Origin of the sequence: Alterinioella nitratireducens (assembly GCF_013155465.1) — a bacterium.
In the GTDB taxonomy this organism is placed as follows: domain Bacteria; phylum Pseudomonadota; class Alphaproteobacteria; order Rhodobacterales; family Rhodobacteraceae; genus Alterinioella; species Alterinioella nitratireducens.
This window is the reverse complement of the sequence record NZ_JABJVX010000003.1, coordinates 154,186-211,101: the sequence shown is the minus strand read 5'-3', so window position 1 is coordinate 211,101 and position 56,916 is coordinate 154,186. Positions and strand designations below refer to the sequence as shown.

Below are 56,916 nucleotides of genomic sequence, written 5' to 3'. Positions count from 1 at the left end.
GGGCGCGGGGCCGAGGAAGGCGTGCGCAATTTCGAGGAAGTGCCGCAAAGCCGCGCCGCATCGCCCATCGACGTGCTGCGCCAGATCAGCTCGACCGGGTATCTGCGCAAGCGGGTGCCGCAGGAACTGGTCGTGTTGCAGGGCGGCGCCGCGGGCATCACCGCGCTGGATCCGGGCGGCGATCCGGTGGCGACGCTGGAAACGCTTGTGCCCGAAGTGGCGACCAACACGGTGGTCATGACCAGCACGGCGGCCCCGATGGATGCGCGGGTCAAGGCCAAGATGCAGGGCTACGAGGGCGAGGCCTGCGGCGAATGCGGCAACTACACGCTGGTGCGCAACGGCACCTGCATGAAATGCAACACCTGCGGCGGGACGTCGGGGTGTAGCTGAGCGGGACGCAGTCCCTTCGAAGGGACTGCGGAAACTCTTCAAAGAGTTTCCGCCCGCATCAAGAGGTCGGGTTCCGCGCCATTGCCCCGGCGCGGTGTCTGAGACACGGGGCGGGTGCGCTCGCCCCTGACGCGGTTCAGGCCGCAGGCAGAAAACACGGGCAGTATATATAAGTGAGCCTGAACAGCGAAACTGGGGAAGCCTTGGCTTCCCCTTTTTCTTTTTTATCCAGTGTGATGGAACCCGACGTTAAAGCGCCTCACGCCTCTGCCTTGTTCTCCACCGCCGGGGCAGCCAGTTCGGCGCCCGGCATCTCGATCACCGGCTCCATCCGTGCCAGCACCTCGTCGGACAGGTGGCACTTGCTCTGATGGCCCGTGGCCAGCGTCTTCATCGGCGGCACCTCGGTTTCGCACAGGTTCCCCGGCACTTCCGATTTCCACCGGCAGCGGGTCTGGAACGGGCAACCGGGGGGCGGGTTCATGGCCGAGGGGATGTCGCCCTCCAGCACGATATGACGCTTCTTGACCGAGGTGTCGGCGATGGGAACCGCCGAGAGAAGCGCCTCGGTATAGGGGTGATAGGGCGGGCTGAAGATCTGATCGGTGCTGCCGATCTCGACCACATGGCCCAGATACATCACCATTACCCGGTCGCTCAGGTAGCGCACGATGGAGAGGTCGTGGGAGATGAAGAGCAACGTCGTCTTCTCGTTGCGCTGAATCTCCATCAGCAGGTCGGTCACGGCGGCCTGCACCGACACGTCCAGCGCCGAGACCGGTTCATCCGCCACCACGATCCGCGCGCCGCCGGCGAAGGCCCGCGCGATGCCGACGCGCTGTTTCTGGCCGCCCGACAATTGCCGCGGCATCCGGTCGGCGAAGGCGCGGGGCAGTTTCACGAGGTCGAGCAGGTCCAGCATCCGCTGCCGCCGCTCGGCATCGTTCTTGCCGATCTTGAAAACCTCCAGCGCCCGGATGATCTGCCGGCCCACGGTCATCGAGGGGTTCAGCGTATCGAACGGGTTCTGGAACACCATCTGGATCGAGGAGATGGTCTTGGTGCCCCTCTCCTCGATCGGGACCGCCTCGATGGATCGGTTATCCAGCACGACATGGCCGTCGGTCGCCGTCTCCAGCCCCATCAGCACCTTGGCCAGCGTGGACTTGCCGCAGCCGGATTCGCCGACAATGGCCAGGGTTTCGCTTTCGCGCGCCTCGAAACTGAGCGTCTCGTTGGCCTTGACCACCTTTTTCTGGCCCGAGGAAAACAGCGCCGAGGCGGCGACCTCGTAATATTTCTTGAGGTTGTCCACCTTCAGAACGACATCGCCGATGGGCGCCTTTTCCTGCTTGATCGAGGCGGCAATCGGCGCGTTCCAGTCGATCTCCTCGAAGCGGATGCAGCGGCTGCGGTGGCGTTCGTCGCCCTCCACATTGTGCATCTTGATCTCCTGCGCGTCGCAGCGCCCGGTTTCGAAATAATCGCAGCGCGGCCCGAAATTGCAGCCGGGCGGGCGTTCATGGGGCAGGGGGAAGTTACCGGGAATCGCCACCAGCGGGCGCGAGTGCTTGTCGGCGCCGGGCAGCGGGATCGAGCGGAACAGCGCCTGCGTATAGGGGTGGCGCATCTTGTCGAACACATCCTCGATGGAGCCGGTCTCGACCGCCTCGCCGGAATACATCACGCAGATCCGGTCGCAGGTTTCCAGCACGAGGCCAAGGTTGTGCGAGATGAACAGCATCGAGGTGCCGTATTTCTTGCCCAGATCCTTGACCAGTTCCACCACGGCGGCCTCGACCGTCACGTCGAGCGCGGTGGTGGGTTCGTCCAGGATCAGGAGCGAGGGATTCGCCATCAGCGCCATGGCAATGACGATCCGTTGCTGCTGCCCGCCAGATAGCTGGTGCGGATAGGCGTCGAGCATCCGCTTGGGGTCGGGCAGGCGCACATCGGTGACGACCTCAAGGGCGCGCGCATAGGCTTCCTTTTCGCCGACACCGTCATGGATCATCGGCACTTCCATCAACTGCTTGCCGATCTTCATCGCGGGGTTGAGCGAGGCCATCGGCTCCTGGTAGATCATCGCGATCTCGCGGCCCCGGATATGGCGCAGCTCGGTGGGCGACATGTCGTTCAACTCGCGCCCCTTGAACTTGATCGAGCCGCCGACAATGCGCCCGTTGACGCCCAGATCCTGCATCACGCCAAGCGCCACGGTGGACTTGCCGCAGCCGGATTCGCCGACCAGCCCCATCGCCTCGCCGGGGCGCACGCGGCAGGAGAAATCCATCACCGCCGGGATTTCCCTCAGCCGGGTGAAGAAGCTGATCGAGAGGCTGTCGATCTCCAGGATCGGGCCGTCATAGGTGTCATCTTTCATGATATCAGTCCTTCAGGCTTTCTTCGCGGAGGCCGTCGGCCAGCAGGTTCAGGCCAAGCACCATCGTCAACAGCGCCAGCGCGGGCGGCAGGGGCGGGTGCGGATAGACCGTCAGGAGGCGCCTCCCCTCGTTGATGGTCGAGCCCCAGTTCGGGCTTTCGGGATCGACGCCGAGGCCGAAGAAGCCGAGCGTTCCCAGAAGGATCGTGGTGTAGCCGATGCGCAGGCAGAAATCGACGATGAGCGGCCCGCGCGCGTTTGGCAGGATCTCCCACAGCATGATGTACCACGGCCCCTCGCCACGGGTCTGCGCCGCCGCCACGTAATCGCGCGTCTTGATGTCGAGCACCAGGCCCCGGACGATGCGGTAGACCGTGGGGCTGTTCACGAAGACGACCGAGACGAAGACGATCAGCAGGTTGCCGTCGATATTGATGCCAATGAGCGGCTCGTAGGAGTCGCGCGTGGTCTGCATCCACTCGCCCACCGGGTTGCCCTGGTTGAGATAGCCGATGAAGGAAGTGGCCAGCCACACGATGGGATCGAAGCGGAACACGGTCCCGAGGTAGAAGAGCGTCAGCAGCAGGACCAGCGGGATCGCCACCCATTTGATGATATGAGGCTGCGCCCGGAACCGGGAGTAGAGCAGCACCCAGAGGAACCCGATCGGCAGCACGAAGAGGACGGCGGCCATGTAGACCGGCACGCCCGCCTCGATGATCTCGGGGGTGACCAGAAGGTAGAAGAGCAAGATCACTGGGAAGGCCAGCACCATGTTGGCGATGAAGGTGATGAACGTGTCCAGCCGGCTGCCCAGGTAGCCCGCCGGCAGTCCGAGCGTGATCCCCACCATGAAGGCGAAAAGCGTGGCCAGCGGTGCAATCGTCAACACCTCGCGCGCGCCCGCCACCATGCGGCTGAACACATCGCGCCCAAGCGCGTCTCCGCCAAGCAGGTAATAGGGAAAGGCATCCTCGGGCCCGCCGCTGACCGGCGTGCCGGGCGGGTCGTTGCGAAGCCCCGAGATCACGTCGATGGGGCCATGCGTGGCGATCATCGGCGCGAAGATGGCGGTGAGCACCCAGAACATCACCAGGCCGAACCCGATCATGCCGATGAGGTTGTCGAAAAGCTTGCCGTAGAGGCCAAGGCGGCGCTTGAACCGGATCGACAGCGCGTAGATCACGATGAGCGAGATCCAGACCGGCAGGAATTGCGCGCCGACCCCGCCGATGATGCCCTTGGCCTCCATGCTCGGCTGCAGGATTCCGCCAAGGATGTAGATCATGATGGCACCCAGGAAGACGAAGACCGCCCATTTCATCGCCAGGAGCATGTAATCGGGGGCGCCAAGTCGGTAGCTGATCGTGTGATCCGCGTTCACGATGGGCTCGGCCTGGCGCATGCCGATCAGGCTCATGACGATGTTGAGGATGAAGGCGGCGACAAAGACCAGCACGCAGCCCAACATCAGCGGATTGAGGAAGGGGCCAAGCGACCCGGACCAGGTAAGGGGATCCATAGCTCTTGCTCCTTCAGGATATGCGGATGCGCGGGTTCAGGTAGACATAGCCGATATCCGAGATCAGCTGCGTCGTCAGAACCACGATCACGGCGACGATGGAGATGCTCAGGAGCAGCTCGATATCGTTGTTTGATGCCGCCTGCACCAGGGTCCAGCCAAAGCCGTTATAGTTGAAGAGGGTTTCCACGATCACCACACCGGTCAGAAGCCACGGGATTTGCAGCATGATGACGGTAAAGGGCGCGATCAGCGCGTTTCGCAGCGCGTGTTTCAGCACGATATTGCGGAAACTGACGCCCTTGAGCCGCGCGGTGCGGATATATTGCGCCGTCATCACCTCGGCCATCGAGGCCCGCGTCATGCGCGCGATATAGCCCATGCCGTAGAGCGCGATGGTCAGGACGGGCAGGGTGAAGTTCCAGAAGGTGATATCCTCCATCGCCGAGCGGGATGAGCCCAGGAACAGCGTGCGCCCCTCGATCCAGCCGTTCTCGGCCAGCCAGGGCGACAGCCCCGCGGTCGATGACGCCAGAAGGATGATGAAGATCACGCCCGAGACATATTCGGGCGTCGCCGTCGAGGCGATGGAGATGGTCGAGAGGGTCCGGTCGGTTCGGCTCCCCTCCTTCATGCCAGCGAGGATGCCGATGATCAGGGCGGCGGGGACCATGACCGAGAAGGCAATGAGCATCAGCCAGCCGGTCAGCGCCAGGCGCCCGCCGACAATGGCCGAGACCTCGTTATCCGAAACGGTCGAGAACCCCAGATCGCCTTGCAGCACACCGCAGAAGGTCGGCGCGGTCTCGATCGTCATGCCCCGGTCGACGCAGCGCCCGGTCTCGGTGCCATCGGCGGCCACGCGGGTCCAGCCCGGCGCCACGCCAAGCCATTCGCCGTATCGCACGACCAGGGGCCGCGTGTAGCCGCGGTTTTCCAGCCATTGGACCACTTCCGCATCCGACATGCGGTTATTGCCTTGCGTCTTGGCCAGTTTCTCGAGGTTGGGCCCGAGATTGGTCAGGAAGAACACGATGAATGTCAGGCAAAGTGCGGTGAGGAGCATCACGCCGAGGCGGCGAAGAATGAAGAGTCCCATTTTTGTCCCTGTTGTTCATGCTGCCGTTGGAAAGGTAGCGATCCGGTTTCTTGATGAACCGTTCGGGGCGCGGTCTGGCCTGCCCTGTGCCATCGCCGCTGTCGAAAAGGGCGGCCTCTCATCCGAAAGGCCGCCCATAACGTCTTAGGCTTCAATCCCCAGGTAATGGGGGTTGATCTCGAACTTGGGGTGCATCTCGGCATTGATCACGCCGGGACGGTAATGCCGGTAGAGCGAGCGCCAGTAAGGAATGGTCGCCACGCCCTCTTCCTGCATGATCTCTTCCAGCCGGCGCATCACCTCGCGCCGTTCATCGGCGTCCTGGATGCCGTTGGCCTGATCCAGCAGGCTGTCGAACTCCTCGTTCGAGAAGGCAGCCTCGTTCCACGGCACACCGGTTCGGTAGGCGAGGTTGAGGATCATCACGCCAAGCTCGCGGTGGTTCCAGTTGGTCGAGCTGAGCGGATAGTTGGTCCAGTCGTTCCAGAAGGTCGAGCCGGGGATCACGGTGCGTTCCACGTTAAAGCCCGCATCGCGCAGCTGCGAGGCATAGGCATCGGTGGTGTCGCGCCGGTAACCATCGTCGATCGAGATCACCTCGAAGACGTGATCGGCCTCGCCCGCCTCCTCCAGCAGAGCATAGGCCGCGTCCTTGTCGACCTCGATCGCCGGGACGTCGGCCCATTCCGGGTGGATCGGCGACACATGGTAGTCGCGCGCCATCTCGCCGCGCCCGGCCATGCCCAGATCCAGAAGAACCTGGTTGTCGACGGCCTTGAGCAGCGCCTGGCGCACCATCCGGTTGTCATAGGGCGGGTTGTTCTGGTTGGGCCGGATCACCACGGTCGCGGCGGTGGTCACTTCCGACACCTCGAACCCGATCGAGGTAAAGAGGTCGACGAAATCGCCGGTGGTCTCATAGGTCATGTCCAGCTCGCCGGATTCGGCGCCGGCCATCCATGCGGCGGGATCCTGGCCAAGGTCGACGAACTCGATCCGGTCCAGATAGGCCTCGCCCCAGTATTCGTGATCGGGGTTCTTCTCCAGAACGGCCTGAACACCGACCTCATGGGCCGCCAGACGGTAGGCCCCGGTGCCGACGCCATGTTCCAGCGGATCTTGGCCGATATAGTCGCGATGCTGGATCGCGGCGGGATAGTCGGCAATGCCCGGAATGATGGTGATGTCCGGGCTCGGCAGGTTCAGGCGGACGGTGTGGCTGTCGACAACCTCGATCGCGCCCTCGATGGCCTGCTGCGTATCGGCATCGACTAGGATGCCCATCCGCGTCGACATCGAGTTGCCCTCGACCGTCGCATCGCACCAGCCGCGGATGTTGGCGGCCACGTCCTCGGCGGTGAACTCGTCGCCATTGTTGAACATGATGCCCTGGCGCACGTTCAGCGTATATTGGGTCGCGTCCTCATTGGCTTCCCAGCTTTCCAGCAGGATGCCCGAGAACGAGCCGTCGCGGTTGTATTCGACCAGGTATTCGGTGATGCCCCGGCCCAGGTTGCCCATCTGCGACCAGTCATAGGTGCGCGGGTCCTTGCCGACACGCACTTCCTGCTGGATGCGCAGCGTGCCGCCCATCGGCGGGGTCTGGCGGTGTCCGGCGGCGTTGGCCGGGCTCATGCCGATCATGGAATAGGCGGCGGCGGCGCTGACGCCGAGCGCCGTGGCCCGGACCAGGAATTCGCGGCGGTCGAGGTGACCGTCCTTGTATTCCCGGGCATACATCTCCGCGGCCGGGTGCGTCTGCAATTGGTCTTGGGTGGATTGCGTCATTCTTGTCTCCCTGTGACACGATCTTGTGTTGGTCTGTCGCGTGGCGTCCTGACCCGCGGGGCGCGCGGGCGGCTGCCATCATTTCTGTCCCGCATTAGCGCACCAATACCGGCACAGCGTCAACAGGCCCGGTGGGAAAAAATGTCCTGTTTGCGACATGGTGACTGAATGAATGCGACACGCCCCGCCGATGGGGCCGAAAACGGCATGCGATTGCAGCGCTGGCTCAGCCCGCCTTGATGGCCTGTTGCGAGGGGCTGAGGCGGCGGAACTCGGACGGGGTGCGCCCGGTCAGATTGGCGAAGGAGCGGGTGAAATAGGCCGCCGAGGAAAAGCCCAATTCCTCTGCGATCTCGCGCGCGGGCCTGTCCGTGTCGACCAATTGGGTGCAAGCCTCGTGCATCAGGCGCTCCTGCAAGATGGCCAGTGCGGCGCGCCCCGCCGCCTCGCGGCAGACACGCGAGAGGTGCGTGGGCGTCACGCCAAGCGTCTCGGCATAATCGGATACGCCCTGGCCGCTGCGGAAATCCTGCTCCAGCAGGGCGGCGTATTTCTCGGCCAGCACATGCGTCCGATCACGCAGAATTGACCCGTCCTGGCGCGCCAGCTGCCGCGCGATCCAGACCGAGATCAAGAGCCCCCAGGCCCTGAGCGCGTGGTCGCGCGCGGTCTCGAACCCGGCCAGTTCGCGCTCGATCATGTCGAAATAGCTCGACAGCGCCGATTGCGCCTCGACCGTGGCGACGCGGATATGGAACGGGTTGCCCGGCAGGCCAAGCGTCGGGTCCATCGGCAGTTTCACCAGCACGCCCTGCGCCTGCGGGGACAGATCCAGCGACATCATCACGCGGGCGGGGATGAACACGGCCGTATTCGGCCCGTAGCCGCGCGTCACCGCGCCGATGGTAAAGCGGCCCTGGCCACGGGTGAACCAGTAAAGCTGCGCATGGGGTTTGGAATGTAATGTGCCATAGCGCCATTCGGCGCGTGCGCGCAGTCGGGCCAGGGGGGTGACGGCATAGGCGGATGGCATGGGCGGAGGCTAGAGGTCCGAAATGTGAAAGGAAAGGCCCTATATCAGGCGCTAAACCTCCAATTTGGTTGGATTACCCTTGGTCGGCTGGAATCCGCCGCCAATCGGCCATGCGTGCGCGAAACCATGTCCTTTGACGCTTGGCATATTGACGCGAGGCGGTGATCGCGGCCTCGCGCGCGGCTTCCAGCGTCATCTCGCCCTTCAGATGCGCAATGAGCTCCGGCCCGCCAATGGCCTTCCGCGCGCCGTGCGCCTTGTCCCACAGGGGCAGGATGGCGCGCGCCTCGTCCAGGGCGCCTTGCTGCAACATCTGGTCGAATCGCCGCGCGATCCGGGCATTCAGCCAGTCGCGCGGTGCGTCGAGGACCAGCGCCTGACAGGCGGCAAGCGGCAGGTCGGGGGCGGGCGTGTCGGCCTGCCAATCGGAGAGCGGCCTGCCAGTGGCGCGCAGAACCTCCCAGGCGCGCTGCACCCGCATCGGGTTGGCGCGGTCGATGCGTGCGGCGATGACGGGGTCGCCGCGGTCGAGATCGGCCAGCATCTGGGCCAGCGGCAGCGCTTCGGCCTCGGCCCGGATCTCGGGCGGGGTCTCGGGAATATCGGCCAGCCCCCCGGTCAGCGCCGCGAAGTTCAGCCCGGTGCCGCCCAGGATGATGGGGCGCAGGCCGCCGGTCAGCAGGGGCCGCACATCGCGCAACCACACGCCGGTGGAATAGTCGCCGGTGAACGGCACATGGCCATAGAGCGCATGGGTCGCGCGGGCTTCGTCCTCGGGGGACGGGCGCGCGGTCAGGATGCGCCAGCCGTCATAGACCTGCAACGCGTCGGCATTGACGATCCTGCCGCCCTGACGCTCGGCGATCTCCAGGGCCAGGGCGGATTTGCCTGATGCCGTCGGTCCGGCGATCAGAATCGGAACTTCCCTTGATAATGTGTCTATATCAATCAATGCTCTACAGGCCGATCTTCATGTAAATTCCGGGGCTGGATTGGGCGTTGAACCCGTGGGTCATTTAGGCCATGTTGGCGCAGGCCGCAAAGCAGGCCCTCACATGACATAGCAGACAGGACGCGTCCCATGCCCCCCGACACCGCCGCAGAGCCCGCCTATTCCCGCGTCATGCTGAAGATCTCGGGCGAGGCGTTGATGGGCGACCTGGGCTACGGGCTGCATCCGCCCACGGTCGAGCGCATCGCGCGCGAGGTCAAGACGGTGCATGAAATGGGCGTCGAGATCTGCATGGTTATCGGCGGCGGCAACATCTTCCGCGGGCTGCAAGGCTCGGCGCAGGGGATGGAGCGCACCACCGCCGATTACATGGGCATGCTGGCCACCGTGATGAACGCGCTGGCGATGCAATCGGCGCTTGAGGGGCTCAACATCCATACCCGCGTGATTTCCGCCATCCGCATGGACGAGGTCGCGGAGCCCTATATCCGCCGCCGCGCCGTGCGCCACCTTGAGAAGAAGCGCGTCTGCATCTTCGCCGCCGGCACCGGCAACCCCTATTTCACCACCGACACCGCCGCCACGCTGCGCGCCAACGAGATGAAATGCGAGGCGATCTTCAAGGGCACCAAGGTCGATGGCGTCTATGACAAGGATCCGGCCAAGCATGCCGACGCCACGCGCTATGACACCGTCACCTATGACGAGGTGCTGGCCAAGCATCTGGGCGTGATGGATGCCTCGGCGATTGCGCTGGCGCGCGAGAACGCCATCCCGATCGTGGTCTTCAGCCTGGATGAGCCGGGCGGCTTCCGCGGCATCCTGGAGGGGCAGGGGACCTATACCAAGGTCTCCGGCTGACGCACGGCGCGGGCCCCGAAACCGCCACTGGTGTTTTCACCGCCAGTTGCGATATACCCCCCATGCAAGAGCCCATGAAGCGGCCCCACCACAGGATGAACCCTCATGTCAGACGATTTCATGCTTGATACGGACGATTTGCAGCGCCGGATGGAGGGCGCGCTGGCCTCGCTGCGCACCGAATTCGCATCCCTGCGCACGGGCCGCGCCTCGGCTTCGATGCTGGAGCCGGTGATGGTCGACGCCTATGGCAGCCCGACGCCGATCAACCAGGTCGGCACTGTCAACGTGCCGGAACCGCGCATGGTCACGGTGAATGTCTGGGACAAGTCGCTGGTGGGCAAGGTCGAAAAGGCGATCCGCGAAAGCGGCCTGGGCATCAACCCGCAACTCAACGGCACCATCATCATGCTGCCGATCCCCGAGTTGAACGAGGAACGCCGCGCGCAGCTGGCCAAGGTCGCGGCGCAATATGCCGAACATGCCCGCGTCTCGATCCGCAACGTGCGCCGCGACGGCATGGACCAGATCAAGAAGGGCAAGGCGCAGGGCCTGTCCGAGGACGATCAGAAACTGTGGGAAGACGAGGTGCAGGAGCTGACCGACACCCATATCGCCAAGGTCGACGAGTTCCTGAACACCAAGCAAGAAGAGATCATGCAGGTCTGAGCACCAGCCCGATCCCGATACTGGAGCGCCGATGGCCCCGAAGGACGACCCACCAACCCCTCCGCGGCATGTGGCGATCATCATGGATGGCAATGGCCGGTGGGCACAACTGCGCAAGCGGCCGCGCCTCGTGGGGCATCACGCGGGCGCCAAGCGCGTGCAGGAGATTGTCCAGGCCTGCCTGCCGCTCGGCGTCAAGTACCTGACGATCTTTGCCTTTTCGACCGAGAACTGGAAACGCACCCAGACCGAGGTGGCGGGGCTGATGCGCCTCTTCAAGCGCTTCATCTCGGCCAAGGCGGCGGAGTTGCACGAAAAGAACGTGCGTGTGCGCTTCATCGGCGACCGGGTGCGGCTGGACGCGCGGTTGCAGGATCTGATGGACAACCTGGAGCTGCTGACAGCGGAGAACTCCGGCGTGCACCTGACCATCGCGCTGAATTACGGCGGCCGGGACGAGGTCGCGCGCGCCACGCAGCGGCTGGCCCATGACGTGGCCGCCGGCAAGCTGGACCCGGACAAGATCGACGACGAGACGCTGCCGAAATACCTCGATACCTGTTTCCTGCCCGATCCCGACCTGGTGATCCGCACCAGCGGCGAGGCGCGGATCTCAAACTTCCTGCTCTGGCAATCGGCCTATGCGGAATATGAGTTCATCGACACGCTCTGGCCCGATTTCGACGCCGATGAATTCGCCAAGGTCGTGGGCCGGTTCGGCCAGCGTAGCCGACGGTTCGGTGCGGTCAGCACATGAGCAACGCGGCGGCGAAATGGGGCGACCTGGCCCCGCGCGTGATCTCGGGCCTGGTGCTGGCGGGGGTGGGCTTTGGCCTGATCTATGTCGGCGGGTTGCCGATGGCGGCGGGCCTCATCGCAATCGGTGGCATCGGCATCTGGGAATTGCACCGGATGCTTGGCGGGCGAGTGGCGAAGAAGGCCGGCGGGTTTGGCGCGCTGGCCGTTTTCGCGGTGCTGGCCGCACAGATCGTCGCGCTGGCCTCGGGCTACGGATTTCTGGACAACCTGCACCTGACCCCCTGGATCGTGCCCTTTCTGGGCGTGGCGCTGTGGGCGGGGGTGCAGACCGTGCCGTTGCAACACCGCTGGATCTTCTGCCTCTACGGCGCGCTTTTCCTCTTTGCCGTGATCGGCATGTTCTACCTGCGCGTGGTGCATGGCCTGATCTTCATCCTCTTTGTCGTCGCGGTGGTTGTGGCCTCGGATATCGCGGGCTATTTCGCCGGGCGTATTCTGGGCGGGCCGAAATTCTGGCCCCGCGTCAGCCCCAAGAAAACCTGGTCGGGCACCGTCGCGGGCTGGATTGCCGCCGTCGCGGTGGCCTGGGCCGTGTTGGGCTATGAGCCGCTGATGGTCTTCGTCGTGGCCCCGCTTCTGGCGCTGGCCGCGCAGATGGGTGACATCGTCGAGAGCGCGATCAAGCGAAAGGCGGGGGTCAAGGACAGCTCGGACCTCATCCCCGGTCATGGCGGCGTGCTGGACCGGTTCGACGCCATGGCGGGGGCGGGCGCGCTGGCGACGCTGGTGATGGCGGGCGTCGGGCTTTGGGCATGACGCGGACGGTCAGCATATTCGGTGCGACCGGGTCCATCGGGCAGAACACGCTGGACCTGATCCGGCGCGACCGGGGCGCCTACCGCGTGGTGGCCCTGACCGGCGGGCGCAACGTGGCGCAACTGGCCAGGGATGCGCGCGAGTTCAACGCCGAGATCGCCGTTACCGCGCATGAAGACGGCCTCTCTGCCTTGCGCGATGCGCTGTCCGGAACGGGCATCGCCGCCGCCGCCGGGGCAGGGGCGCTTTTGGAGGCCGCCGACCGGCCCGCCGACTGGATCATGTCGGCCATCGTGGGGGCCGCGGGCCTCGCGCCGGGGTTCCGGGCGCTGCATCACGGCACGACCCTGGCGCTGGCCAACAAGGAAAGCCTGGTGACGGCGGGCCCTCTGTTGATGGCCAAGGCGAAGGAACAGGGCGCGCGCATCCTGCCGGTGGACAGCGAACATTCCGCCGTCTTCCAGGCGCTGGTGGGCGAGGATATGGCCGCCGTCGAGCGCATCATCATCACCGCCTCGGGCGGCGCCCTGCGCGACTGGCCGCTGGAACGGTTGCGATATGCGACATTGCAAGACGCCTCGGCCCATCCGAATTGGGAGATGGGCCAGCGGATCACCATCGACAGCGCCTCGATGTTCAACAAGGCGCTGGAACTGATTGAAACGCATGAGTATTTCGGCGTCGTGCCGGAAAAGATCGACACCGTCATCCATCCGCAAAGCATCATTCACGCGCTGGTGGGCTTTCATGACGGCGCGCTGATGGCGCATCTGGGCGCGCCCGATATGCGCCATGCCATCGGTTATGCGCTGCACTGGCCCGACCGCGCCGCGCTGCCGGTGGATCGCATCGACCTGGCCCGGATCGCCACGCTCGATTTCCAGGCCCCCGACACGGCCCGCTTTCCCGCCCTGCGCCTGGCGCGCGAGGTGATGGCAGCGGGCGGCCATGCGGGTGCCGTCTTCAACGCCGCGAAGGAGGTGGCGCTGGATCACTTCATCGCAGGCAGCATCGGGTTCATGGACATGGCCCCGCTGGTCGAGGCCACGCTTGACGTCATGTCGCGCGAATTTCGCCTTGAGGGTGCCATAGAGACACTGGACACCGTCCTGCAAACCGACCATCTGGCACGGATAAGAGCAGCCGAGCAGGCCAGCCAGCTACAGGAGAAACGCGCGTGACCGACCTCATCCCGCAATTCGGCGGCATTGCCTTCACGATCATCGCCTTTGTCGTGGCCCTCTCGATCATCGTCGCGATCCATGAATACGGCCATTACATCGTCGGGCGTTGGTCGGGCATCCATGCCGAGGTCTTCTCGCTCGGCTTCGGCCCGGTTCTGGCCTCCCGGGTCGACAAGCACGGCACCAAGTGGCAATTCGCGGCACTTCCCTTCGGTGGCTACGTCAAGTTCCTTGGCGATGCCGATGCGGCCTCGGGCAAGGATGCGGTGGCGATTGATGCGCTCGATGCGCAGGAACGTCGCCGGTCCATGCACGGCGCACCGCTTTGGGCGCGGGCGGCGACCGTCGCCGCCGGGCCGATCTTCAATTTCATCCTGTCGATCCTGATCTTTGCCGCCGTGCTGCTCTTCTCGGGCCAGGCGTCCGAGGCGCCCCGCGTGGGCGAGATCCGCCCGATGCCCGCCGAAATGGCGGTGCTGGAACAGGGCGACGAGATCACCGCGATCGCCGGTGAGCCGGTCGCGGACCTGTCGGACGTGTTCGAGCTTGGGCGCACGCTGGAGCCTGCCGCGACCCTGACCTATGACATCCTTCGGGGTGGCGAGGCGATGCAGGTCGAAGCCTCCTTTCCGCTGATCCCGGCCATTGGCAGCGTCACGCCGCGTTCGGCGGCGATGGATGCGGGCCTGCGCGAGGGCGATGTGATCCGGCAGATCGACGGCGAAACTGTCCATGCCTTCAGCCAGCTGCGCGAGGCGGTGGAAAATTCGGAAGGCGCCGAGCTGTCCTTGAGCGTCTGGCGCGATGGCGAGATGCTGGACATCACCCTTGCGCCCCGCCGGATGGACCTGCCGTCGCCCGATGGCGGCTTCGAGACGCGCTGGCTGATGGGGGTCACGGGGGGGCTTTTCTTCGACCCCGAGGTCGAGAGGGTCGGGTTTGGCGAGGCGCTGATGCGCGGCGTCACCACCGTGGGCTACGTGATCGAGACCTCGCTGTCGGGCCTGTGGCACATGATCACCGGCGCGATTTCAAGCTGCAACCTGCAAGGCCCGATCGGGATTGCCGAAACCTCCGGGGCGGCGGCCAGCCAGGGTCTCGATTCCTTCTTCTGGTTCATCGCCGTGCTGTCCACCGCCGTGGGCCTTCTGAACCTCTTCCCGATCCCGGTTCTGGATGGCGGTCACCTGCTGTTCCATGCCTTCGAGGCCGTGGCCGGACGTCCGCCCTCGGACAAGGCGCTGCGCATCTTCATGACCGTCGGCTTGACGCTGATCCTGGGGCTGATGCTGTTTGCACTGACCAATGATCTCTTCTGCCCGTAAGGGGAAAATTCCGCTAATCAGCCGTTAACGTGCCGTATTCGTGCCGCATTCGGGCGCGATGGTCGGGCAAAGGGCCAGTGCGCCCTCGAGATCAGACCCGAGGCCAAGACCGATGAAAACGATCACGCATAGCTACCGCTCCTTCAGCTTCTTCGTGGAGGTCAATATCGACCGCCTGCTGGTGCCGGTGACCATCGTGGGCGCGCTGACACTGGCCGGATGGCTCGTGAGCCTCTGATTTTGCTGAAAATCCTTCCGGTCGGCTGACCGGTTTTCCTGTCGATACGTGTATATCTTGTGCCACGGTCGCACAATACCTCCATCCCTGCGCCAATGGCGTTTTGACAACCCTTCGCCCGCGCGATAGAGCAGGTCAACAGAGATGTATTTCTGACGGGGCGGATTCGATGGATGGTTTTGCAGGATTCCTGAGGCGTGGACTGCGGTTGGACGCCGTCTTTGCCGTTCTTCTGATGGTGCTGTTCCTGATCCCGTCCGGGGCCGACGCGCAGACCTTCCGCTTCACGTCCTTCGATGTGCAGGGCAACCAGCGTGTCGCCGAGGCAACGGTGCTGAATTTCGCCAGCATCCCGCGCAACGAAACCGTCACCGCCGGACAGTTGAACGATGCGCTTCAGCGGCTGCAGAACTCGACCCTGTTCGAAACGGTCGAGGTCGTGCCGCGCGGCAACCAGCTTGTCATCATCGTGCAGGAATACCCGACCATCAACCGCATCAATATCGAGGGCAACCGGCGGCTTGACGATGAGGATCTGCTGCCGCTGCTGGCCTCGCAGCCGCGCCGCGCCTATTCACCTGCGACCGCCGAGGCCGATGCCGCCGAGATCACTGAAGCCTACCGCCTGCAGGGCCGCCTGACCGCGACCGTCACCCCGCAGATCATCCGGCGCAGCCAAAACCGCGTCGATCTGGTCTTCGAGGTCACCGAAGGCCGCGTCACCGAGACCGAGCGCATCGCCTTCGTCGGCAACCGCGCCTATTCGGACCGCCGGTTGCGCCGGGTTCTGGAAAGCACGCAGGCCGGGTTCTTCCGCACCTTCATCCGTTCCGACACCTTCGTCGCCGACCGGATCGAGTTCGACCGCCAACTGCTGACCGATTTCTACCGCGAGCGCGGCTATATCGACTTCACCGTGCAAAGCTCCACCTCCGAGCTGACGCGCGCCCGCGACGCCTATTTCGTGACCTTCAACATCCGTGAAGGCCAGAGCTTCCGCATTGGCGAAATCACCACCACGACCGACCTGCCCAATATCGACCCCGACCAATTCCATGCCGTGTTGCGGCTGCGCCCGGGCGTGACCTATTCGCCGCGCCTGATCGACAACCAGATCACCCGGATGGAGAACCTCGCCACCCAGATGGGCCTGCGTTTCATCCGCATCGAACCGGTGTTGACGCGCAATGACGAGGATCTGACACTGGATATCGAGTTCCAGGTCACCCGCGGCGAGCGGGTCTTTGTCGAACGCATCGACATCGAGGGCAACGCCACCACCATGGACCGCGTGATCCGCCGCCAGTTCCGCACCGCCGAAGGCGACCCGCTGGACCCGCGCGAGATCCGCAACGGCGCCGAACGCGTGCGTGCGCTCGGCTTCTTCGCCGATGCGCAGGTCGCCGCGCGCCCCGGCTCGACCGAAGATCAGGTGATCGTCGATGTCGACGTGGAAGAGGCGCCGACCGGTTCGCTCGGCTTCGGGGCCAGCTATTCCACCGATGGCGGCGTCGGCCTCAACGTGTCCTTCTCGGAACGCAACTTCCTGGGCCGGGGTCAGTCTTTGAGCTTCGGTTTCGACACCACCGAATCCTCGCGCGGCTTCAACTTCGCCTTCTCGGAACCGGCCTTCCTGGGCCGGGACGTGACCTTCGGCTTCAGCGCCTATTACCAGACCACGTCGAACGACGATAACGCGACCTTCGACACGGAAGGGTTTGGCATCCGCCCCTCCTTCAGCTTCCCACTGTCGGAAAACAGCCGCCTTGGCCTGTTCTACAGCATCGGCCAAGACAGCATCACCAACGTGCCAAGTACGTCTTCTCCGATCCTTACACGAGAGATGGGAGAGTTCCTGACCTCGTCCATCGGCTACAACTATGTCTACGACACCCGCAACAGCGGTCTGAACACCAATGCGGGCGTGCAGTTCCGCTTTGGCCAGGAGTTCGCGGGCCTTGGCGGCGATCGTGAATATATCCAGACCACCGCCTCCGTCACCGGCGAGACCACCGTGCTGCGCGAGGAAGTGTCGCTGCGCGCGACGCTTGAGGGCGGCGCGCTCAACATGCTGTCGGGCAACAGCCGCACCACCGAGCGGTTCCGCCTCAACTCACGCCAGATGCGCGGCTTCGAGGCTGGCGGTCTTGGTCCCCGCGACGTAACTGATTTGGCCATGAATCCCGGTGCCGCCGAGGATGGTTTGGGTGGCAACTATTATGCTGTGGCCCGTTTCGAGGCCGCCTTCCCGATCGGCCTTCCCGAGGAATACGGCATTTCCGGCGGTGTGTTCTACGATATCGGCACCGTCTGGGGATTGGATGACACCGCAGGTGTTGGCGGGATCGTCGATGACAGCCTGCATTTGCGCCAGTCGGTCGGCTTCTCGCTCTTCTGGGATACCCAGATCGGCCCGCTGCGCTTCAACTTCACGCATGTCCTGGATGCCGAGGCCTATGACCGGACCCGCAGTTTCGACTTCACCGTCGAAGCCCGGTTCTGATCCCGCTCCCATGCGGCTGATCCCGGCACTTCTGGCAGCGCTGTCCCTGTGGGCGGCGCTGCCTGCATTTGCGCAACCCCTGTCCTTCGGCCAGATCGAAGGGCCGCCGGTGGTGACGCTGAACCAGGAACGCCTGTTCCAGGAATCGCGCTTCGGCCAGCGCCTGCAAGACGAGATCGACGCGGCATCGGCGGCACTGGCACGCGAAAACCGCGAGATCGAGGCCGAGCTCCTGCAGGAGGAACGCCGCCTGACCACGCGCCGGGCCGAGCTGTCCTCGGAGGAGTTCCGGCCTCTGGCCGACGAGTTCGACGCCCGTGTCGAATCGATCCGCGACGAGCAATCCGAACGGCTGCGCCGCCTTACCGCCCAGGCCGAGGCCGCGCGGCGCTATTTCATCCAGGCCACGACGCCGGTTCTGGTGGAGCTCTTGCAAGACCGTGGTGCGGCGGCGGTTCTGGACAGCCGCGCGGTGATCTATTCGGTCGAGGGCATCGACATCACCGATCTGGCGCTGGAACGGATCGACGCCGAGATCGGCAATGGCGGCGCGGGGCCGATCCTGAACCTGCTGGACACTGATCCGGGCCAGGCCCCGGCGGCGCCCGAGACGCCCGACAGCCCCCTTGCGCCGGAAATCCCCGTCCTGCCCGAAGACCCGCTTGCCCCGCAACAGCCCTGACGCGCTTGTCGGGCGGGGCGACAGTTGCTACCACAAGGTCCAAGGCCCAGAAGAAGGATGAACGCCCCGTGACAGCCGAGACCCCGACCAGCGCCGATATCGACCTGATCCAGCGCATCATACCGCATCGCTACCCGTTCCTGCTGGTCGACAAGGTGCGCGATATCGTGCCCTTCAAATCGGCCGTGGGCATCAAGAACGTCACCATGAACGAGCCGCATTTCCAGGGCCATTTCCCGGGTGTGCCGATCATGCCCGGCGTCACCATCATCGAGGCGATGGCGCAGGCATCGGCGGTCATGGTGGGGGTCTCCGCCGACCTCGCCGACAAGAATTTCCTCGTCTATTTCATGGCCATAGACGGGGCCAAGTTCCGTCGCAAGGTCGGCCCCGGCGATGTGCTGGAGCTGCATGTCGAGGTGATCCGCGGCAAGCCCGGCGGCAAGGTCTGGAAGTTCAGGGGTCGCGCCGAGGTCGAGGGCGATCTGGCCTGCGAGGCCGAGTTCACCGCGATGATGGACCTGAGCGGTTAAAAGGGGGCAGGGCGATGGCCATAGATGCCACAGCGCAGGTGCACCCCTCCGCCGTGATCGAGGAGGGGGCCGTGATCGGGGCCGGGGCCTCGGTCGGCCCGTTCTGCATTGTCGGCGCGGAGGTGGAACTTGGTCCCCGTGTCGCGCTGCGCAGCCATGTCGTGGTGACGGGGCGGACGCAGATCGGCGAGGAGACGGTGATCTTTCCCTTCTCGGTGATCGGCGAGATCCCGCAGGACCTGAAATATGCCGGCGAGAATACCAGCCTGATCATCGGCAAGCGCAATCGCATCCGCGAAAGCGTCACGATGAATTGCGGCACCGAGGGCGGTGGCGGCGTGACCCGCGTGGGCGATGACGGCCTCTTCATGGCGGGCTGCCACATCGCGCATGACGCGCAGGTGGGCGACCGGGTGATCGTGGTCAACTCGGCGGCCATCGCGGGCCATTGCGTGCTGGAGGATGACGTGATCATCGGCGGCCTCTCGGGCGTGCATCAATGGGTGCGCATCGGCAAGGGCGCCATCATCGGCGCGGTCTGCATGGTGACGAAAGACGTGATGCCCTACGGCCTCGTGCAGGGCCCGCGCGGGGTGCTGGACGGGCTGAACCTGGTCGGGCTGAAACGCAAGGGCGTGGCGCGCGCCGACATCACCGCGCTGCGCGCCGCGTTCCAGCAGCTTGCGCAGGGCGAGGGCGCGTTCCTGGACCGGGCGCAGCGCCTCTCGGACGACAATCCCGACAGCGATTACGTGCGCGAGATGGTGGCCTTCATCCTGGGCGCAAGCGAACGGTCCTTCCTGACACCGGGGTAGTTGCATATGGCACGCGCAATCATCGCAGGCGCAGGGGCGCTGCCGGGGCTTTTGCTGGCGGCGGGGCCCGCTTGCGTGGTTCGGCTGGAAGGCGTCGCCAGCGCCCCGCTGGACGCGCCCGAGATCGCCGCCCGGTTCGAACAGTTCGGCCAGCTTTTCGCGGACCTCAAGGCGGCGGATGTGACCGAGGTGGCCTTTGCCGGGGCGCTTGCCCGTCCGAAGTTCGACCCCGCGCTGATGGATGCCGAGACCATGGCCCTGATGCCGCGCATCGCCGCCGCGATCGGCCAGGGGGATGATACGCTGTTGCGCGAGATTGCGGCGATCTTCGGGGAACAGGGCTTTACCGTTACCGGCGCCATCGACCTGCGCCCCGATCTGGTCGCGGATGCGGGCGCGATTTGCGGTGCGCCGACACAGGCGCAGGAGGGGGACGCCGCCCGCGCCCGCGCGGTGCTGGAGGCGCTCGGGCCGCTTGACGTGGGCCAGGGCGCGATTGCCGCCAGGGGCCAGGTGATCGGGGTCGAGACCCTGCAAGGCACCGACGCGATGCTGCGTTTCGTCTCCGTCACCGCGCCGGGGTCTGGTGGCGTGCTGGTCAAACGGCCCAAACCGGGGCAGGATCTGCGCATGGATACGCCGGTGATCGGCCCCGACACGGTGATGAAAGCCGCCGAGGCAGGGCTCTCGGGCATCGAGATCGCGGCCCGGTCGGTGCTGATCCTCGACCGTGACGCGGTGGCGGATGCGGCCGAGGCGGCGGGGCTGACCCTCTGGGCGCGGGCGTGACCCGGCGGTTTTTCCTCGTCGCGGGCGAGGCGTCGGGCGACCGGCTTGGCGCGGCACTGATGGCGGGCTTGCGCGAATTGGCGGGCGAGGTGGAATTTCACGGCGTCGGCGGGCCCTTGATGGCGGCGCAGGGGATGCGCAGCCTCTTTCCGATGGAGAGGCTCTCGGTCATGGGCATTGCCGAGGTGCTGCCGAAACTGCGCGAGCTGTTCGCATTGAAGGACCAGGCCGCGCGCGCGGTGCTGGACTGGAAGCCGGACGCGCTGATCACCATCGACAGCCCCGATTTCTGCCTGCGGGTGGCCAAGCAGGTGAAGGCCGCCGCGCCGGGGATGCGCGTAATCCACTATGTTGCGCCCTCGGTCTGGGCCTGGCGCCCCAAGCGGGCCGCGAAGATGGCACGCCATGTCGATCATGTGCTGGCCCTCTTGCCCTTCGAGCCGCCCTATATGGAGGCCGCGGGCATGTCCTGCGATTTCGTCGGACATCCGGTGGTGGCAGAGCCTCAGGCCACGGTCGCAGACGCCATGGCCTTCCGTCACGCCCACGATATTGCCCGCGATGCGCCGCTCCTGCTGGTCCTGCCGGGCTCGCGCCGGTCCGAGGTCTCGCGGCTGGCCCCGATCTTCGGACGCGCCATCGCGCCGGTGCTGGCGGCCCATCCCGACCTGCGTGTCGTGGTGCCCACCGTGGCCCATGTCGCGCCGATCCTGCCCGAGTTGCTGGCCGATTGGCCGGTTGATCCGCTGGTGCTGGACCCGCGCCATATGCCGGGGATCGCGGCGGCCAAGCGCGCGGCCTTCACCGCGGCGGATTTCGCGCTGGCGGCATCGGGCACCGTGTCGCTGGAACTGGCGGCCAGCCACACGCCGATGGTGATCGCCTATGACATGAACCGGATCACCTGGGCGCTCATGCGCCGCGCGGCGCTCATTGACACGGTCACGCTGGTGAACCTGGTCTCGGAGACGCGGGTGATCCCGGAATTTCTCGGCCCCGCCTGCCAGCCCGCCGCGATCGGCGCGGCGCTGTCGGACCTGGCGGGAAACCCGCAGGCGCGGGAGGCGCAGCAAGACGCGATGACGCTGACGATGCAGCGCTTGGGGCAGGGTGGCGAGGCGCCGGGATTGCGCGCTGCCCGGTCCGTCCTGGCGCAGATCAGCGCGTGAAATCAGCCTCTTGCGCGCCGCTCAGGCGTAGCAAATCATCCGGCGCGATGGGAAAGATGTGGCGCGGCGTTCCGGCGGCGGCATAGACGGTGGCGAAACCGCGCAAGCGCGGATCGCACCAGGCCCGGATCGGGGTCAGATGCCCCACGGGTGCCACCCCGCCAATGGCGAACCCCGTCTGCGCCCGGATCAGGCCCGCATCGGCCTTGCCCAGGGTCTCGCCCGCCAATGCGCCGGCCTTCTCGGCACAGACCTGATTGCCGCCCGCGGTGATGAAAAGCAGCGCCTCGCCGCTGGACTCGCCGCGAAAGATGATCGACTTGGCGATCTGGTCGATCTCGCATCCCGCCGCGCGCGCCGCATCGGCTGCCGTGCGGGTTCCCTCGGCCATTTCCAGGATGTCAGGTGCGACCCCGCCCGCCTCCAGCGCCGCGCGCACACGTTTCAGGCTCTTGCTCATGGCTGTGTTCTTGCCGCGCCGCGCGGGGCTTGGCAAGGCGTTGACGCGGGGGGCGGGCAACGCCATCAAGGAAGGATGAGCCTTGCATCCCGCCTCACCCGCCATCCGATCCCCTTCGACAAGGGGCTTGGCGCGGATGCGCTGACCCATCTGCCCGATCTGGCCCCGGAATTGCGCCCGCTCATTGAGGGCACCGCCGGGTGCAGCCCCTACCTGGCGCTGCTGATCGGCAAGGAGGCGGAGTGGCTGGCCGAGGCGCTGACCCGCGATCCGGGCGACGTGCAGTCCGACCTGCTGAAAGACACCGCCGCATTGGAGCGGGCCGATCTTGAGTCCGGCCTCAGGCAAGCCAAGCGCCGCGTGCATCTCTATGCAGCACTTGCCGATCTGGGCGGTGTCTGGCCGCTGGAGGAGGTCACCGGCCTGATCAGCGATTTCGCCGATGCCGCAGTCTCGGTCTGCCTGCGCCGCCTGCTGGTGCCCGAGGCAAGGCGCGGCAAGATCCCCGGGCTGAGTGAGGCGGACGCGGCGACCGGCGCGGGCATGGTCGCCATTGCCATGGGCAAGATGGGCGCGCGGGAGCTGAACTATTCCTCCGATATCGACCTCATTTGCCTCTTTGACGATGACCGCTTTGACGATGCGGACGAGATGGAGGCGCGGGCAGGCTTCATCCGCGTCACCCGCAAGATGGCGGCGACGCTCAACGACGTCACGCGCGAGGGCTACGTCTTTCGCACCGACCTGCGGCTGCGCCCCGATGCCTCTGTCACGCCGGTCTGCATCTCGATGACCGCCGCAGAACGCTATTATGAGGCCGAGGGGCGCAACTGGGAACGTGCCGCCTATATCAAGGCGCGCGCGGCGGCGGGCGACATCGCGGCGGGCGAGCGGTTCCTGGAGATCCTGACCCCCTTCGTCTGGCGCAAGCACCTGGATTTCGCTGCCATCGAAGACACCCAGAACATGCGCCGCAAGATCCGCAGCCACAAGGGGCTGCACGGGCCGATCAAGCTGGAAGGGCATGACATGAAGCTTGGCCCCGGCGGCATCCGCGAGATCGAGTTTTTCGCGCAGACCCGCCAGATCGTCTCGGGCGGGCGCGACCCCGATCTGCGGCTGCGCGGCACGGTTCCGGCGCTGGCGATGCTGGCGGAAAAGGACTGGATCAGCGATCAGACGGCAAGGGAGTTGACCGATCACTACCGCGCGCATCGCGAGATCGAGCACCGGGTGCAGATGATCCACGACACCCAGACCCATGACCTTCCGACCAATGAGGACGGGTTCCGGCGGCTGGCCAATCTCTGCGGGCAAAGCGACGTGGCGGGTTTCCGTGCGGGGTTGCAGGAACGGCTGGCCGCTGTCGACGCGCTGTGCGAGCCCTTCTTCAAGACCGAGACCACACCCGCCCATGACATGCCAGACCTCAGCGAGACCGCCGAGGATATCGTCGCGCGCTGGCCCGGCTATCCGGCGCTGCGTTCGGCGCGGGGGCAGGCGATCTTTGCGAGGTTGAAACCCGATATCCTGGCCCGGTTCCTCGACACGCCGCGCCCCGACGAGGCATTGACCAATTTCGACGGCTTCCTGCGCGGCCTGCCTGCGGGCGTGCAGCTCTTCGCCCTTTTCGAGGCCAACCCGAGCCTTGTCGATCTGCTGGTCGATATCTGCGGCACCGCGCCCGGCCTGTCGCGCCACCTGTCACGCAATTCCGGCGTGCTGGACGCGGTGATCGGCGGCGGGTTCTTCGAGGCCTGGCCGGGCGAGGAGGCGCTGGAGGCCGATCTTGAAAGCGACCTGGAGGGGCTGGATTACGAGGATGTCCTCAACGCCACGCGGCGCTGGAAGAAGGAATGGCATTTCCGCATCGGGGTGCATCACCTGCGCGGCTTGATCGACGCCGAGGAGGCAGGCGCGCAATATTCGCAACTGGCCAGCACCATCATCCGCGCGCTCTGGCCCCGCGTCGCCGAGGAGGTCGCGCGTCGGCATGGGCCGGCCCCCGGCAAGGGTGGCGCGGTGGTGGCAATGGGCAGCCTCGGCGCGGGGCAGTTGACCGCCGGATCGGATCTCGACCTGATCGTGATCTACGACGCGGACGGGGTCGAGATGTCGGAGGGCAAGCGCCCGCTGGATGCGCGCGGCTGGTACGCCAAGGCGACCAAGACGCTGATCACCGCGCTGTCGGCCCCCACCGGCGACGGTACGCTTTACGAGGTCGATATGCGGCTCCGCCCCTCGGGGCGGCAGGGGCCGGTGGCGACCTCGGTGGACAGCTACCGCAACTATCACCTGGGCGAAGCCTGGACCTGGGAACACCTGGCGCTGACCCGCGCGCGGCCCCTTGCGGGCAAGCCTGCGCTTCTGGACGCCATCGAGGCCGTGCGCGTCGAGGTTCTGACCGTCACCCGCGACCCGGCCAAGGTGGTGGCCGACGCGCAGGACATGCGCGCGCGGCTGGCCGCGGCGGGGCGTGTGGGCGAGGGACTGGATGCCAAGGAGGGGCCGGGCCGGATGAAGGATATCGAACTGGTCGCGCAGGCGGCTGCCCTCATCGCGCATTGCCCCCGCCGCGACGTCGCCGCGCAATTGCGGGCAGGCGTGTCGCTTGGCTGGCTGGAGGCGGGGCAGGCGGACGCGTTGCAGGAGGCGCATCACCTCTATGGCCGTCTCAACCAGGCCACCCGGCTTCTGACCGACAAGCGGCTGGACCTCGACGAGATCGGCCTTGGCGGGCGGCGCTTCCTCTCGCGTGAGACGGATGTCGCGGATGTGGGCGAACTTGCCGCGAAAACGGAAAGCATACGGGCACGGGCCGAGGGTATCATCGCGAAGGCCATGGCCAAGCCACCGAAGGATGCGTGACATGCGCGACGCGAGCGACCCAAAACACCTTATCCATGAGGCCTACCGGATCGACGGGATCGACGCCTCCCAGTGCCGCTCGATCTTCGTCGATTGGGCGCTCAGCCTCTCCGACCCCGATCCCGCCCCGCATCTGCGCCTGCTGCTGGCGCGACACGGGGATACGCACCCGGATCATCCGATGACAAAAGTGCTGCGCGAGGGGTTGGAGACGCCGCCCGCGAAGGGCAGGCGCGGCGGTCGTGCGGGGCGGCTCTAGCTTGTCACCCGCGCCGCCTGGGTGCCGCGTTCGCGGTAGGGGGTGGTGTCGTAATGCGCCCGGTAGCATTTCGAGAAATGCGAGGGTGATGCGAAACCGCAGGCCAGCGCCACGTTGATCACGCTCATGTCGGTCTGCAACAGCAGGTTGCGCGCCTTTTGCAGGCGCAGCTCCATGTAATAGCGTTTCGGGCTGCGGTTGAGGTAGCGGCGGAACAGGCGTTCAAGCTGCCGGGTCGACATGCCGACCTCCTGCGCCAGGATCGAGGGGCTGATCGGCTCCTCTATGTTCTGCTCCATCATCCGGATGACCTGGCTGAGCTTGGGGTGCCGCACGCCGATGCGCGTGGGGATCGACAGGCGTTGCGTGTCCTGGTCGGTGCGGATCGAGCTATAGATCATCTGGTCGGCCACCTGGCTCGCCAGTTCCTCGCCGTGATCGGTGGCGATGATCGTCAGCATCAGGTCGATGGACGCGGTGCCGCCCGCCGTGGTCATCCGGTTGCCGTCGATGACGAAGACCGATTTGGTCAGGTCGACCTCCTCGAACTCCTCGGAAAAGCTGTCCTGGTTTTCCCAGTGGATCGTGGCGCGCTTGCCATCCAGCAGCCCCGCCTTGGCCAGCGCGTGACCGGCGGTGCAAAGCGCGGCGATGCTGACCCCGCGCCGCGCCTCGCGCCTGAGCCAGTTGACCAGCCGCCGGGTGGTCGCGGCCTGCACCTCGACGCCGCTGCACAGCACGACGGTGTCCTCGCGGTTCAACTCCTCCAGGTCCATGGCCAGCCTGAACACGGCGCCCGAGCTGGATCGCGCCTCTTCGCCGCCTTCGCCCGCGAACACGATGTCATAGAGCTTCGCCTCGGCAAGCCGGTTGGCAATGCGCAGCGCATCGACCGCGCCCGCGCAGCTGAGCATGGTGAAATTGTCCATCAGGACAAACACGAATTTCTTGGGGTGCCGGGGCACACCATTGACCAGGGTTACCATGCCGCTGCAATCCTCCCAGATGGCGTCAGCGAGACGTTGCTGCAAGTAGCGAAACCACCAATTCGGCGCTGGCGCAATCCCCGCAGGCCCGATTTTCGCATTGGCCAAGGGCAAAGGGATGCGTATAAGCGGCCTCGGACTTCAATCAGGAGACGTGTGATGGCACAGGCGTGGACGAAATCAAGCTGGCGGCAGAAGCCTCGGGTTCAGATGCCCGACTATCTGGACGGCGAGGCCCTGGCCCGCGTCGAGACCCAGCTTGCCAGCTATCCGCCGCTGGTCTTCGCCGGCGAGGCGCGCCGCCTGAAACGCGAACTGGCGGCCGTGTCGCGCGGCGATGCGTTCCTGCTTCAGGGTGGTGACTGCGCCGAGAGCTTTGCCGCCTTTTCCGCCGACAGCATCCGCGACACCTACAAGGTGATGTTGCAGATGGCGATCGTGCTGACCTTCGCCGCCAAGGTGCCGGTGGTCAAGGTGGGGCGCATGGCCGGACAGTTTGCCAAGCCGCGCTCGGCACCGACCGAAGTGAAGAACGGCGTGGAACTGCCCTCCTACCGGGGCGACATCATCAACGAGCTGGATTTCACCCCCGAGGCGCGCATCCCGAGCCCCGAGAAGATGTTGCAGGCCTATACCCAGTCGGCGGCGACGCTGAACCTGATCCGCGCCTTCAGCCAGGGCGGCTTCGCCGATATCCACCGGGTACATTCCTGGACCCTCGGCTTTACCGAGGATGACGAGGCCGACCGCTACCGCGACATGGCCAACCGGATCTCGGACGCGCTGGACTTCATGACCGCCGCGGGCGTGAATGCCGATACCTCGCACACCATCGCCTCGGTCGATTTCTACACCAGCCATGAATCGCTGCTCTTGGAATACGAGGAGGCGCTCTGCCGGATCGATTCCACCTCCGGCCTTCCGGTCGCGGGCTCGGGCCACATGATCTGGATCGGCGACCGCACCCGCCAGCCCGACGGTGCGCATGTGGAATTCGCGCGCGGCGTGCAGAACCCGGTGGGCCTGAAATGCGGGCCGACCACGACGGCGGAGGACCTCAAGGTGTTGATGGAGAAGCTGAACCCGGAGAACGAGGCCGGGCGTCTGACGCTCATCGCCCGTTTCGGGGCCGGATCGGTGGGCGACCATCTGCCGCGCCTCATTGAAACCGTGCGCAGCGAAGGGGCCAATGTGGTCTGGTCCTGCGACCCGATGCACGGCAACACGATCAAGTCCGACAGCGGCTACAAGACCCGGCCTTTCGACAGCGTGCTGCGCGAGGTGCAGGAATTCTTCGCCATCCACCGCGCGGAAGGCACCGTGCCGGGCGGCGTGCATTTCGAGATGACGGGCGCGGATGTGACGGAATGCACCGGCGGCGTGCGCGCCGTCTCGGATGAGGATCTGTCGGACCGCTACCACACCGCCTGCGATCCGCGTCTCAATGCCTCGCAATCGCTGGAACTGGCCTTCCTGGTGGCCGAGGAATTGTCCAACCGCGAAACCGCGCCGTCGCGCGCGATTGGTTAATCGGCCAGCTTCGGACGCAAAAAAACACCCCCGGTTGCCGCAAGGCCGCCGGGGGTTTTTCCGTTCAATGCCGTGGTTTCGGTTAACCGGTCAACCCTTGCCACCATCAAGCAGCGTCAGCCGGGGGGCCCTGCGCGGGGCCGGTGCGTCATAAGGGGGCGTGGCCTCGTTGAAGCCGGCGGCGGGCGCGACCGGTTTGCCCGGCTGGATCGGATGCAGCGCAGGGCGGCGGATGCGGAACCGGCGCGGCGGCAGGCCGATTACGCCATCGGTGACCATGATGCCAAGCGCGCGGCTGACCCGCCCCTTGTTGTCAGTGAGCGGCATCAGCGTCATGCGCCCTTCCAGCGGCGCGCGGCCCTGCGCGTCCGAGACCAGGTCGATATCCAGCGAACAGGGCCCCTCGAACACCATTTCCACGTGCTCCATCAAGCGCTTGCGGTCGGAAAGCTCGAAGAAGGACCGCAGCGGCATCCCCCGCACATCCATCCCCATCAACTGCGTCAGGTGCTGCCCCGCGAGGCGAAACCGCACGGTTCCGGGGCGCAGGTGATCAAGGATGAAGGCATAGCTCAGCGCCTGCCTGATGTCGCGCGGATCGACATCGGCGCGGCGCGGCACGGCGGCGCCCTGGCGCAGCCCTTCCCAGTATCGGATGAAATCGCTGACGATCGGATTGATCATGGCATCCCGGCGCTGCCAGAGGGCAACGACATTGTCCTGTGTCACAGTATTTCGGCTCACCACTTCAGTGCTCCTACCAAAACCATGCCCCAGCTCAGGGTCTCGCATTGGCGTCACACGTGGCCTTGTGTTAACGCTAGGCGCGAAATCCTTACCCGTTTCTTAATAACACGTTGAAAATTGTTCGAGCAGGGGGAAATCTGCGCAGTGGTTAACTCGATGACGGGCTTCGCGGCCCAGGACGTGGCGGGCGACGGGCAGATGCGCGCCTGGGAAATTCGCAGCGTGAACGGCAAGGGGCTGGATATACGGATGCGCCTGCCGGACCGGCTGGGGCGGCTGGAAACGGCGTTGCGGGACCGGCTGAAGACGCGGCTGGCACGTGGCAATGTGACTGTCAACCTGCGCATCACCCGCGACAGCGCGACCGGCGCGGTGTCGGTGGATGAGACCGCCCTGATGGGCGCTCTCTCCGCCATCGCCCATGTCGAACGCGCCGCGATGGCCGAGGGGTTGCACCTGACCAGCGCGCGGCCCACCGACATCCTGACCATGCAGGGCGTGATGACCAGCGACGCCGCCGAGATGGGGCTGCCCGAGGATGAGGTGCTGCTGGCCGAGTTCGACAGCCTCACCGAGGCGTTCGTCGCCGCCCGTGCCGCCGAGGGCGCGGCGCTGCACGACAGTCTGAAAGGTCAGATCGCGCAGATGCGCCCACTGGTCGATCAGTCGCAGGCGCTGGCGAAGGCGCGCAGCGAGACCGCCGCCGAGCGGCTGCGCGACAACGTGGCCAAGCTGCTCGGGGCCACGGACGCCGCCGACCCCGACCGCATCGCGCAGGAACTGGCGCTGCTGGCGGTGAAATCCGACGTGACGGAAGAGATTGACCGCCTGCAAGCCCATATCGACGCGGCCGAGACGCTGCTGGCCACGGATGGCCCCATCGGGCGGCGCTTCGACTTCCTGATGCAGGAGTTCAACCGCGAGGCCAACACGCTCTGCTCCAAATCCGGCGACGGCGCGCTGACCCAGGCGGGGCTTGACCTCAAGGTGTTGATTGATCAGATGCGCGAGCAGGTGCAGAACGTGGAGTGAGCATGGAACTGACCAACCCCCGCCGCGGCCTTCTGGTCATTCTTTCGTCGCCCTCGGGGGCTGGCAAATCGACGCTGGCGCGGCGCTTGATGGACTGGGACGCGACGCTCAGTTTCTCGGTGTCCGCCACCACGCGGCCCCCGCGCCCCGGCGAGGAGCATGGCCGCGAATACTATTTCCACGACAAGACCGCGTTTCAGGCCATGGTCGCCGATGGGGCCATGCTGGAACACGCCCATGTCTTCGGCAATTTCTACGGCTCGCCCATGGCCCCGGTCGAAAAAGCCATCGAGGCGGGGCGCGACGTGCTGTTCGATATCGACTGGCAGGGCGCGCAGCAGATCCGCAACTCGGTCCTGGGGCTGCACACTCTGTCGATCTTCATCCTGCCGCCCTCGATCACCGAACTGCGCCGCAGGCTGGAGGCGCGGGGCCAGGATGACGAGGAGACCATCGCCAAGCGGATGCAGAAATCCTGGGATGAAATCAGCCATTGGGACGGCTACGATTATGTCCTGGTCAATGACGATCTGGATGCGACCGAGGCGCAGCTCAAGACGATCCTGACCGCCGAGCGCCTGCGCCGCGCGCAGCAGCCGGGGCTCAAGGATCACGTGCGCCGGTTGCACCAGGAATTCATCGAGGGACAGATATGATTTACGAGTTGGACGGCATCGCGCCCGCAATCGACGAGGATACCTGGGTCGCGCCCGATGCCAATGTCATCGGCAAGGTGGTGCTGGAGGCGGGCGCGGCGGTCTGGTTCGGGGCCACGCTGCGCGGCGATATCGAGGAGATTCGCGTGGGCGCGGGCACCAATATCCAGGAAAATTCGGTCCTGCATACCGATCTGGGCTATCCCATGACCATCGGCAGGGACTGCACCATCGGGCACAAGGCGATGCTGCATGGCTGCACCATCGGCGATGGCAGCCTGATCGGTATGGGGGCCACGGTGCTGAACGGCGCGAAGATCGGCAAGGGCTGCCTGATCGGCGCCTGCGCGCTGGTGACGGAGGGCAAGGAGATCCCCGATCACTCGCTGGTCATGGGCTCGCCCGGCAAGGTGGTGCGCAGGCTGGATGAGGCGGCGCTGGAGGCGCTGCGCGACTCGGCGCGGCGTTACCAGGATAACATGCGCCGGTTCCGCGACGGGTTGCGCGCGCTTTAAGGCAGGTCGATCCGCATGGAGAGGCCAAGCGCGTCGATGTCGATCCGCGTTTCAAGTGCCGCGTCACGGGCCTCGACCTCCTGTGTCAGCAGCGCGAATTGCACCTTGGCGGGCGGAGGGGCGGCGACAATCCCCGGTGTCGCCAGCGCCTGCCAGCACGGATCGTCAACCGACAGCTTGCGGCCCGTTCCGTCCAGCTTCCAGGCCGCGCCGTCCTGCCGGATCGTCAGCGTACCGCCGAGCGGAAAGGCGGTTTCCGCGACGTTCAGCATCAGGAAGGCCAGCTTGGCATCGCGGCGCGGCAGGTCGCCCGTGACCTGCCAGTCAACCTCCAACCGACCGGCCCCGTATATGCCGCCGAGCACCTCGCGCAACTCGCGCGCCGACAGGGTTTCGCCGGGGCGCGCGGCCCCGAAGGCGATGCGGAAAAACCTGATCCGCGCCAATGCGTCCTTGACCGCGTCGCCAATCAGTTCAAGTTCGGGTGAGGGGGCGGTGCCGGAGAGCGCCAGCAACTCCAGCCCGTTCGATATGGCGCTGATCGGGTTCACCAGGTCGTGGCAAAGCCGCGAGCCGACAAGCTGCGAAAGGTCACTGGGCGGGAAGTCCCGTCGGTCATCCATCACAAGGGGGTCTCCACTATGTCCAAGGGGCTGAACGCGATGTTGTCACCGGGGATGTTGGTGCGCCACCCCGACCAGCCCGATTGGGGTCTGGGGCAGGTGCAGTCCAATATCGGCGGCCGCATCACGGTGAATTTCGAACACGCCGGAAAGGTGGTGATCAACGGGGATGAGGTGGGTCTGATCATCGAGTCCTGACCTTTGCTCCGGGTGTCTCTGGCAGACTCGACGCTACCGCCCAGAGGGTTAACAGAAGGCTAACGCAAAGGGCCCTCCCGTTGCAAACAGGCGGGCAATCGCTTACCTGCGGGGCCGGGTCAGGAAAAGGCAGGGATGGCAGATGATCCTCGATGATGCCCGGTTCGAGATGCGGCTGGCCCGCGACGCGGCCGATCTGCGGCTGGCGCAGGCCCTGCGCTACGAGGTGTTCGTGGCCGAACTGGGCGCGGACGGGCCGCTGGTCGATCACACCGCGCGGCGGGAGGCCGACCGGTTCGACCCGTTCTTCGATCACCTGATGCTGTTCGACCGGACCCGCACGGGCAATCCTTGCGTCGGTGTCACCCGGATGATGCGCGAGGACCGGGCGCGGGAAGCGGGGCAATTCTATTGCGACGATGAATATGATCTGGGCGTGCTCCGCGCCTCGGGGCGCAGGCTGCTGGAGCTTGGCCGATCCTGCCTGCACCCTGACTATCGCGGCGGCACGGCGATGGCGCAGATGTGGTCGGGGCTGGCCGCTTACGTCGAGGCGCATGGGGTTGAAGTGATCTTCGGCGTCGCCTCGTTCCACGGCACCGACGTCACCCCGCTGGCCGCGCCGCTCTCGTTCCTGCATCACCGCCACCTCGCCCCGCCCGCTTTGCGCGTCACCGCCCGTGAACCGGGGTGGCAGGGGATGGACCTGATCCCGCAGGCCGACCTGGACCGCGCCGCCGCCAGCCGGAAGATCCCTGCGCTGATCAAGGGCTACCTGCGCATGGGCGGGTTCGTGGGCGCGGGGGCGTTCATCGACCATGCCTTCAACACGACCGACATCTGCCTGGTGGTCGATGTCGCCCGCATCCCGGCCCGCCATCGCGGGTTTTATGCGCAAGGCTTGCGCGGATGAGCACCTGGGATGACGGGACTCGACCCGAGGCGCAACCCATCGGGCCGCTTGGATGGGCGCGTGTTGTCTTGCGCGGCGGGGCGACCTCCGTGCTGCTGGCGATTGGCCTGGCCGTTCTTCTGCTCCTGCGGCTCGTGGAGCTTGTGACACTGCGCGGGCGACGTATCGCCACGCCATTTGTGATCCAAAGCGTATGTATATCAACGCTCTGGATCATGCAGCTAAAGCGATACATGAAGGGTATTCCTTTGCGCGGCAAAGGCGCGATGGTGGCCAATCACGCCTCCTGGCTGGATATCTTCGTCCTGAACGCCGGCGCGCGGGTCGTGTTCGTCTCCAAGGCCGAGGTTTCAGGTTGGCCGGTCATCGGCTGGCTCGCCCGCGCCACCGGCACCGTCTTCATCCGCCGCGACCGGCGCGAGGCCGGGACGCAGCAGGCGATCTTGCGGGAGCGCCTTCTGCGGGGCGACCGGCTGCTCCTTTTCCCCGAGGGCACCAGCACCGATGGCCAGCGCGTCCTGCCCTTCAAGCCGACCTTGTTCGCGGCCTTCCGCGCCGAGGACGTGCGGGAGAGGATCATGGTGCAGCCGGTCTCGATCCGCTACGAGGCGCCCGAGGCGGCGGATCCGCGCTTCTACGGCTGGTGGGGCGGCATGGAATTCGGCCCGAGTCTGCTTCAGGTGCTGGCAGCAAGGCGTCAGGGCCAGGTGCATGTGACCTATCACGCAGCCCTTGCGCCCGCTGATATGCCGGACAGAAAGGCGCTGGCGGCGGCATCCGAACGGGCGGTGCGCGAGGGCTTCAGCGCAGCGGGGCGGTAAGCGCGGTCAGTGCTGCGGCGGGATCGTCCTGGCCCCAGATCTCGGCCCCGATGGCGAAGAAATCGGTGACGGGGGCGAATGCGGCCACAAGATCGGCGGTCAGCGCGCCTTCGGCCACCACGGGCAGCTCGATCATCTGCGACCACCAGGCAAAGAGGTCATGCTCGGCGCGTGTCCCGTCGCCAAGCGGGCTGTCTCCGACGGGGCCAAAGGCGATGTAATCGGCCCCATTTTCGCCCGCGCTCATCCCCTCGTGGCTGGAGGTGCCGCAATAGGCCCCGATGATGGCATCGGCCCCCAGAGCCTTGCGCGTCTTGCGCACGGAGCGGGCAGCATCGGTCAGGTGGACGCCGTCGAGGCCCAGTTTCTCGACCAGACCGATATGACGCTCGATCACCAGCGGCACGTCGCGCTCATGCGCAATGAGGCGCAGGGCATCGGCGGCACGGGCGACTTCATCGGCGTCAGTGGAGGCATGGGCGAGGCGCAGGCAGGCGATGTCATGGGCGTCCAGCACGCGGGCAAGCGTGGCGCCAAAGCTTTCGGGGTCGAAGGCGGGCGGGCTGACCAGGTAGATCCGGGGCGCATCGCGTGTGTCGTCACTCATCTCTCTCTCGTCCTTGGCCAGTGTCACCGCGCCTGATACCGCCCTCGCGCCGCCAGAACAATGGGCAGCTTGCGCGGGGCCGCCCGCGGGGCTACGAGACGCGCCATGACACATGACACACCCGAGCCCGCATTTGTCCTCGTGCGCCCGCAGATGGGCGAGAATATCGGCGCCTCGGCCCGCGCGATGTTCAATTTCGGCCTCTCGCATATGCGGGTGGTGGCCCCCCGCGACGGCTGGCCCAATGAACGCGCGGTGGCGCTGGCCAGCGGTGCGGGCCGGGTGCTGGACCGGGCGGGCGTGGTGGGCACGGTGGCCGAGGCGATCCGCGATTGCACTTACGTCTTTGCAACGACGGGGCGGGGCCGGGGCCTGACCAAACCCATCGTCAGCCCGGAACGCGCGATGGCGCAGGCCCGCGCGATCCATGCCGAAGGCGGCAAGGTGGCGGTGCTGTTCGGGCCGGAGCGCGCGGGGTTGGAGAACGAGGACGTGGCGCTGGCCAATGCGATCATCTCGGTTCCCGTGAACCCGGATTTTCCGTCGATCAACCTGGCGCAATGCGTGCTGCTGACAGCCTATGAATGGCGGCGCGCGGGCGTGGAGGTGCCCCCGGAGGTGATGGAACTGGCCCGCACCGATTTCGCATCCGGGCTGGAGGTCGAGAAGCTCGGCGATCATTTCGAGGAGCGGCTGGAGGCGGCCGGGTTCTTCTTTCCCGAGACCAAGGCAGGCCATATGCGCGTGAGCCTGCGCAACATGTGGGCGCGGCTGGCGCTGACGCGCGCCGATGTGCAAACGCTGCACGGGGTGCTGCGCCAGATGGTACGCTGGAAGGAGCGGGGGTGAGGCGCCTCCTCGGGCCTTGCGGCCCTCCTCGGCCGGATCGTCCGCTGCGGGTGATCGGCGGCGTCGGGACCGGGACCGACCGGCGGATTTTGAGTATTTTGGCCAAGAAGATGAAGCAAGGGCGCGCTTGAAGCGGACTGCCTTGGGGGCTAGGTCTGACGGCGGATTATATCGTGAGGGATGTGATGGCTGGGAAGCGCAGCATTTTCGAAGAGGTCGAGAGCACAGAGAAGCGGGCGGCAACGCCCGGCGCGATGAGCGCGGGACGCGCGGGGCGGGGCCGGGCTTTCGCGCGCGGCTGGCTGATGGTGCTCTTCGCGCTCGTCGTGGGGATGATCGTCGTGGGCGGTTTGACGCGGCTGACCGATAGCGGTCTGTCGATCACCGAATGGGCCCCCTTCAGCGGCGCCTTGCCGCCGTTGAGCGCGGCCGATTGGCAGGCGGAGTTCGCCGCCTACCAGGAGACGCCCGAATTTCAGCTGCAAAACAGCGCCATGACGCTTGAGGCGTTCAAGACCATCTTCTGGTGGGAATGGGGTCATCGGCAATTGGGCCGGGTCGTCGGGCTGGTCTGGTTTGCGGGGTTCGCCTTCATGGCGCTGACCGCGCGCATGCCGCGCGGCTGGTCGGGGCGGTTCCTCTTTATCGGGGCGCTTGGCGGATTGCAGGGCGCGATCGGCTGGTGGATGGTGTATTCGGGCCTGCAAGAGGGCATGGTCGATGTCGCCTCCTACCGTCTGGCGGTGCATCTGGGGCTGGCCTTCCTGATCCTGGCCTTCATCGCCTGGTATGCCTTCCGCCTTGGCCGCGAGGAGGCCGAGTTGATGGGCGCGCGGCGTGATCGTGATACGAGGCTGCAGGGCTGGTGCGACGATCTGCTGATCCTGGCCTTCCTGCAGATCATCCTTGGCGCGCTGGTCGCGGGCATCGACGCAGGTCGCCTGTTCCCCGATTGGCCGCTGATGGCCGGTGAGTTCTTCCCGCCCTATATGTGGTCCCTCTATGAGCCCGCCTGGCGCAACCTGTTCGAGAATGCGGGCACGGTGCAATTCTTCCACCGTCTTCTGGGCTATGGCCTGGCGCTGGTCGCCCTTGGCGCGATGATCGCGGCGCGGCGCTCGGGCAGGATCGCCTCGCGCGGGGCGCTTCAGGTGGCGGGCGTGATGGTGCTGCTGCAGGCCGTTCTGGGGATTGTCACGGTGATCTATTCCTCGCCGCTGGAACTGGCGATCGTGCACCAGCTTGGCGCGGTGTTGACGGTCGTGCTGATCCTGCGGGCGCGGTTCCTGGCCATTCATCCGTTGGCGCAATCGGTCCGGGGGCGCGCGACATGAGCGCCTATGACGATCTGATCGCGTTCGATCGCGAAACCCAGGCGCTGGCGCAGGTGATGGGCCGGCTCGGGTGGGACCAGGAAACCGTGATGCCGCGCGGGGCGGCCGATCAGCGTTCCGACGAGATGGCGGCGATGGAGGCCGTGCTGCACGCGCGCCGGACCGATCCGCGCGTGGGCGAGTGGCTGGCGAAGGCCGAGGCGGCGGACGATGTCGAGCGCGCCACGCTGCGCCTGATCGAGCGGGTCTACAGGCGCACGACCAAGGTGCCCGAAAAGCTCGCCAGCCAGATCGCGCGGGTCACGTCGCGGGCGCAGGGCATCTGGGCCGAGGCGCGCGCCGCTGAGTCGGTCTCCGATTTCCTGCCGACACTGGCCGAGGTGCTGCGGCTGAAACGCGAGGAGGCGGCGGCGATTGCCGAAGGGGGCGATGCCTATGACGCGCTGTTGCAGGATTACGAGCCGGGGATCACGGGCGCGGAGATCGCCGCGCTTTTTGGCCGGATGCGGCCCCGGCTGGTCGATCTGCGCGCGCGCATCATGGAAAGCGGCGTGACCCCGGCGCCGTTGCAAGGGCGCTTTGACGACAAGGCACAGATGGCGCTGGCCCATGATCTGGCGATGCGGTTTGGTTATGATTTCCGCCATGGCCGCATCGACAAGGCGGTGCATCCGTTCAGCTCCGGCTCGGGCCGCGATGTGCGCATCACCACGCGGGTGGTGGAAACCGATCCGTTCAATTGCCTCTATTCGACCATCCACGAGGTTGGCCACGCCTGCTATGAGTTGGGTATCGACCCGGCCTATCACCTGAGTGCGCTCGGGCAGGGGGTCTCGATGGGGGTGCATGAGAGCCAGAGCCGCTCCTATGAGAACCAGATGGGCCGCAGCCGCGCCTTTACCGGCTGGCTTTACGGCGCGATGACGGACCAGTTCGGCGATCTGGGGCTGGACGGGCCGGAGGCATTTCACGCCACCGTCAACCGGGTGCAATCGGGCTATATCCGCACCGAGGCCGACGAGGTGCATTACAACCTTCATGTGCTGCTGCGCTTCGACCTGGAGCGCGCGCTGATCTCGGGTGACCTGGCGGTGGCGGATCTGGAGGCGGCCTGGAATGATCGGTTCAAGGCCGATTTCGGGGTCGCCGTTGATAAACCTTCCAACGGCATGCTTCAGGATGTGCATTGGTCGGTCGGCCTTTTCGGCTATTTCCCGACCTACACGCTAGGCAATGCCTATGCCGGGTGCCTGTTCCAGACCCTGCGCGGGGATGTGCCGGAGCTTGACGTGGCCCTGGCCATGGGCGACCCGTCGCCTGCCACGTCCTGGATGGCGGCCAACCTGCAAACCCATGGCGGGCTCTACGAGCCGCGCGATGTGGTCGAGCGCGCCGCGCGGATGAAGGTCAGCGAAGGCCCGTTGCTGGATTATCTCGACGCCAAGTTCGGCGCGATCTACGGGGTCTGACCCTATGTCCGCGCGGGCCAGGGATGTCGCGCGCGGGCCTGCCATCTGGATGCTGGCGCTGGCGGAGACGCTGGCCTATGCCTGTTTCTACTACATCTTCGCGGCCCTGATCGTGGCCTGGCAGGCCGATCTTGGATGGGCGCGCACGGTGCTGGCGGCGGGGCCGACCCTCTCGATCATCCTCGCGGCGGCGCTGGCCCCGGTCATGGGGCGCCTGGTCGATGCGGGACGGGGCCCCGAGGTGATGGCGGGCGGGGCCTTGATCGGGGCGGGGGCGCTGGTGCTGCTGGCCGTCTCGGAGACCCCGCGCAGCTACCTGATCGCCTGGGGGGTGATCGGGCTGGCGCAAGCGGCCTGCCTTTACGAGGTCTGTTTCGCCTTCCTCATTCGCCGTTTGGGCGACCATGCCCGCCCCGCGATCACGCGGGTGACGCTGGTCGCGGGGTTCGCGGGCACCATCGCCTTTCCGGCGGGTGCCGCGATGTCGGAAGGCATCGGCTGGCGCGGCGCGGTCATGGTCGCGGCGGGGGTGGCGGCCTTGATCCTTCTGCCGCTCTATGTCGCGGCGGGGCGGGTGATCCGATCCGCCGGGCTGCCGGTCATCACCACGGCCGAGGCCGACCGTGGCGCGCTGGCCCGCGCGCTGACCCGGCCACAGTTCTACCTGCTGGCGGTGATCTTCGCCGCCGTCAGCCTCAATCACTGGATGGTGGTCAATTTCGCGGTGCCGATCTTCCTGGACCGGGGCGCGGGGCAGGGGGTTGCGGTTCTGGCGGCCTCCACCGTGGGGCCCGCGCAGGTGGCCGGGCGGCTCATCCTCTTTCGCTTCGAGGCGCGTCTTGGCACGGGCCGGACGACGCTGATCTGCCTTGCGGGGATGATCATCGGCACCGGCGCGCTGTGGCTGGCGGGGCTGGCGCCCTGGCTGATCTTCGTCTTCACCGCCGTGCAGGGCGGGGCGATCGGCGTGATGACGATCCTGCGCCCGGTGCTGATCGCCACCGTGATGGGGCCGGGGGGATACGGCGCGATTGCGGGCGCGATCCAGATGCCCGCGCTGCTGGCGGGTGCTGCCGCCCCGCTGGTCGGTGCGGTGATGCTGGCCGGGCCGGGGGTGCCGGGGCTGCTGGTGTTGTCTTTGGTGCTGGTGGCGGTATCGGGCTTTCTGGCGCGGGTTGTGCTCAGTCTTGCGGCCAGTTCGGGGGGCGCTTCTCGATGAAGGCGGTGATGCCCTCGGCGGTGTCATCCTCCAGCATGTTCTCGACCATCACCGCGCCGGTATAGTGATAGGCCTGGTCCTGGGTCATCTGCATCTGGTCATAGAAGGCGCGCTTGCCGATGCGCACGGCCGATCCCAGTTTGCCCGCGATGGTCTCGGCCAGGTCCAGCGTTTCGGCCTCCAGCGCCTCTCCGGCGACGGCCTTGTTGATCAGGCCAAGCTCGACCGCGCGGGTGGCGTAGAAGAACCGGCCCGTGGTCAGCATCTCGAAGGCTTGCTTGCGCGGGATGTTGCGCGACAGCGCCACCATGGGGGTCGAGCAGAAGAGCCCGATATTGACGCCATTGACGCCGAACCGCGTGTCATCGGCGGCGACGGCCAGATCGCAGGAGGCGACAAGCTGACATCCCGCCGCCGTGGCGATCCCGTGGACCTGCGCGATGACGGGCTGCGGCAGGCGGCGGATCGTCTGCATCACCTCGGAGCAGCGCGTGAAGAGGTTGGCGAGGCTTGCCGCGCCGCCATCCTCGGCCTGACGTTTCTGCATCATTTCCTTGAGGTCATGGCCCGCGCAGAACGCCTTGCCATTGCCGCGCAGGATCACCACGCGCTGTCCGGCATCGAGCATCAGTTTGCCAAACTCTTCGGATAGCCGCGCCAGCATCGCGTCCGACAGCGCATTCAGGCTGCCCGGTGCGTTCAGCGTCAGCCGCGTGATCGCGCCCATGTCCTCGCGGATCAGAATATCCTCGGCCATATCTTGTGCCTTCCTCTTGTCATCAGCGCGGTTTCGGGCAAACCCTATGGCCAAAGAAGGGGGCAGGGCAATGGCAGTGGTGATGGACAAAGCGGCGCTTGAGGCGTTTCTGGTCTCGGAGTTTCCTCAGGTCTCGGACGATTACAGCATCGAGCGCGTCGAGGAGATGGCGCTCAGCGTCCGGCTCAGGGTTTCGGACCGTCACCTGCGCCCCGGCGGCACGATCTCGGGCCCGTCGATGTTCGCGCTGGCCGATGTCGGGGTCTACCTGGCGATTCTCGCCATGATCGGGCCGGTGGCGCTGGCCGTGACGACGAATATCTCGATGGATTTCATGCGCAAACCGGCGGCGGGGACGGACCTGATCGGCGATACACGCCTGTTGAAACTGGGCCGCCTGCTGGCCGTTGGCGATTGCCTGATCCGGTCGGAAGGCAGCGATGCGCCAGTGGCCCGCGCCTCGCTGACCTACGCGATTCCGCCGCAGGGCTAGGGCGCGCGCGCGTCCCGCGTCGCGGAAACCCGCCTTGGGGCGATCAGGGCTTTTGACCGCCCCGTGCTTCCCCCCTATATAGGACGCCCAAGCCCTTTCGAGTCGCGCGTTCATGATCCGATTTATCCTCTCCTTTCTCGGAGCGATTTTCAGCCTCATCACCAATGGTCTGGTGATGGGTGCCCTGATCATCGGCGGCGTCATATTCACATATGCCCGCGACCTGCCCGATCACGACACGCTGGCGCAATATTCGCCCGCCACGATCAGCCGCATCTATTCGGGTGAGGGCCAGATCATGGATGAATTTGCCGCCGAACGCCGCATCTTCGCGCCCTACGAGGAAATACCGGACGTCGTCGTTCACGCCTTCGTCAGCGCCGAGGACCGCAATTTCTTCGAACATCCCGGCTATGATCCCCGCGCCATTGCTGTTGCGATCATCGACGCGGTGCGATCGCGCGGACAGGACGTGCGCGGGGCCTCGACCATCACGCAACAGGTGGTCAAGAACTTCCTGCTGGACGGCTCGCGCCGGGTCGAGCGCAAGATCCGCGAGATCATCCTGGCCGCGCGCATCGAACAGACGCTCAGCAAGGAGCGGATCATGGAGCTGTACCTCAACGAGATCGAGTTGGGGCAGCGCAGCTTTGGCGTGGCAGCCGCCGCGCAGACCTATTTCAACGCCGACCTCAGTGAATTGCGCGCCGAACAGGCGGCCTATCTGGCGGCCTTGCCGCAATCGGGCGGCACCGCGCTGCACCCGGTGCGCAATTACGAGGACGCGATCATCCGCCGGAACTACGTGCTGCGCGAGATGTTCCAGAACGGCTACCTGTCGCGTGAAGAGATGGAAGTGGCCCAGGCCGCCCCGCTGGAGACCGTGCAGGGCGGTCATATCGAGCCCTTCCGCAGCCAATTGCCGCCGCGCAGCTATTTCACCGACGAGATCCGCCGCCAGTTGAGCCGCGATTACGGGCAGGATGAGTTCTTTACCGGCGGTTTCGCCGTGCGCGCGACAATGGACGAAAGCCTTCAGGCCGCCGCCGAGGTCGCGCTGCGCCGCGCCCTGGAGCGCTATGACCGCGATCAGGGCCTGTGGCGCGATCCGCTGGCCACCATCGACCCGTCCGAGCTTGAGGGCGGCGAAGAGGTCTGGCGCGCCGCGCTGGAGGAGGTGGAGTTCCCCCGCGATGTCGAGGGCTGGTACGCGGCGGTGGTGCTGGAGGTCGGCGCCACACATGCGCGGATCGGCATCGAGGGCGTCGAGGAGGACGAGGACGGCCACTGGATCCCGCCCGAGGATGTGACCTGGGCCCGCCCCGTCGATGCGGATGGCAACACCGGCAACCGCGCGCAGAATGCGGGCGACCTGCTTGAGGTGGGTGACGTGATCCATGTGCGCGCCATGACCAGCGACAGCGATGGCAGTTTCATCCGCTGGACCCTGCGCCAGATCCCCGAGGTGCAGGGCGGTTTCATGGCGATGGACGTGAATTCGGGCCGGGTGCTGGCGATGCAGGGGGGCTTCTCCTACCAGTATTCCAGCTTCAACCGCGCCACGCAGGCGACGCGGCAGCCGGGCTCCAGCTTCAAGCCCTTCGTCTATGCGGCGGCCCTCGACAGCGGCTACAGCCCCAACACCATCGTCATCGACGCGCCCATCGAGGTCGATACGGGCGAGGGCATCTGGCGGCCCACCAATGCCTCGAACCAGTTCTATGGCCCCGCGCCATTGCGCACGGGCATTGAACGGTCGCGCAACCTGATGACGGTTCGGCTGGCGCAGGATGTCGGCATGGATGTGGTCGCCAATTACGCCGAGCGCTTTGGCGTCTATGACGAGATGCAGCCCTATCTCGCCAATGCGCTTGGCAGCCAGGAGACCACGCTTTTCCGCATGGTCGCGGCCTATTCGATGTTCGCCAATGGCGGCGAGCGGGTTGAACCGACGCTGGTGGACCGCATCCAGGACCGCTTCGGCGGCACCGTCTACCGCCATGACCAACGCATCTGCCGCGATTGCGAGCTGGCCTCGCTCGATCCCGGTCAGGCGCCGACCATCGTGTCGAACCGCGAACAGGTGATGGATGCGATCACGGCCTATCAGCTGACCTCGATGATGCGCGGCGTGGTCGAACGTGGCACCGCTGCGGGCCGGGTCAACCTGGGCGTGCCCACGGCGGGCAAGACCGGCACTACCAACGATTCGCGCGACGTCTGGTTCGTGGGCTTCACCTCGACCATCGCGGCGGGCTGCTATATCGGCTATGACAACCCGCGCAGCCTGCACGGGGCCTCGGGCGGCGGCACCTGCGCCCCCGTGTTCCAGGAGTTCATGCAGCAGGCGGTCGAGGAATATGGCGGCGGTCCGTTCCGGGTGCCGCCGGGCGGCCAGTTCTACAATATCGACCGCTTTTCCGGCCAGCGCCTGCCCGATGGCGAAAGCGGCCCGAATGTGGTGGCGGAATATTTCCGCGAGGGCGAGGAACCGTTCTTCGGGATGCTGTCCATCGTCGATGGCGGCTTCGGCATGGGGTCGAACCTGCCGATGTTCAGCCCCGGCGATCCCAATGCGAATGGCGAGGTTGTCGATGGCGATCCGGTCCCGAGCGATGGCGGCACGGTCACGACCTCGACGGGCGGCACGGCACGGGTTCCGCTTGGCACCGGCTTTGGCGAGTTGACTTCGGGCGGGCTCTACTAGCCCGTTCCTGCCTGCTTGCAGCGGAGCAGGGGCTGGACTACATCCCTATCATCGCGAACCAACCAGCCGAGTGAGCAGACCATGCGGGCCGAAACCCAAAGCCATATCGAGAAAATCCGGAAATCTCTGGAGCTTCTGGGCCAGCGGATGGACCTGGAGACCGCGCCGCACCGGCTGGAGGAATTCAACGCCCGCGTCGAAGATCCGGACCTGTGGAACGACCCCGAAAAGGCGCAGAAACTGATGCGCGACCGGCAGATGCTGGTCGATCAGATGGGCACCTACAAGGCGATCGAGACCGGCCTCAACGACAATGCCGAACTGATCGAACTGGGCGAGATGGAGGGCGACGCCGAGGTCGTTGCCGAGGCCGAGGCCGCCCTGGCAGCCCTGGAGAAGACCGCCGCCAAGAAGGAGCTTGAGGCGCTGCTGGACGGCGAGGCCGACAGCAACGACACCTTCCTCGAAATCAACTCGGGCGCGGGTGGCACGGAAAGCTGCGATTGGGCCGCGATGCTGGCGCGGATGTATGTCCGGTGGGCCGAGAAGAAGGGCTACGAGGTCGAGCTCCAGGCCGAGAGCGCGGGCGAGGAGGCCGGGATCAAATCGGCCACCTACAAGATCAGCGGCCACAACGCCTATGGCTGGATGAAATCGGAAAGCGGCGTGCATCGGCTGGTCCGCATCTCGCCCTTCGATTCCGCCGCGAAGCGCCACACCTCGTTCACCTCGGTCAAGGTCTACCCGGTGGTGGACGACAATATCGAGATCGAGGTCAACCCGTCCGATATCCGCATCGACACCTACCGCTCCTCGGGCGCGGGCGGGCAGCATGTGAACACGACCGATTCCGCCGTGCGCATCACCCACGCCCCGACGGGCATTGTCGTCACCTCGTCGGAGAAATCGCAGCACCAGAACCGCGACATTGCCATGAAGGCGCTGAAATCGAAGCTCTACCAGATGGAGTTGGACAAGCGATCCGCGCTGGTCAACGAGGCGCATGAAAGCGCGGGTGACGCGGGGTGGGGCAACCAGATCCGCTCCTACGTGTTGCAGCCCTATCAGATGGTGAAGGATCTGCGCACGGGCTATGAGACCTCGGACACGTCCGGCGTGCTGGATGGCGACCTCGATGGGCTGATGGCGGCGACGCTGGCGATGGATGTCGCGGGCAAGAGCCGGGCCGACGCGCGGGCGGAGGATTGAGCGCGGCCAATTTCTGCTGAGAAATTGGCGAGAGTCTTGCAAGACTCTCCGCGCCCCAGCCCGCCCCGAAGCGGCAGAAACCCTTTGAACCCGGCCCTGTCGCTGCCTAGACTCTTCCCGGCAAGCCAGGGGAAGGATCACCATGCCAGACAGCACCACATCATTGCCCGCGGCCTCACAGGTTCCCGAGATCAATGATATGGACATGGGCGACATCGGCGCGGCCCTGCGTGCGGGCTGGCATGATTTTCGCCGCGCGCCCGCCATGGGCCTGTTCTTCGCGCTGATCTACGTGCTTGGCGGGTGGGCGCTCTACTTCTTCCTCGTGGTGACCGATCAGATCTGGTGGGCGATCCCGCTCACGGTGGGCTTTCCGCTGGCGGCCCCGTTCCTGGCGGTGGGGCTCTACGAGGTCTCGCACCGGCTGGAGCAGGACCGGACCTACACGATACGCGACATATTGGGGGTGGTCTGGCAACAGCGCTTGCGCCAATTGCCGCTGATGTCCTGGGTGATCATCGTCTATTTCCTGTTCTGGTCCTTCTTCGCCCATATGCTGTTCGCGCTCTTCATGGGGCCATCGGTGCTGATGAATGTCTCGACCTCCTATGCCTACCTGTTCCAGCCCGAAGGTCTGATGATGCTGCTGGTGGGCACGGGGTTCGGCGCGGTCTTCGCGCTGGTCCTGTTTTGCCTGACGGTGATCTCGCTGCCGCTGCTTCTGGACAAGGAGCTTGATTTCGTCACCGCGATGCTGACCAGCTTTGCCACCGTGCGGCGAAACCCGCGCGTGATGCTGGTCTGGGGCGTGGTGATCGCGGGCCTGACCTTCGCGGCGCTTCTGCCCGGCTTCCTGGGTCTTTTCGTGGTGCTGCCGGTTCTGGGCCATGCGTCATGGCATATCTACCGGCGGGCCTTGCGCGACACGCCCTGATCGCCGCGCAAGAAAAAACCCCCGGCGGTTGAGGCCGGGGGTGTCTGTGCCGCGGTATCGCGGGCCGCCTAGCTGTTGGCGTCGGCGGGCTTGTTCTGCTGCGCGCCGAAGGCGGGCTTGTTGGCCTGAGCCTGGCCACCCTGCTGGCCGGCATTGCCGCCAGCCGCCGCACCGGCGGGGCGCGATGCGGCGGGCTGTGCGCCGCTGCCGCCGGCAAGCGGGTCTTCCTGCCGCTGAACCGAGCCTTCGAAATGCGCGCCGCTTTCAATCGCGATGGTCTTGTGGACGATATCGCCCTCGACCTTGGCGGTGGCCGTCAGGCGGACCTTGAGGCCCCGCACCCGGCCGATCACGCGGCCATTGACGACGACGTCATCGGCGACGATCTCCCCCTCGATCGTGGCACCTTCGCCCACGGTCAGAAGATGGGCGCGGATGTCGCCCTGCACGTGACCCTCGACCTGGATGTCGCCGGTGGTGCGCAGGTTGCCCACGATGGTCAGATCGGTGCTGAGCGTGGAAACTGCGGGCTTGGGTTTGTTATTGCTGGTCAAGGGCATCGAGCTCCGTTCTTTGGAGGATTTGTCGGAGGATGCAGACGCGTCTGACGCCTGATCCGAGGAGCCGCCGGCCTGTTTCGGCCCCGGCTCGTTGATCTTTGATTTAGAAAACATCTCTACCTGCCGTGAGGAAGTTCATCGGGTTGAGTGGTGTGTCATTGCGGCGGATCTCATAATGCACATGAGATCCGGTCGACCGTCCTGTATTGCCCATATCACCGATTCTGTCCCCGCGCGAGACCCTTTGCCCCGCGGACACCCCGATGCGCGACATATGGGCATATCGAGTCTCGAACCCCATCGGGTGTTCGATGGTGACCAGCAATCCGTAACCGCTCTGGCGCCCCGCAAAGGAGATGATGCCATCGCCGGTGGCGTATAGCGGCGTGCCGACCGGCCCGGCCATGTCGACGCCGTTATGCGGGCGGCCATTGCGCATCCCGAAACCCGAGGTCTGGGTGTAACGGGCCAGGACAGGCATCGAGAAGGGCAGTTGTTCTGCCGCCATCCGGCGCAGGTTGATCGTGTCGAGCTCCGCCAGAAGCTCGTTGGCGCGCAAGGACACGGGGTCAGGCTCCTCGCCGCGCGAGGACATGGTGATCGGCATCAGCGGCCCGCCCTGGCCCTGGTAGCCGGCGCGCACGCGGTTGACCAGTTCGTCGGTCGAGAGGCCGGCGGCGCTGAACATGGCGTCCAGCGGCTCCATCGAGACCTGCACGGCCTCCTCCAGCTGGGTGAAGATGCGTTCGTTGCGTTCCTCGGCGAGGGCGGCGGCGAATTGCAGCTCGTCGACCTCCTCGCGGGCGGCCTCGGCGATCTCGAAGGCATCGTCGCGCTCATCGGCGGCGTCGCGCAGGGCCGCGGCAAGGTAGTCCAGTGTCTGCTCCATGTCGCGCAGGCGTCCGGCGGTGGTCTGGCTCGATCCTGTCTCGGCCTCGATCTCGGCCAGGATCTCGGCGGCCTGCGTGCGCGCCTCGTCGCGTTCGACCATCACCCGGCGCAGCGTGGTCTGGATGACCTCGACCGCCGTTTCCAGTTCGCGGCGACGTTCCTCCGAGGCCAGCAGGCGCGACTGCATGTCGGACACTTCGGACATGGCGACCGAGAACCGGGTCTGGCTGGCGCGCGCCTCGGCGGCGCGGATGTCGCGTTCCTCGGACATCTGGTTCAGGCGGGCCTGGTAGGCCTCCTGCGCGCGATCCGCCTGGTCGCGGACGCCGCCCGCGCTGATCGCGTCGATAAGGAAGATCGCGGTGACGATCACGGTCCAGCCGACGAACAGCGAGGATCCCCCAATCATGATCGCCTGTGTCATCGGCCGCAGCCGGACATAGCGCATCCCCTGATCGGATTTCAGAAACAGCCGCTGTTCCGGCAGGAATTTTTCGATTGCCGCGCCCATGCGACTGGTCAGGCTCAATTTCACGTCTGGTTGCCCCGTTACCCTCTCCATCGCCGAAACCTTCCTGTCCCCATACAAGGTATCGACGTCAACCGCTTAGGCCAAAAGGGCCGCCGGTCTCAAACCTTTTTATGCCACACCCACGGTAAATCGCGATTTTGTCCAGAATTGGGCAAATTTCCGCCCAAATTCACCGGCGATTCGCTGCCTATCCGGCTGGGTTCCCTTGCGTCAACGGCCAATAGAAGTCCGGCGGGATACCGGCCTCGGCGCGTTTCTCCTCGTTGAAGGGCGGTTTCAGGGCACCGTGGAAGTAGCGTTTGACGAGGGCGTGAAACGCCTCTTTCGGGTCGATGTCTTCGCGTCCGCACAGGAAATGGAACCACTTGGAGCCGTAGGCGACATGGTGAACCTCCTCCGCATAGATCACCTCCAGCGCCGCCACCGCCTTCTGCGCGGCAGGATCGTGGGCCTTGCGGAAGATCTCGATCATGCCGGGCGTCACGTCGAGGCCGCGCGCCTCCAGCACCATCGGCACCACGGCCAGCCGCCCCAAGACGTCCCGGCCCGTGTCCTGCGCCGCGCGCCACATGCCCAGATGGGCGGGCAGGTCGCCGTAGAAGCTGCCCATCTCGGCCAGGCAGTCCTCGATCAGCTGGAAATGCCTGGCCTCCTCATCGGCGGATTTGACCCAGTCGTCGTAGAAGCCCATCGGCATCGGGATATGTCCGAAGCGCGCGATGATGTCCCAATGCAGGTCGACCGCGTTCAGCTCGATATGGCCGACAGCATGGAGCAGCGCCTTGCGCCCCTCGGGCGTTCCCGGTTTGCGGCGCGGCACGTCGCGCGGCGACAGGAGGTCCGGTTTCGCGGGGCGGGCAGGGATGTCGGGCGGGGTGGCGGTGCCGATCTCGATCGGCGCGGCCTCGCCCCGGCGCGCGGCGAACCAGTCGGCGGCCAGACGGCGGCTGAGCGTGGTCTTCTCGCGCGCATCCGCCGTTTCCAGCACCGCACAGGCCATTTCGGTCAGCGTCGTCACAGCGCCCGCGCCGCCTCCAGCACCTCGGCCGCATGTCCCGCCACCTTGACCTTGGGCCAGACGCGGGCAACCCGCCCCTCGCCGTCGATCAGGAATGTCGCGCGCTGAATGCCCATCGAGGTCTTGCCATACATGTTCTTCTCGACCCAGGTGCCATACTCCTCGCAGACCGAGCCTTCGGCATCCGACAGGAGCGCCACGCCGAGGTTGCGCTTGTCGATGAATTTCGCGTGTTTGGCGACAGTATCCTTCGAGACGCCAAGGACGGCGATCCCGGCAGTTTCGAAATCGTCCTTGAGGGCGGTGAAATCCTGCGCCTCGGTGGTGCAGCCCGGCGTGTCGTCGCGCGGGTAGAAATAGAGCACCACCTTGCCGGGGCGAAAGCCGGACAGGGTGACGGGGCTGCCATCCTCGCGCGGCAGGGTGAAATCGGGGGCGATGTCTCCGGTCTCGATCATCTGTGTCGGCTCCTTTGCGCTCTGATCACCGGGTCTTTACGTCCCGGCGTTTGCAAGCTAGGGCAAATGCCGCCAGAATAAAGCCCGAAAAACCAAAGGCACACGAGCCCCGGCGCACCCCGATGACAGAGCCCTCCACCGACCCGCAGCCGAAACGGCGCTGGCGTGCCTTGCGCTGGCCTCTGAGGGGCGTCTACCTGCTGGTGATCCTCGCCATCGCCTCGCTGGCGGTGCTGGCCTATCCGCCGGGCGGGCGCGACATTTCGCTGCCCGATTGGGCCCGCGCCCGGATCGAGGCGCGCATGGATGCGGCGATGCCCGGCGGCAATGTCACCGTCGGCGCGGTCGGGATCCGCCTCTCGCGCGAGAGGATGCTGCCCCAGATCCGGTTCCGTGATGTCGCGCTGACCAGCGATGGCCAGCAGCGCATCGTGTTGCCGCAGCTCAGCATCTCGGTCGATCCGCGCGCCGTTCTGTCGGGCACGGTCCGCCCGCGCCATGTCCGGGTGGCGGGCGCCGGCCTGCGGCTGGTGCGCAGCAATGATGGCTCGCTCGACCTGGCCTTTGCGGGGGGCGGCAGCGATACCGCGCGCGATTTGGCCGAGACGCTGAGGGGAATCGACGCGATGTTCTCGCAGCCCGTCTTTTCGCGGCTTGAGACGGTGACGGCCGAGGATGCCGACCTAGTGATCGAGAACGCGGGCACCGGCGACCGGCTGGAGGTGGCGGGGGCGGACCTGACGCTGATCCCGATGCAAGATGCGCTGACGCTGGCCGTTGGCGGCACGATCGAGGGCGGGCGCGCCGGGCGGCTGGATCTCAGCTTTACACGATGGGCCGCGCGCGGTGAGACCGAGATCGTCGCCTTTTTCGAGAACCTGCAAGCCCGCGATGTGGCCTCGGTGAGCGATGCGCTGGCCTGGCTCGACTTGATCGAGGCGGGGCTGAGCGGCCAGATGTCGACCGTGATCCGCGATGATACCACGCTGGATCGCCTGACCGGCAGCTTGCAGGTCGGCGCGGGCCTTCTGCGCCCCGGCCCGGATGTGACGCCGATCGCGCTGGAGGGCCTGGACCTGTCCTTTGACTACGACGCCGCCACGCGCCGGTTGCAGGTCGAGGAGCTGGACGTCGCCTCGCGGCTCTTCAGCGCGCGCATCGTCGGCCATGCCGATCTGCTGGACGGGCCGGTCTACGTGGCGCAGTTCCAGCTGGAGGATATCCGCTCCGCGGCCCCCGGCCTGCTGGAAAACCCGATCCGGTTCGAGGGCGGCGCGCTGGATATGCGGGTGCAGCTTCTGCCCGCTCTGCGCGTCGATCTGGGGCAGGCGGTGCTCTTCGATGACGGTCTGCATCTGAGTGCGCGCGGGCAGGTCGCGGTCGAGGAGGGCGGTGTCGCGATCCGGCTGGATGCGTCCAGCCCGCGGGTCGAGGCACGCCAGATCCTGCCGCTCTGGCCGCTCGTGTCGATCCCGAACACGCGCGACTGGCTGGAACAGAACCTTCTGGGCGGCACCATCTCGAACCTCAATGCCGGTCTGCGCCTCGCGCCCGGGACCGAGCCGCGCTATGCCGTGACCTTCGATTTCGAAGATGCCCGCGTGCGCGCCCTGCGCGCGATGGCCCCGGTCGAGGACGGGCGCGGCTATGTGGAGATGTCGGATAACGCGATGACGCTGGCGCTGCATGGCGGCCATGTCACCGCCCCCGATGGCGGGCGGCTGGACCTTGCGGGCTCGACCATGCGCATCGCCGATACCCGCGTGGCCCAGGCCGATACGCATTTCGACCTGTCGGTCGCGGGCAGCGTGCCGTCCGCCCTGACCCTTATCGCGGCAGAGCCCCTGACCCTACTGGACCGGTTCGACTATGATCCCGCCACCGTCGCGACCGGCGATGTCGCGCTCGAGGTGGCGCTGAATTTCCGGATGCAGCAAAGGATCACCCCCGCCGACGTCAATTTCCGCATTGGCGGCAGCCTGATGGATGTCCGATCGGATCAACTGGTCGAGGGGCGGGTGCTGCGGGCCGAGCGTCTGGAGATCGAGGCGGGGAACACGCGATTGGAGATCGGCGGCCCCGCGCGGCTGGACAATCTGCGCACCGACGCCACCTGGTCGCGCGCGCTCGGGGCCAATACGACGACCGCCAGCCGGGTGCAGGGCAGGGCGACGCTGTCCCCCGCCGCGCTGGCCGATTTCGGGGTGATCCTGCCAGACGGCATGCTGCGCGGGCAGGGACCGGCCGAGTTCACGCTGGACCTCAGCCCCGATGCGCCGCCCGCCCTGTCGCTGCGGTCCGACCTTGCCGGGATCGGCCTGGCCATTCCGGCGCTTGGCTGGCAACTGCCCGAAGCGGCGACCGGGCAATTGCGCGCCGAGATGACGCTTGGTCCCGAACCGGAGGTGCCGGTTCTGGCGATCAGCGGCGCGGGGCTTGAGATGCGCGGCGCGGTCACATTGCAGGGCACGCAGTTCTCGCAGCTCAGCCTTGACGAGTTTCACATCGGGGACTGGATGGATGTGACCGGCGGGCTGACCCTGCGCGACAACCGCCCCCTGGTGCGCATCACCGGCGGAACGGTCGATCTGCGCGGCCTGCCGCAAAGCTCGGGCGGGAGCGCGACCACAAGCCTGCCGATCGAGATGCTGCTGGACCGCCTGACGGTAACCGACAGCATCTACCTGACCGACCTCAGCGCCAGCATCGGCGGCAGCCCGGTCAGCGGCGATTTCCGGGGCCGGGTCGGGGGGCAGGCCGGCGTCGTCGGCTCGATCCTGGCCGAGACCAACGGCATGTCGCTGCGCCTGCGCGCCGAGGATGGCGGCGCGGTGCTGCGCGCGGCGGGGATCTACTCCAATGCCTATGGCGGCGCGCTGGACCTCATCCTGCGCCCGCATCCGGGGCAGGGCAACTATGCGGGCTTGCTGACCATCGACAACCCGCGCCTGCGCGACGCGCCCGCGATTGCGGAGCTTCTGAACCTCGTCTCGGTCGTGGGCCTGCTGGAGCAGATGGCCTCGGGCGAGGGCATCGCGCTTGGCGAGGTGCGCGCCGATTTCCGCATCAGCCCCCGCGCGATCACGGTCGTCGAGGGCACCGCCGTCGGCCCGTCGATGGGCCTGTCGCTGGACGGCGTCTATGACACCGCCACCGACCGGGTCGATTTCCAGGGCGTGGTGTCGCCCTTCTATGTGGTCAACGGGCTGGTCGGCGCGCTCTTTGCGACGCGGCGCGAGGGGCTTTTCGGTTTCACCTATCGCATGACAGGACCGGCTGATAACAGCACCGTCACCGTCAATCCGCTCTCTGTTTTCACGCCCGGCATCTTCCGCGAGATCTTTCGCAGCCCGCCGCCCCAAACCGCACAGTAGCCGCGCCATGAACCTCTCCGATTTCGATTTCGACCTGCCCGAGCACCTGATCGCGACGCGGCCCGCGCGCCCGCGCTCCTCGGCGCGCCTGCTGGTGGCGGATGGCGACACCACCCGCGACCTTCATGTGCGCGACCTGCCCGATCTGTTGCGCGCGGGCGACCGGCTGATCCTGAACGACACTAAGGTGATCCCCGCGCGCCTGACCGGACAGCGCTGGCGTGACAGTGCTCAAGGCCGTGTGGCCGCGAAGATCGAGGTGACGCTGCTGGAGCCGGGGCCGGACGGCACCTGGTCCGCGCTGGCCAAGCCGATGCGCAAGCTGAAACCTGGCGAGAGCGTCGGCTTTCCCGGCGGCTTGTCGGCGGACGTCGTGGCGCTGGAGGGTGGCCTGCGCCTGCGCTTCAACCTTGCGGGCGACGATTTCAACGCGGCCTTGAACGCGGCGGGGGCCATGCCGTTGCCGCCCTATATCGCCGCGCGCCGCCCCGCCGACGAGCGCGACCGCGAGGATTACCAGACCGTCTGGGCACGCAACAAGGGTGCGGTCGCGGCCCCGACCGCATCGCTGCATTTCGACGACGCGCTCCTCGCTACGCTCCTCGCCCGTGGCATCAGTTTCACCCATGTCACGCTGCATGTCGGCGCGGGCACCTTCCTGCCGGTCACGGTCGAGGATGTGACGACACACAAGATGCACGCAGAATGGGGCGAGATCAGCGACCAGGCGGCGCAGGAGATTGCCGCCACGAAAGCCGCTGGCGGGCGCATCATCCCCGTCGGCACCACGGCATTGCGGCTGATCGAGACGGCGGCGCGGGAAACGGGCCAGATCACGCCCTGGCAGGGTGAGACCGACATCTTCATCTATCCCGGCTTCCGCTTCAACGTCACCGACGCGCTGATGACCAACTTTCACCTGCCTAAATCGACGCTGATGATGCTGGTCTCGGCACTGATGGGGGTGGATCGCATCCGCGCCCTCTATGCCCATGCCGTGGCCGGGGGCTATCGCTTTTTCTCCTATGGCGACGCCTCGCTGCTTATTCCGCAATCTGCCGCAAACGATTGAAAACCGGGCGGTATCGGGTCGCAATGGGGCAAGATTCGCGGTACGGGGCTGTCATAGTGAACATGCGGACGGGAAAGGCGGGAGCCACGCCATGAAACAGGTCATCGCCAGCGCATGGGCCATTCTGTTGGGCCTCATGCTGCTTCAGGTCGGCAACTCGCTGCAGGGCTCGCTGATGGGGATTCGCGGCGGCATCGAGGGGTTCTCGACCTTCCAGCTGTCGCTCATCGCCTCGGCCTATTTCCTGGGCTTCCTGGGCGGGTCGCGCATGGCCCCCCTGATGATCCAGCGGGTGGGCCATGTGCGTGTCTTCGCCGCCCTCGGCTCGTTTATCTCGGCGGCCCTGATCCTCTATCCCGTGGTCCCCGACCCCTACTTCTGGATGGCGCTGCGGGTGATCATCGGCTTTTCGCTCTCGGGCGTCTATGTGACCGCCGAGAGCTGGCTCAACAACTCGGCCACCAACGAGACCCGTGGTCAGGCATTGTCGGCCTATATGCTGTGCCAGATGATCGGCCTTGTCCTGGGGCAGGGGATGCTGAATTTCGGCGATCCCGGCGGGTATATCCTCTTCATCATCCCTTCGGTGCTGGTCTCGCTCTCCTTCGCGCCAATCTTGCTGGCGGTGGCCCCCACACCGGCCTTCGAGACCGTCAAGCCGATGAGCCTTGCCGCGCTCTACACCCGCTCGCCCACCGGCTTCGTTGGCATGTTCCTGCTTGGCTTCGTCTTTTCGGCGCAGTTCGGCATGACGGCTGTCTACGGCTCCGAGGTGGGACTGAGCGTGCGCGACATCGCGATCCTGGTATCGGCCTTCTTCGTGGGCGCGATCGTGCTGCAATACCCCATCGGCTGGCTGTCCGACCGGATGGACCGTCGCAGGCTGATCACCGGCGTGGCCGCGGTCGCGGCGCTGGCCTCGGGGCTCGGTTACCTGTTCGGCGAGGTCTTCGAGATCCTGATCCTCTCGGCGCTTCTGGCCGGCGGGCTGGCGCAGCCGCTCTATGCGCTGCTGATCGCCTATACCAACGATTACCTGGACCCCGACGAGATGGCGGCGGCCTCGGGCGGGCTGATCTTCATCAACGGGCTTGGCGCGATTTCGGGCCCGCCCCTGGTGGCCTGGCTGATGGGCGCGGTGGGGCCCGCGGGGTTCTGGTTGTTCCTGGCCCTCGTTTTGGCCGCAATTGCCCTGTATTGTCTCTATCGCATGACGGTGCGGCCCTCGGCCTATGCAGTTGAAGCCGGGGATTACGACGCCGTTCCCTATGCACAGGTCTTGCCGACCGCGACGCCCTATGCTGTCGTGACCGCGCAGGAGCTTTACGCCGAGGCCGCCGAGGACATGGCCGAGGCGCAGGCCGGCGACAACCCGCCGGGCTGAACCGGCACCGAGGGGCAGGAGACATAAAAAGGAGGCATAAGGCCCATGTCACATATTTCCGAAGACATCTTGCGATTCTGGCTGGACGAGACCGGCCCGCAGAAATGGTATTCCAGCGACGAGGCGTTCGACGCCCTGATCCGCGACCGCTTCCTCGAGCTGTGGCGCGACGCGCGCGACGGCAAGCTGGCCGATTGGGCCGGACATCCGCGCAAGGCGCTGGCTTTGATCATCTTGCTGGACCAGTTTCCGCGCAACATGTTCCGTGGCGATGCCCGCGCCTTCGCCACCGATCAGCGCGCCAAGTCGGTGGCCTGCTCGGCGCTCAAACACGGGTGGGACATGCGGTTCGACGAACCCGCGCGGCAGTTCTTCTACATGCCCTTCATGCATTCCGAGTCGCTGACCGACCAGGACCATTCCGTGCGCCTGATGTGCCAGAAGATGGAGGAGGGCCGCGAGGGCAGCCTGCTGCACGCCCGCGTTCACCGCGAGATCATCCGCAAATACGGGCGGTTTCCCTATAGGAATGATGCGCTCGGTCGGAAAAGCACGTCGCAGGAAAAGTCCTTTCTCACGGATGGCGGCTATGCCAAGATACTGAACGAGATGCAGAAGGCGGCGTGAGACTCGCGGGGGTTTAATGACTAAACTATAGTCACGGCCGACCGCGCCAAACTTCCTTGCGCCGCACTGTAGAATGGTTTAGGGCTAAACTAATTCTGGCGGAGGGACTGGACTCATGGCGGCACAATCTTTCGATACCATCGTAATCGGCGCAGGTCCGGGTGGCTATGTCGCGGCGATCCGCGCCGCCCAACTGGGTCAGAAGGTCTGCATCGTCGAGCGCGAGCATATGGGGGGCATCTGCCTCAACTGGGGCTGTATCCCGACCAAGGCGCTGCTGCGCTCCTCCGAGGTCTTCCATCTCATGCACCGCGCCAAGGAATTCGGGCTGAAGGCCGACAATATCGGCTATGATCTCGACGCCGTGATCAAACGTTCGCGCGGGGTGGCAAAACAGCTTTCCTCGGGCATCGGCCACCTGATGAAGAAGAACAAGATCACCACCGTGATGGGCTCGGCCACGATCCCCGCCAAGGGCAAGGTCTCGGTTGAGACCGACAATGGCAAGGAGGAGCTTGCAGCCAGGAACATCATCATCGCGACAGGTGCCCGCGCCCGCGAATTGCCGGGGCTGGAGGCCGATGGCAAGCGCGTCTGGACCTACAAGGCCGCCCTGCAACCGCCGCATATGCCCAAGAAACTGCTTGTCATCGGCTCGGGCGCGATCGGCATCGAATTCGCCAGCTTCTACAACACGCTCGGGGCCGACACGACGGTGGTCGAGGTGATGGACCGGGTGCTGCCGGTCGAGGATGAGGAAATCTCGAAATTCGCCAGGAAGGCGTTCGAGAAGCAGGGGATGAAGATCCTGCAAAAGGGCATGGTCAAGCAGCTTGACCGCGCCAAGGACAAGGTGACCGCCCATATCGAGATGGGTGGCAAACTGGAGAAGCACGAGTTTGACACCGTGATCTCCGCTGTCGGCATCGTCGGCAACACGGAAGGCCTGGGGCTGGAAGCGCTCGGCATCAAGGTCGACCGCACCCATATCGTGACAGATGAATATTGCCGCACCGGCATCGACGGCATCTACGCCATCGGCGATATCGCGGGCGCGCCGTGGCTGGCGCATAAGGCAAGCCATGAGGGCGTGATGGTGGCCGAACTGATCTCGGGCGGGCACCCGCATCCGATCAAGCCCAACTCCATCGCGGGCTGCACCTATTGCCACCCGCAGGTCGCCAGCGTCGGCCTGACCGAGGCCAAGGCGAAAGAGGCGGGATACAAGGTCAAGATCGGGCGGTTCCCCTTCATCGGCAACGGCAAGGCGATTGCCCTGGGTGAGGCCGAGGGGCTGGTCAAGACCGTCTTCGACGAGAAGACCGGAGAGCTTCTGGGTGCCCACATGATCGGCGCGGAAGTGACCGAGCTGATCCAGGGCTATGTCGTCGGCCAGACGCTGGAGACCACCGAGGAAGACCTGATGAACACCGTCTTCCCGCACCCCACGCTGTCCGAGATGATGCACGAGGCCGTGCTGGATGCCTACGGGCGCGTCATCCACATGTGACCGGCATCCGCTGACCCAGGAACAGGGCCGGTCGCAACATGCGGACCGGCCTTGTGCTTTGCCCTCTACTCCGCCGTCACCGTGATCGCCACCCGCGTCAGGATGCGGCGATCCTGCCCCAGGTAATAGCGCAGTTCGTAAGTGCCGGGCTCGCTCGGCATCTGGATCGACGAGGGGCTGCCATTGCGGGCATAGGCGTAGTCCTGGTAGCGCGAGTCGTCGCCAGGCTCACCGATGGCGACAAAGTCGTTTTGATAGGCCGGACCCTGCCAGCCGACCTGGATCGTTTCATCGACCGAGGCGGTGGCGGGCGCGTCGAGAGAGGCGAAGACTTCCGTTACCACGATTTCACGTCGGGTGATGATGGTCCGGTCCTGGTTGACGTAATAGCGCAGCTCATAGGTGCCGGGTTCGGTCGGCATCTCGACCGCCGCCGGACTGCCATCGCGGGTATAGGTGTAGTTCTCGTACCCGGTCGGATCGTCGGTGGCGGAGACGGCGACAAAGTCGTTCCGGTAATCCGGCCCGGACCACGCAACCTGCACCGTCGATCCGGCCTCGGCTGTGGCAGGCGCGTCCAATGTTGCGCCAACGGCGGTGACCTGGATCGGCTGGCTGGCGATGATGGTCCGGTCCTGGTTGACGTAATAGCGCAGCTCGTACTCGCCCGGTTCGGTCGGCATCTGCACCGCTGCCGGACTGCCATCGCGGGTGTAGGTGTAGTTCTCGTACCCGGTCGGATCGTCGGTGGCGGAGACGGCGACAAAGTCGTTCCGGTAATCCGGCCCGGA

53 protein-coding genes (1 of these 53 only partly in view) are annotated in these 56,916 nt (G+C 65.9%); 36 read left to right on the top strand and 17 right to left on the bottom strand.

What is annotated here, in order from left to right; translation table 11 throughout:
* Positions 1–393, top strand: the 3' end of a protein-coding gene (locus HNS34_RS06720) for a vitamin B12-dependent ribonucleotide reductase (protein WP_172319281.1). Its footprint begins 3,285 nt before the window's first position; the window shows 393 of its 3,678 coding nt (coding positions 3,286–3,678); its start codon lies off the left edge, out of view; the stop codon is at positions 391–393.
* Between the two features lie 259 nt (positions 394–652).
* On the opposite strand, the gene HNS34_RS06715 is transcribed toward HNS34_RS06720, so the two are convergent.
* The 6 genes from HNS34_RS06715 to miaA form a co-directional block, all read right to left on the bottom strand.
* Positions 653–2,776, bottom strand: a complete 2,124-nt coding sequence (locus HNS34_RS06715) for a dipeptide ABC transporter ATP-binding protein (protein ID WP_172319280.1) — start codon at positions 2,774–2,776, stop codon at positions 653–655.
* A gap of 4 nt (positions 2,777–2,780) precedes the next feature.
* Positions 2,781–4,298, bottom strand: coding sequence for an ABC transporter permease (locus HNS34_RS06710; RefSeq protein WP_172319279.1), 1,518 nt, complete (start codon positions 4,296–4,298; stop codon positions 2,781–2,783).
* A gap of 13 nt (positions 4,299–4,311) precedes the next feature.
* Positions 4,312–5,397 (bottom strand): ABC transporter permease, encoded by a 1,086-nt coding sequence (locus HNS34_RS06705; RefSeq protein ID WP_172319278.1) that lies wholly within the window; start codon positions 5,395–5,397, stop codon positions 4,312–4,314.
* Between the two features lie 144 nt (positions 5,398–5,541).
* Positions 5,542–7,185 (bottom strand): ABC transporter substrate-binding protein, encoded by a 1,644-nt coding sequence (locus tag HNS34_RS06700; protein WP_172319277.1) that lies wholly within the window; start codon positions 7,183–7,185, stop codon positions 5,542–5,544.
* A 226-nt stretch (positions 7,186–7,411) separates the two neighbouring features.
* Positions 7,412–8,218 (bottom strand): AraC family transcriptional regulator, encoded by an 807-nt coding sequence (locus tag HNS34_RS06695; RefSeq protein ID WP_172319276.1) that lies wholly within the window; start codon positions 8,216–8,218, stop codon positions 7,412–7,414.
* Between the two features lie 73 nt (positions 8,219–8,291).
* Complete coding sequence (gene miaA / locus HNS34_RS06690; RefSeq protein ID WP_172319275.1) at positions 8,292–9,170, bottom strand: tRNA (adenosine(37)-N6)-dimethylallyltransferase MiaA; 879 nt, start codon at positions 9,168–9,170, stop codon at positions 8,292–8,294.
* Between the two features lie 129 nt (positions 9,171–9,299).
* On the opposite strand from miaA, the gene pyrH reads away from it, so the two are divergent.
* The 13 genes from pyrH to lpxB all read left to right on the top strand — a co-directional run bounded on the left by pyrH (position 9,300) and on the right by lpxB (position 21,513).
* Positions 9,300–10,031 carry a UMP kinase gene (gene pyrH, locus HNS34_RS06685; RefSeq protein WP_172319274.1) on the top strand — a complete coding sequence of 244 codons (732 nt, stop codon included), beginning with the start codon at positions 9,300–9,302 and terminating at the stop codon, positions 10,029–10,031.
* 105 nt (positions 10,032–10,136) lie between these two features.
* Entirely contained in the window at positions 10,137–10,700 is a 564-nt protein-coding gene (gene frr, locus HNS34_RS06680; protein ID WP_172319273.1) for a ribosome recycling factor, read from the top strand.
* 31 nt (positions 10,701–10,731) lie between these two features.
* Entirely contained in the window at positions 10,732–11,457 is a 726-nt protein-coding gene (locus HNS34_RS06675) for an undecaprenyl pyrophosphate synthase (protein ID WP_172319272.1), read from the top strand.
* Entirely contained in the window at positions 11,454–12,275 is an 822-nt protein-coding gene (locus HNS34_RS06670) for a phosphatidate cytidylyltransferase (protein WP_172319271.1), read from the top strand. Before HNS34_RS06675 ends, HNS34_RS06670 begins: the two co-directional genes overlap by 4 nt.
* On the top strand, positions 12,272–13,456 hold the full coding sequence (gene dxr / locus HNS34_RS06665; protein ID WP_172319270.1) for a 1-deoxy-D-xylulose-5-phosphate reductoisomerase: 1,185 nt from the start codon (positions 12,272–12,274) through the stop codon (positions 13,454–13,456). The genes HNS34_RS06670 and dxr overlap by 4 nt, the downstream gene beginning before the upstream one ends.
* Positions 13,453–14,784 carry an RIP metalloprotease RseP gene (gene rseP, locus HNS34_RS06660; protein WP_172319269.1) on the top strand — a complete coding sequence of 444 codons (1,332 nt, stop codon included), beginning with the start codon at positions 13,453–13,455 and terminating at the stop codon, positions 14,782–14,784. The genes dxr and rseP overlap by 4 nt, the downstream gene beginning before the upstream one ends.
* A gap of 112 nt (positions 14,785–14,896) precedes the next feature.
* Positions 14,897–15,022 (top strand): hypothetical protein, encoded by a 126-nt coding sequence (locus HNS34_RS20915; RefSeq protein WP_268879079.1) that lies wholly within the window; start codon positions 14,897–14,899, stop codon positions 15,020–15,022.
* Between the two features lie 208 nt (positions 15,023–15,230).
* Complete coding sequence (gene bamA / locus HNS34_RS06650; RefSeq protein ID WP_328700480.1) at positions 15,231–17,525, top strand: outer membrane protein assembly factor BamA; 2,295 nt, start codon at positions 15,231–15,233, stop codon at positions 17,523–17,525.
* A gap of 10 nt (positions 17,526–17,535) precedes the next feature.
* Positions 17,536–18,207: an OmpH/Skp family outer membrane protein gene (locus HNS34_RS06645; protein ID WP_172319267.1), complete on the top strand. Its 672-nt coding sequence runs from the start codon at positions 17,536–17,538 to the stop codon at positions 18,205–18,207.
* A gap of 68 nt (positions 18,208–18,275) precedes the next feature.
* Complete coding sequence (gene fabZ / locus HNS34_RS06640; RefSeq protein WP_172319266.1) at positions 18,276–18,740, top strand: 3-hydroxyacyl-ACP dehydratase FabZ; 465 nt, start codon at positions 18,276–18,278, stop codon at positions 18,738–18,740.
* A gap of 14 nt (positions 18,741–18,754) precedes the next feature.
* Positions 18,755–19,555 (top strand): acyl-ACP--UDP-N-acetylglucosamine O-acyltransferase, encoded by an 801-nt coding sequence (lpxA, locus tag HNS34_RS06635; protein WP_172319265.1) that lies wholly within the window; start codon positions 18,755–18,757, stop codon positions 19,553–19,555.
* A 6-nt stretch (positions 19,556–19,561) separates the two neighbouring features.
* Complete coding sequence (locus HNS34_RS06630; RefSeq protein WP_172319264.1) at positions 19,562–20,344, top strand: LpxI family protein; 783 nt, start codon at positions 19,562–19,564, stop codon at positions 20,342–20,344.
* A complete protein-coding gene (gene lpxB, locus HNS34_RS06625) occupies positions 20,341–21,513 on the top strand; it encodes a lipid-A-disaccharide synthase (protein WP_172319263.1) in 1,173 nt (390 codons plus the stop codon). The genes HNS34_RS06630 and lpxB overlap by 4 nt, the downstream gene beginning before the upstream one ends.
* Here lpxB and HNS34_RS06620 read toward each other — a convergent pair.
* On the bottom strand, positions 21,503–21,973 hold the full coding sequence (locus HNS34_RS06620; RefSeq protein WP_172319262.1) for a YbaK/EbsC family protein: 471 nt from the start codon (positions 21,971–21,973) through the stop codon (positions 21,503–21,505). The genes lpxB and HNS34_RS06620 overlap by 11 nt on opposite strands.
* 75 nt (positions 21,974–22,048) lie before the next feature.
* Here HNS34_RS06620 and HNS34_RS06615 point away from each other — a divergent pair, with 75 nt between their 5' ends.
* Both HNS34_RS06615 and HNS34_RS06610 read left to right on the top strand, forming a co-directional pair.
* Positions 22,049–24,841, top strand: a complete 2,793-nt coding sequence (locus HNS34_RS06615; protein WP_172319261.1) for a [protein-PII] uridylyltransferase family protein — start codon at positions 22,049–22,051, stop codon at positions 24,839–24,841.
* Position 24,842: 1 nt separating this feature from the next.
* Positions 24,843–25,100: a hypothetical protein gene (locus HNS34_RS06610; protein ID WP_328700479.1), complete on the top strand. Its 258-nt coding sequence runs from the start codon at positions 24,843–24,845 to the stop codon at positions 25,098–25,100.
* On the opposite strand, the gene HNS34_RS06605 is transcribed toward HNS34_RS06610, so the two are convergent.
* Positions 25,097–26,086: a GlxA family transcriptional regulator gene (locus HNS34_RS06605; RefSeq protein ID WP_172319259.1), complete on the bottom strand. Its 990-nt coding sequence runs from the start codon at positions 26,084–26,086 to the stop codon at positions 25,097–25,099. The two genes, HNS34_RS06610 and HNS34_RS06605, sit on opposite strands and share 4 nt — an antisense overlap.
* A 159-nt stretch (positions 26,087–26,245) precedes the next feature.
* Here HNS34_RS06605 and HNS34_RS06600 point away from each other — a divergent pair, with 159 nt between their 5' ends.
* On the top strand, positions 26,246–27,616 hold the full coding sequence (locus HNS34_RS06600; protein WP_172319258.1) for a class II 3-deoxy-7-phosphoheptulonate synthase: 1,371 nt from the start codon (positions 26,246–26,248) through the stop codon (positions 27,614–27,616).
* Between the two features lie 90 nt (positions 27,617–27,706).
* Here the strand turns inward: HNS34_RS06600 and HNS34_RS06595 are convergent, their stop codons facing one another.
* Positions 27,707–28,360, bottom strand: a complete 654-nt coding sequence (locus tag HNS34_RS06595) for a PAS domain-containing protein (protein ID WP_172319257.1) — start codon at positions 28,358–28,360, stop codon at positions 27,707–27,709.
* 159 nt (positions 28,361–28,519) lie between these two features.
* Here HNS34_RS06595 and HNS34_RS06590 point away from each other — a divergent pair, with 159 nt between their 5' ends.
* The 3 genes from HNS34_RS06590 to HNS34_RS06580 are packed head-to-tail and all read left to right on the top strand — an operon-like array spanning position 28,520 to position 30,566.
* Complete coding sequence (locus tag HNS34_RS06590) at positions 28,520–29,395, top strand: YicC/YloC family endoribonuclease (RefSeq protein WP_172319256.1); 876 nt, start codon at positions 28,520–28,522, stop codon at positions 29,393–29,395.
* Between the two features lie 2 nt (positions 29,396–29,397).
* Complete coding sequence (gmk, locus tag HNS34_RS06585; RefSeq protein WP_172319255.1) at positions 29,398–30,051, top strand: guanylate kinase; 654 nt, start codon at positions 29,398–29,400, stop codon at positions 30,049–30,051.
* A complete protein-coding gene (locus tag HNS34_RS06580; protein ID WP_172319254.1) occupies positions 30,048–30,566 on the top strand; it encodes a gamma carbonic anhydrase family protein in 519 nt (172 codons plus the stop codon). The genes gmk and HNS34_RS06580 overlap by 4 nt, the downstream gene beginning before the upstream one ends.
* On the opposite strand, the gene HNS34_RS06575 is transcribed toward HNS34_RS06580, so the two are convergent.
* Complete coding sequence (locus HNS34_RS06575; protein WP_172319253.1) at positions 30,563–31,189, bottom strand: histidine phosphotransferase family protein; 627 nt, start codon at positions 31,187–31,189, stop codon at positions 30,563–30,565. The two genes, HNS34_RS06580 and HNS34_RS06575, sit on opposite strands and share 4 nt — an antisense overlap.
* Positions 31,190–31,207: 18 nt before the next feature.
* Here HNS34_RS06575 and HNS34_RS06570 point away from each other — a divergent pair, with 18 nt between their 5' ends.
* The 3 genes from HNS34_RS06570 to HNS34_RS06560 all read left to right on the top strand — a co-directional run bounded on the left by HNS34_RS06570 (position 31,208) and on the right by HNS34_RS06560 (position 33,121).
* Positions 31,208–31,387 (top strand): DUF3553 domain-containing protein, encoded by a 180-nt coding sequence (locus HNS34_RS06570; RefSeq protein WP_172319252.1) that lies wholly within the window; start codon positions 31,208–31,210, stop codon positions 31,385–31,387.
* A 142-nt stretch (positions 31,388–31,529) separates the two neighbouring features.
* Complete coding sequence (locus HNS34_RS06565; protein ID WP_172319251.1) at positions 31,530–32,300, top strand: L-ornithine N(alpha)-acyltransferase; 771 nt, start codon at positions 31,530–31,532, stop codon at positions 32,298–32,300.
* Positions 32,297–33,121 carry a lyso-ornithine lipid O-acyltransferase gene (locus HNS34_RS06560; protein WP_172319250.1) on the top strand — a complete coding sequence of 275 codons (825 nt, stop codon included), beginning with the start codon at positions 32,297–32,299 and terminating at the stop codon, positions 33,119–33,121. Before HNS34_RS06565 ends, HNS34_RS06560 begins: the two co-directional genes overlap by 4 nt.
* Here HNS34_RS06560 and HNS34_RS06555 read toward each other — a convergent pair.
* Positions 33,102–33,728: a thiamine phosphate synthase gene (locus HNS34_RS06555; RefSeq protein ID WP_172319249.1), complete on the bottom strand. Its 627-nt coding sequence runs from the start codon at positions 33,726–33,728 to the stop codon at positions 33,102–33,104. The two genes, HNS34_RS06560 and HNS34_RS06555, sit on opposite strands and share 20 nt — an antisense overlap.
* Positions 33,729–33,833: 105 nt before the next feature.
* Between HNS34_RS06555 and HNS34_RS06550 the strand changes: the two genes are divergently transcribed.
* From HNS34_RS06550 to HNS34_RS06535, 4 genes are all read left to right on the top strand, one after another.
* Positions 33,834–34,577 carry an RNA methyltransferase gene (locus HNS34_RS06550; protein ID WP_172319248.1) on the top strand — a complete coding sequence of 248 codons (744 nt, stop codon included), beginning with the start codon at positions 33,834–33,836 and terminating at the stop codon, positions 34,575–34,577.
* 185 nt (positions 34,578–34,762) lie between these two features.
* Positions 34,763–35,911: a heme A synthase gene (gene ctaA / locus HNS34_RS06545; RefSeq protein WP_172319247.1), complete on the top strand. Its 1,149-nt coding sequence runs from the start codon at positions 34,763–34,765 to the stop codon at positions 35,909–35,911.
* Positions 35,908–37,380, top strand: a complete 1,473-nt coding sequence (locus HNS34_RS06540; RefSeq protein WP_172319246.1) for a carboxypeptidase M32 — start codon at positions 35,908–35,910, stop codon at positions 37,378–37,380. The genes ctaA and HNS34_RS06540 overlap by 4 nt, the downstream gene beginning before the upstream one ends.
* Before the next feature lie 4 nt (positions 37,381–37,384).
* Positions 37,385–38,599 (top strand): MFS transporter, encoded by a 1,215-nt coding sequence (locus HNS34_RS06535; protein WP_172319245.1) that lies wholly within the window; start codon positions 37,385–37,387, stop codon positions 38,597–38,599.
* Here the strand turns inward: HNS34_RS06535 and HNS34_RS06530 are convergent.
* A complete protein-coding gene (locus HNS34_RS06530; RefSeq protein WP_172319244.1) occupies positions 38,562–39,356 on the bottom strand; it encodes an enoyl-CoA hydratase in 795 nt (264 codons plus the stop codon). The genes HNS34_RS06535 and HNS34_RS06530 overlap by 38 nt on opposite strands.
* A gap of 70 nt (positions 39,357–39,426) precedes the next feature.
* Between HNS34_RS06530 and HNS34_RS06525 the strand changes: the two genes are divergently transcribed.
* The 4 genes from HNS34_RS06525 (at position 39,427) to HNS34_RS06510 (ending at position 44,699) form a co-directional block, all read left to right on the top strand.
* A complete protein-coding gene (locus HNS34_RS06525; protein WP_172319243.1) occupies positions 39,427–39,849 on the top strand; it encodes a PaaI family thioesterase in 423 nt (140 codons plus the stop codon).
* A gap of 112 nt (positions 39,850–39,961) precedes the next feature.
* Positions 39,962–42,556: a penicillin-binding protein 1A gene (locus tag HNS34_RS06520; RefSeq protein ID WP_172319242.1), complete on the top strand. Its 2,595-nt coding sequence runs from the start codon at positions 39,962–39,964 to the stop codon at positions 42,554–42,556.
* A gap of 81 nt (positions 42,557–42,637) precedes the next feature.
* Positions 42,638–43,765, top strand: coding sequence for a peptide chain release factor 2 (prfB, locus tag HNS34_RS06515; RefSeq protein WP_172319241.1), 1,128 nt, complete (start codon positions 42,638–42,640; stop codon positions 43,763–43,765).
* A 142-nt stretch (positions 43,766–43,907) separates the two neighbouring features.
* Entirely contained in the window at positions 43,908–44,699 is a 792-nt protein-coding gene (locus tag HNS34_RS06510; protein ID WP_235952641.1) for a DUF2189 domain-containing protein, read from the top strand.
* A gap of 68 nt (positions 44,700–44,767) precedes the next feature.
* Here HNS34_RS06510 and HNS34_RS06505 read toward each other — a convergent pair whose 3' ends face one another.
* The 4 genes from HNS34_RS06505 to bcp all read right to left on the bottom strand — a co-directional run bounded on the left by HNS34_RS06505 (position 44,768) and on the right by bcp (position 48,158).
* Positions 44,768–45,373: a bactofilin family protein gene (locus HNS34_RS06505; protein WP_172319240.1), complete on the bottom strand. Its 606-nt coding sequence runs from the start codon at positions 45,371–45,373 to the stop codon at positions 44,768–44,770.
* A complete protein-coding gene (locus HNS34_RS06500; protein ID WP_328700478.1) occupies positions 45,363–46,685 on the bottom strand; it encodes a M23 family metallopeptidase in 1,323 nt (440 codons plus the stop codon). Before HNS34_RS06500 ends, HNS34_RS06505 begins: the two co-directional genes overlap by 11 nt.
* A 184-nt stretch (positions 46,686–46,869) precedes the next feature.
* Positions 46,870–47,682 carry a ferritin-like domain-containing protein gene (locus tag HNS34_RS06495; protein ID WP_172319452.1) on the bottom strand — a complete coding sequence of 271 codons (813 nt, stop codon included), beginning with the start codon at positions 47,680–47,682 and terminating at the stop codon, positions 46,870–46,872.
* 14 nt (positions 47,683–47,696) lie between these two features.
* Complete coding sequence (bcp, locus tag HNS34_RS06490; RefSeq protein ID WP_172319239.1) at positions 47,697–48,158, bottom strand: thioredoxin-dependent thiol peroxidase; 462 nt, start codon at positions 48,156–48,158, stop codon at positions 47,697–47,699.
* Positions 48,159–48,280: 122 nt separating this feature from the next.
* Here bcp and HNS34_RS06485 point away from each other — a divergent pair, with 122 nt between their 5' ends.
* The 5 genes from HNS34_RS06485 to lpdA all read left to right on the top strand — a co-directional run bounded on the left by HNS34_RS06485 (position 48,281) and on the right by lpdA (position 56,125).
* Positions 48,281–51,532: a YhdP family protein gene (locus tag HNS34_RS06485; RefSeq protein ID WP_172319238.1), complete on the top strand. Its 3,252-nt coding sequence runs from the start codon at positions 48,281–48,283 to the stop codon at positions 51,530–51,532.
* 7 nt (positions 51,533–51,539) lie between these two features.
* The gene (gene queA, locus HNS34_RS06480) at positions 51,540–52,604 is read left to right on the top strand and encodes a tRNA preQ1(34) S-adenosylmethionine ribosyltransferase-isomerase QueA (RefSeq protein ID WP_172319237.1); all 1,065 of its coding nucleotides are present in this window, start codon (positions 51,540–51,542) and stop codon (positions 52,602–52,604) included.
* A gap of 91 nt (positions 52,605–52,695) precedes the next feature.
* Entirely contained in the window at positions 52,696–53,988 is a 1,293-nt protein-coding gene (locus HNS34_RS06475; RefSeq protein ID WP_172319236.1) for an MFS transporter, read from the top strand.
* Between the two features lie 45 nt (positions 53,989–54,033).
* Complete coding sequence (locus HNS34_RS06470; protein WP_172319235.1) at positions 54,034–54,615, top strand: DUF924 family protein; 582 nt, start codon at positions 54,034–54,036, stop codon at positions 54,613–54,615.
* Between the two features lie 115 nt (positions 54,616–54,730).
* The gene (lpdA, locus tag HNS34_RS06465; protein ID WP_172319234.1) at positions 54,731–56,125 is read left to right on the top strand and encodes a dihydrolipoyl dehydrogenase; all 1,395 of its coding nucleotides are present in this window, start codon (positions 54,731–54,733) and stop codon (positions 56,123–56,125) included.
* 65 nt (positions 56,126–56,190) lie between these two features.
* Here the strand turns inward: lpdA and HNS34_RS06460 are convergent.
* A partial coding sequence (locus HNS34_RS06460) for a hypothetical protein (protein WP_214647444.1) occupies positions 56,191–56,916 on the bottom strand: 726 nt, incomplete at its 5' end.

Bases quoted from the DNA above. Each gene is read 5' to 3' on its own strand.
- HNS34_RS06715 (WP_172319280.1), bottom strand. From the start codon at position 2,776: ATGAAAGATGACACCTATGACGGCCCGATCCTGGAGATCGACAGCCTC.
- HNS34_RS06710 (WP_172319279.1), bottom strand. From the start codon at position 4,298: ATGGATCCCCTTACCTGGTCCGGGTCGCTTGGCCCCTTCCTCAATCCG.
- HNS34_RS06705 (WP_172319278.1), bottom strand. From the start codon at position 5,397: ATGGGACTCTTCATTCTTCGCCGCCTCGGCGTGATGCTCCTCACCGCA.
- HNS34_RS06700 (WP_172319277.1), bottom strand. From the start codon at position 7,185: ATGACGCAATCCACCCAAGACCAATTGCAGACGCACCCGGCCGCGGAG.
- HNS34_RS06695 (WP_172319276.1), bottom strand. From the start codon at position 8,218: ATGCCATCCGCCTATGCCGTCACCCCCCTGGCCCGACTGCGCGCACGC.
- pyrH (WP_172319274.1), top strand. From the start codon at position 9,300: ATGCCCCCCGACACCGCCGCAGAGCCCGCCTATTCCCGCGTCATGCTG.
- frr (WP_172319273.1), top strand. From the start codon at position 10,137: ATGTCAGACGATTTCATGCTTGATACGGACGATTTGCAGCGCCGGATG.
- HNS34_RS06675 (WP_172319272.1), top strand. From the start codon at position 10,732: ATGGCCCCGAAGGACGACCCACCAACCCCTCCGCGGCATGTGGCGATC.
- HNS34_RS06670 (WP_172319271.1), top strand. From the start codon at position 11,454: ATGAGCAACGCGGCGGCGAAATGGGGCGACCTGGCCCCGCGCGTGATC.
- dxr (WP_172319270.1), top strand. From the start codon at position 12,272: ATGACGCGGACGGTCAGCATATTCGGTGCGACCGGGTCCATCGGGCAG.
- HNS34_RS20915 (WP_268879079.1), top strand. From the start codon at position 14,897: ATGAAAACGATCACGCATAGCTACCGCTCCTTCAGCTTCTTCGTGGAG.
- HNS34_RS06645 (WP_172319267.1), top strand. From the start codon at position 17,536: ATGCGGCTGATCCCGGCACTTCTGGCAGCGCTGTCCCTGTGGGCGGCG.
- lpxA (WP_172319265.1), top strand. From the start codon at position 18,755: ATGGCCATAGATGCCACAGCGCAGGTGCACCCCTCCGCCGTGATCGAG.
- HNS34_RS06630 (WP_172319264.1), top strand. From the start codon at position 19,562: ATGGCACGCGCAATCATCGCAGGCGCAGGGGCGCTGCCGGGGCTTTTG.
- HNS34_RS06620 (WP_172319262.1), bottom strand. From the start codon at position 21,973: ATGAGCAAGAGCCTGAAACGTGTGCGCGCGGCGCTGGAGGCGGGCGGG.
- HNS34_RS06615 (WP_172319261.1), top strand. From the start codon at position 22,049: ATGAGCCTTGCATCCCGCCTCACCCGCCATCCGATCCCCTTCGACAAG.
- HNS34_RS06610 (WP_328700479.1), top strand. From the start codon at position 24,843: ATGCGCGACGCGAGCGACCCAAAACACCTTATCCATGAGGCCTACCGG.
- HNS34_RS06605 (WP_172319259.1), bottom strand. From the start codon at position 26,086: ATGGTAACCCTGGTCAATGGTGTGCCCCGGCACCCCAAGAAATTCGTG.
- HNS34_RS06600 (WP_172319258.1), top strand. From the start codon at position 26,246: ATGGCACAGGCGTGGACGAAATCAAGCTGGCGGCAGAAGCCTCGGGTT.
- HNS34_RS06590 (WP_172319256.1), top strand. From the start codon at position 28,520: ATGACGGGCTTCGCGGCCCAGGACGTGGCGGGCGACGGGCAGATGCGC.
- gmk (WP_172319255.1), top strand. From the start codon at position 29,398: ATGGAACTGACCAACCCCCGCCGCGGCCTTCTGGTCATTCTTTCGTCG.
- HNS34_RS06580 (WP_172319254.1), top strand. From the start codon at position 30,048: ATGATTTACGAGTTGGACGGCATCGCGCCCGCAATCGACGAGGATACC.
- HNS34_RS06575 (WP_172319253.1), bottom strand. From the start codon at position 31,189: ATGGATGACCGACGGGACTTCCCGCCCAGTGACCTTTCGCAGCTTGTC.
- HNS34_RS06570 (WP_172319252.1), top strand. From the start codon at position 31,208: ATGTCCAAGGGGCTGAACGCGATGTTGTCACCGGGGATGTTGGTGCGC.
- HNS34_RS06565 (WP_172319251.1), top strand. From the start codon at position 31,530: ATGATCCTCGATGATGCCCGGTTCGAGATGCGGCTGGCCCGCGACGCG.
- HNS34_RS06560 (WP_172319250.1), top strand. From the start codon at position 32,297: ATGAGCACCTGGGATGACGGGACTCGACCCGAGGCGCAACCCATCGGG.
- HNS34_RS06555 (WP_172319249.1), bottom strand. From the start codon at position 33,728: ATGAGTGACGACACACGCGATGCGCCCCGGATCTACCTGGTCAGCCCG.
- HNS34_RS06550 (WP_172319248.1), top strand. From the start codon at position 33,834: ATGACACATGACACACCCGAGCCCGCATTTGTCCTCGTGCGCCCGCAG.
- ctaA (WP_172319247.1), top strand. From the start codon at position 34,763: ATGGCTGGGAAGCGCAGCATTTTCGAAGAGGTCGAGAGCACAGAGAAG.
- HNS34_RS06540 (WP_172319246.1), top strand. From the start codon at position 35,908: ATGAGCGCCTATGACGATCTGATCGCGTTCGATCGCGAAACCCAGGCG.
- HNS34_RS06535 (WP_172319245.1), top strand. From the start codon at position 37,385: ATGTCCGCGCGGGCCAGGGATGTCGCGCGCGGGCCTGCCATCTGGATG.
- HNS34_RS06530 (WP_172319244.1), bottom strand. From the start codon at position 39,356: ATGGCCGAGGATATTCTGATCCGCGAGGACATGGGCGCGATCACGCGG.
- HNS34_RS06525 (WP_172319243.1), top strand. From the start codon at position 39,427: ATGGCAGTGGTGATGGACAAAGCGGCGCTTGAGGCGTTTCTGGTCTCG.
- HNS34_RS06520 (WP_172319242.1), top strand. From the start codon at position 39,962: ATGATCCGATTTATCCTCTCCTTTCTCGGAGCGATTTTCAGCCTCATC.
- prfB (WP_172319241.1), top strand. From the start codon at position 42,638: ATGCGGGCCGAAACCCAAAGCCATATCGAGAAAATCCGGAAATCTCTG.
- HNS34_RS06510 (WP_235952641.1), top strand. From the start codon at position 43,908: ATGCCAGACAGCACCACATCATTGCCCGCGGCCTCACAGGTTCCCGAG.
- HNS34_RS06505 (WP_172319240.1), bottom strand. From the start codon at position 45,373: ATGTTTTCTAAATCAAAGATCAACGAGCCGGGGCCGAAACAGGCCGGC.
- HNS34_RS06495 (WP_172319452.1), bottom strand. From the start codon at position 47,682: ATGGCCTGTGCGGTGCTGGAAACGGCGGATGCGCGCGAGAAGACCACG.
- bcp (WP_172319239.1), bottom strand. From the start codon at position 48,158: ATGATCGAGACCGGAGACATCGCCCCCGATTTCACCCTGCCGCGCGAG.
- HNS34_RS06485 (WP_172319238.1), top strand. From the start codon at position 48,281: ATGACAGAGCCCTCCACCGACCCGCAGCCGAAACGGCGCTGGCGTGCC.
- queA (WP_172319237.1), top strand. From the start codon at position 51,540: ATGAACCTCTCCGATTTCGATTTCGACCTGCCCGAGCACCTGATCGCG.
- HNS34_RS06475 (WP_172319236.1), top strand. From the start codon at position 52,696: ATGAAACAGGTCATCGCCAGCGCATGGGCCATTCTGTTGGGCCTCATG.
- HNS34_RS06470 (WP_172319235.1), top strand. From the start codon at position 54,034: ATGTCACATATTTCCGAAGACATCTTGCGATTCTGGCTGGACGAGACC.
- lpdA (WP_172319234.1), top strand. From the start codon at position 54,731: ATGGCGGCACAATCTTTCGATACCATCGTAATCGGCGCAGGTCCGGGT.